Below are 55,562 nucleotides of genomic sequence, written 5' to 3'. Positions count from 1 at the left end.
GTCGCCAACAAGATCCGTCGAAATCTGCCGACGCGGCTTGCCTATCATGTCATCCGCTGGCGCAACGTGATGTGGGGGATGTTCTTCTTCCAGCTTAGCCGGCGCCGGCCTGCGAAGGTCAAGGAGCTCGTCCTCAAGGGCGTGCAGATGGCGCTCGGTCCGGACTACGACGTCGCCACCCATTTCACGCCGCGCTACAATCCCTGGGACCAGCGGCTCTGCCTGGTGCCCGATGGCGACCTGTTCAAGGCGATCCGCGAGCAGCGCGTCGCCGTCGTAACGAGCGAGATCGACACGTTCACGCGCGAGGGTATTCGCCTGAAGGATGGCAGCGAACTTGCGGCCGACATCATCGTGACGGCGACCGGGCTGGTGCTTCAGGTCGTCGGCGGTCTCGACGTCAGTGTCGACGGCCGTGCCGTCGATTTCGCCAATACGCTGACCTACAAGGGCATGATGTATGCGGACGTGCCCAACATGGCCTCGGCCTTCGGCTACACCAATGCGTCCTGGACGCTGAAATGCGACCTCACCTGCGAATATGTCTGCCGGCTCATCAACTACATGGACCGGCACAATTTCCGCCAGTGCGTGCCGCATAATGACGACCCTGAGATCACCGCGCAGCCGTCGCTGGACTTCACCTCGGGCTATGTGCAGCGCTCGGTGGCCAAGATGCCGAAGCAGGGCTCCAAGCAGCCGTGGCGGCTGTACCAGAACTACGCGCTCGACATCGTCTCCTTGCGCTTCGGCCGGATCGACGACGGCGTGATGCGATATTCCTGATCGCGCCGCCGCCGGTCGTTACGCCTTGCGCCTGGCAAGCGCCATTGCAAGGTCGACCGCGAGCGCCAGCACCACCGCGCCGCCGCCGAGTGCGAACAGCACCTGATAATCGCCGCCGGTCTGCGCGTAGATCCAGGAGAAGCCGTAAGCGGCCGCGGCCTGGAACAGTGCAAAGCTGGTAGTGGCATGGCTCCAGGTCGCGCGCTGCTGCTCGGCAGAGTACGGAACGAGTTCATGGATGCGCCCGAGCACCAGCGGCACGATGCCGGGCGTGAAGCCGCCGATCACGATGCTCGATACGATCAGCGAAAGAGGCGCGGTGCTGACGGTCGGCAGCAGCACGGCGGCCGCCTCGATCAGAAAGGCCGCCCGCAGCGCCGGACCGAACCCGGCGCGGTCACCGAGATGGCCGGTGACGAGCGGACCGACGATGGCGCCGAGGCCGTACAGCACCCAATAGCGCGATCCGGCGGCAATGCCCTGGCCGAGGCCGCGCGCCACGAAATCGACGATGAAGACCATGTGCGGCACCAATGCCACCGCGTTGAGGCCGTACTGGATCATCAGCGCGCGGGCGATGGGCGAGGTTTGGTGCTTGGTTTGAGAAGGCGCAGTGTCGCTGTTCGCTTCGGCAGGCCAGTTCCACCAGCTTGCGAGGGTGAGCAGGGCGGAGAGCACGCCGAGCCCATACCAGCTCTGCTGCAAGCCCTGTTGCAGCAGCAGCGGCACCAGCGTGCCCGATGCGGCGACGCCGAGGCCGACGCCGGCGAAGATCACGCCGCCGACGATGCCGCGCCTTGCGGCCGAGGTGTGCGGCAGAATGACGGAGGCCGCCAGCACCATGATGATTCCGCCCGTGAGGCCGGAGAGGAAGCGCCAGGCGAAGAACCAGGTGAACGACACCGGCGATGAGCTGGCGAAGAAGGAGAGAGTCGCAAGCAGCATCATCGCCCGCAGCGCGCGAACCGCGCCGATCCGACTGGCGGCACGCCGTGCGGTGAGCGCGCCGGCGAGATAACCGGCGAGGTTCGCAGCACCGAGATAGACGACTTCCGATGCGCTGAACCAGTTTGCAGCGATCAGGGCGGGGATCAGCGGCGTGTAGGAAAAGCGGGCGAGGCCAAGTCCGACGAGTGAGGCGGACAATCCCGCCACCGCATATCGCCAGGTCTGTTGCGAAGAACGTTGCTTTGACGAAGCCTCTCGTGAAGCCGATGCCGCCGTCGGATGCGGCTGAGCCTCGACGAGTGGTTTCAGATCTGCGCTGGTCATGTCATCCTCCTGCGCACACGATCGCGCGCGGATCATCCTGTCTGGGCGGCGCGACGGCGCCGGAACTCCGGCACGGGCAGGCCGCCCCAGCCCCAATTGTCGGTGTCGACTTCCTCGATCACGACGAATGTCGAATCGAGCGGCTTGCCGAGCACGTCGAGCAGCAGCTGGCTCGATCCCTTGATCAGCGCGGCCTTCTCCTCCGCGGTGAGCGACGGCGCCCCCGGCGTCGTTCCTTCGCGGGTCACTTGGATGGTGACGATGGGCATCGTGGCTCTCCTCTCACGCTCAGTGGCCGGCGCTCTGGCCGCCGTCGACATGCAGGATCTCGCCGGTGACGAAGGAGGCGCCCTCGAGATAAAGGACGGCTTCGACGATGTCGGACATCTCGCCCATGTGACCGACCGGGTGGAGCGCGTTGAGCTGGGCATGCGTCGCGACCGGATGCATCGGCGACTTGATGATCCCCGGCGAGACCGCGTTTACGCGAATGCCGCGCTTGGCGTATTCGATCGCAAGCGACTTGGTCGCGGCGTTCAGGCCGCCCTTGCTCAGCGAGGCCAGCACCGAGGGAACGTTCGAATTGGCCTGATCGGTCAGCGTGGTCGTGATCTGAACGACATGGCCCGAACCCTGCTTCTCCATCTCGGCGATGGCGAGCTGCGTGATGTGGAAGAAGCCCGCGACGTTGGTGCCCATCACCGCCGCGTAATCCTCGGCCGTGTACTGCGTGAACGGCTTTGCGACGAAGATGCCGGCATTGTTGACCAGCGTGTCGACGCGTCCGAAGCGGGCGACGGCCTGCGAAACCACACGCTCGGCGGTGCTCCGCTCGGCGATGTCGCCCGCCACGGCGAGGACGTCGTCGTCACCCGACGGCTTAATGGAGCGTGCGGTTGCGACGACGCGGTAGTTGCGATTGCGAAAACCCTGGACCAGGGCGGCGCCGATGCCCTGCGAAGCACCGGTGATGATAGCGACTTTCTGCTCGATACCCATGACGGGCTCCTGTTGTTGGCCTTGAGAACCTGCGTCAGCACTCGGCTGGCTTGGGTCCTGAGGTACGCTGTGGCAGCCCGGCCGCGAATGCCCGCCGTCCGTCAGACACTCTTTCGCGGCGCGTACGAATGCCGGGTCGGCGCCTGGCGACGGTTGTCGCCGCGGAGGGGAACGCCTAGCCTGCGGCCGGAATCCAAGGGGGCGACGGGAAGGCATGGATCGTCTGGATGCGATGAAAGTTTTCGTCCTTGCGGTGGACGAGGGCAGCCTGGCTGCCGCCGGCCGCAAGCTCGGCCGCTCGCCGGCGGCGGTGAGCCGCGCCATCGCCTTTCTCGAGGAACGGGTCGGCGCGGAGCTGCTGCACCGGACGACGCGCTCGATCAAGCTCAGCGAGGAAGGCGAGCGCTATGTCGCGATCTGCCGTCGCGTGCTCACCGAGTTGGAGGAGGCCGACGACATCGCGGCCGGACCGCGGTCGGCGCCGCGCGGCCTGCTCACGATCACCGCTCCCGTGGTGTCGGGCGAGATAGTGTTGCGGCCGATTCTGGATGCATTTCTCGACGCCTGTCCAACGGTGTCGGCCAAGCTGTTGCTGTTCGATCGCGCGGTCAATCTGATCGAGGAGGGCATCGACATCGCGCTTCGCATCGGCCCTCTCGCGGACTCGGCAATGGTGGCGATGCGGGTCGGCGAGATCAGCCGCGTGGTCGTCGCGGCCCCGCGCTATCTGAAGCAGCATCCCCGCATCACCGAGCCCGGCGATCTTGCCAAGCATCAGATCGTGGCGATGGCCCATCTGCCCAATTCCTGGACCTTCGCGCCGCAGGCCGGTGGGTCGGTGCCGCGTACGGTGCAGTTCACGCCGCGTCTTATCGTCAACAGCACCTACGCGGCCGTAGCCTCCGCCGTTGCCGGCCGCGGCGTCGCGCGGATGTATTCGTACCAGGTGGCCGAGCAGGTTGCGCGCGGCGAGCTCGAGATCGTGCTGGCCGGCGAGAAGGATCCGGAGATGCCGGCGCACCTGATCTGCCCGCAGGGTCGGCTCTCCGTGCCGAAGGTGCGGGCCTTTACCGATTTTGCCGTGCCGCGGCTGAAGAAGCACTTTGCGCAGCTGAAGAAGAGCGTGAGTGCGCACTGAGTTACCGCGCGCCCGGCAATGCGTCGTTTTACGTATTCGGCCGCGAGGAGGAATCGGCGACGCTGCCCCGAACGGTTAACGCCGGATTAACCGCGGACTCCTAGCCTGTCTCGGCCGGGGTTACTCGCAAGGCCGAGGTGAGCCTAATGGAAGCCCAGAAGATCGCGGTCGATGCCGTTGTCGCGCTGACCGATTGCGACCGCAGCGCTGTCGTAGCCTTTATCCGCCAGCTCTATCTCGCCGGGGTGACCGACCCCAAACGCCTGACCTTCAAGGGTCTGCAGGCACTGTCGCGGGCGTAGCCGGCTGGTTTCGGCGGGCCATCCCTGCGCTCTCGCCAGTGTGACCGCAGCGCAGCGGTGAATATATTGCCGCTCGGCCCGGCTCAAGGTAGATGACGTCCTCAGCTAAGTCTCTGGGGAACGGGGATATGCTGAAACAGCTTTTTGCACCGCAACTTGTCATCCTTTATGTGCTTGCGGCCTCGACGATTTACGTTCACTTCCGCGGCAAGCAGCGATTGCGCTTTGCGCGCCAGCTCGGCGATCACTCGACCTATCTCGCGCCCTACAATGTGCTGATGTATGCGGGCTCGGCGGTGCCGAACAAGCCGGTGATCCCGGTCGAGCAATTTCCCGAGTTGAAGCCGCTCAGCGAGAATTGGGAGATGATCCGCGACGAGGCGGTCCGCCTGTTCGACGAAGGATTCATCCGTGCCGCCGCGAAGAACAACGACTGGGGCTTCTACTCGTTCTTCAAGAGCGGCTGGAAGCGGTTTTACCTGAAATGGTATGACGACTTCCTGCCTTCGGCGCGCACGCTGTGTCCGAAGACGGTGGAGCTGCTCAACGCGATCCCGAGCGTGCACGGCGCGATGTTCGCGATGCTGCCGCCGGGCGGCAAGTTAGGGGCGCATCGTGATCCGTTCGCGGGCTCGCTGCGCTACCACCTCGGGCTCGTCACGCCGAACTCGAACAAGTGCCGCATCCTGGTCGACGGCGTCGAATGCGTCTGGCGTGACGGCGAGGCCTTCATGTTCGACGAGACCTTCATCCACAGCGCCGAGAATGCGACCGACGTCAACCGCATCATCCTGTTCTGCGACGTCGAGCGCCCGATGAAATTTGGCTTCATGACCGCGATCAACCGCTGGGTCAGCCATCACATCGTCAAGGCGTCGGCGACCCAGAACGTCGACGGCGAGAATGTCGGCGTGCTCAACAAGGTGTTCGGCAAGCTCTACGAGATCCACCTCGCCAGCCGCAAGGTCAAGGCGTGGAATCGCAACGTCTATTATGCGCTGAAATACTCGCTGACTGCGCTGATCCTCGGCCTGATCGTGTTGTCCGCGCTGCGCTAAGTACGAATGCGTAGGGTGGATCAGCGAAGCGAAATCCACCATTCGGCATATCGGCGATTGACGATTCCCGTGTGGCACGACGCGTTGGCGGATTACGCTGCGCTAACCCGCCCTGCGATCCCTGCGGTGATCCCGCGCGTGTCTAGTGATGGTGTTTGTGCCCTGCGGAGCTGTCAGGGCGCTGATAGCCTCGCAGCTCTGCGTATCTTTGCATTTGGCTCTGATTGAGCAAGACCGCGGTCGACAGGTAAGTCCATATCTTGCTGGAAGGTCTCTCCCATGGCAACAAAGCTTGCCGTGATCGCGTAGCCGAAGATGGAGCAGGTGATGGCCCTCTTGCCGACCGCCGACAGCGAGACGAAGCAATTCTTCCTGGCGTGGCTGGAAACCTTCGCGGGCTACGTCCGCGAGGTCGACTACGCCTCGGCGCGGCCGCTCTTCCATCCGGACGTGCTTGCCTTCGGCACGCATAACGACGTCATCCCCGGCCTCGATCAGTGGGTCTCGACGCAATGGGACAACGTCTGGCCGAAGACGACGGACTTCCGTTTTGTGCTCGATCAGACCTCTGTCCTGGCATCCGGCGACGGCACGATGGCGACGGTGATCGCGCCATGGACAAGCACGGGATATCATCCCGATGGCAGCGCGTTTGCGCGCCCCGGCCGGGCGACGATGGTGTTCGCGGGGAACGGTGATGGCTGGCTGTGCGTGCATTCGCACATGTCGCTCAATCGCGGTGTGCCGCAGGTGAGCCACGCCAATCGGCCGGTGAAGGCCTGGTAGATCCACCCCGTCCGCCCGAAATGCAAAAGGCCCCGGACACGTCCGGGGCCTTTCGATTTCCGGATGTCGTGCGGCCTATTCAGGCTGGCCGATGCTCACCTTCAGCGTGCCGACGCCGTCGACGCCGCATTCGAGCTTGTCGCCGGGTTGGAGCTGGGAGACGCCGGCGGGGGTGCCCGTCATGATGATGTCGCCGGCGGCGAGCTTCACCTGCTGGGAGAGCTGCCAGATGATCTCGGGCACGTTCCAGATCAGCTCGGTCAGGTCGCCCTTCTGGGCTTCCTTGCCGTTGACCGTGAGCCAGATCTTGCCCTTGGCGGGATGGCCGATCTTGGAGGCCGGCTGAATCGCGGAGGACGGCGCGGAGCCGTCGAACGACTTGCCGATCTCCCAGGGACGCTCCTTCTTGCGCGAGGCGATCTGGAGGTCGCGGCGGGTGAGATCGATGCCGACGGCATAGCCATAGACGTGATCCAGCGCCTTGTCGGCAGGAATGTTCAGGCCGCCGCTCTTCATCGCGACGATCAGCTCGACTTCGTGATGCAAATCCTTGGTCAGCGGCGGATAGGGAATGGTGGCGCCATCAGGCACCAGCATGTCGGCGTGCTTGGCGAAGAAGAACGGCGGGGCGCGCTCGTCATTGCCCATCTCGCGGATGTGCTCGAGATAGTTGCGGCCGACGCACCAGATGCGGCGCACTGGATAGCGGCCGCTTTCGCCGACGACGGGAAGTGAAGCCTGGGGCGGAAGCGGGATGACGTAGGAGGCGGCGTTCATGCGGGTCTCGCTGCTCTTGAGGTGAAGTGGAACTCTATGCGGTTGCGCTGATCGGCGCCAGAGCGCCGGCATCGTAGTGTTGCAGGCGGAAGAACGAGGCATAGCGGCCGCCGCGGCGGAGCAGCTCGTCATGCCGGCCCTGCTCGACGATCTCGCCGCCCTCGATCACCAGGATCGCGTCGGCATGCATGATGGTGTGCAGGCGATGCGCGATCACGATGGTGGTGCGGTTCTGGCAGAGATGCTCGATCGCCTCCTGCACCTGCCGCTCGGATTCGGAATCGAGCGCAGCAGTGGCTTCGTCCAACAGGATGATCGGTGCATTCTTGATCAGCGCGCGCGCCACGGCGATGCGCTGGCGCTGGCCGCCTGAAAGCTGCGTGCCGTGCTCGCCGACCGGTGTGTCGTAGCCAAGCGGGAAGCCCATGATGAAATCATGCGCGCAAGCCGCTTTCGCCGCCTCGGTGATCTCGTCCTCGCTCGCGCCTGGCCGGCCGAAGGCGATGTTGTTGCGGATGGTATCGCGGAACAGATAGACGTCCTGCCCGACATAGGCGGTCTGCGCCCGCAGCGACTTGCGAGAGACTGCGCCGATCGACTGGCCGTCGATCACGATGTCGCCTTGCGTCACTTCATAGAAGCGGAGCAGCAGCGCCAGCACGGTCGACTTGCCGCCGCCGGAGGGGCCGACCAGCGCGGTGACCTTGCCGGGCTCGGCGGTAAAGCTCATCCGGTTGAGCACAGTCTCATTGGCGCGATAGGAGAAGCTGACGTCGCGCAGCTCGATCCGGGCGTCGGAGAGCTTCAGCGCCGGCTTGTCGTCGTCGGAGTGCTCGCTCGCCGGGCTGTCGACCACTTCGAGCAGCATGCGCGCGCCGACGAGCTGGCTGTTCAAATCGATGTTGAGCCGCGCCAGCCGCTTGGCCGGCTCGGTCGCCATCAGGAACGCGGTCATGAAGGAGAAGAACGCGCCGGGCGTGGCATTGAGCGCGACCACGCTGTAGCCGCCATAGAGCAGGCAGCCGGCGACCGCGAAGCCGCCGAGCATTTCCATCAGCGGGTTGGAGCGGTTGGCGACGCGCGCCATCTTGTTGGCGTTGCGCTCGACGATGGCGATGTTCTCGTCGATGCGGCTCTGCATGGTGTCTTCAAGCGTGAAAGCCTTCACCGTGCGGATGCCTTGCAGCGATTCCTGCATGGTCTCCATGATGTCGGCGGTGCCGGTGAACTGGTTGTAGGCGAGGCCCTTGATCCGCTTGACCAGCTTGCGCAGCACCAGCATCGCCGGCGGCACCACGACGAGGCCGATGAACGACATCACCGGATCCTGCCACACCATCACGCCGATCATGGCGAGCAGCATCAACAGGTCGCGCCCGACAGCGTTGACCAGCATGTTGAGCACGTCGGTGATCGACTTGGCGCCGGCCGTCAGCCGCGCCAAAAACTCGGACGAATGCCGCTCGGAGAAGAAGCCGACGCTTTCGCGCATCAGTTTTGCGAACAGCTGGCGCTGGTTGGTGGCGAGGATGGCGTTGCTGATCTTGGTCAGGATCACCATGTGGCCGTAGGTCGCCACGCCCTTGATGAAGAGCAGGATCACCGTGATCCCGGAAAACATCGCGATGCCCGGGATGTTCTTGTCGACATAGGCCTGGTTGATGACCTGGCCAAGCACATAGGTCGCGCCTGCCGTTGCGCCCGCGGCGACCGCCATCAGCGCGAAGGCTACGAGGTAGCGCCGCCAATAGACGACCCCCTGTTCCGTGACCAGGCGGCGAATCAGGACCGCTGCCGCATAGGGATCGTCGGTGATTTTCTTTGGAAACTGGGCCATCCGGTGTCCATTGACGGCGCAGGACAAAGCCTGCCCGCACGTCAGGGATCGAAGGGCCTCTGTGCCCGCTCAAGCGGGGTTTTTCAAGCCCAATTAAGGGCTTGCGCTCAGATGGAATCTAGGCCGAGGCGGCGTGGCGGAGCTCGCCATGGCGCTCATGGAACAGCTTGTCCTCCCAAGCCAAGGCGTGGGCCGCGATGGTCTCGAGGTCCTCGTATTGCGGCTTCCAGTCCAGCAGGCCGCGGATCCGGCTGGTGTCGGCGACCATGGTCATGATGTCGCCGGGCCGGCGCGGGGCGTATTGCACGGCGAAGCTGCGGCCCGACACGCGGCGCACGGCGTCGATGGTCTCCAGCACCGAATAGCCGCGGCCATAGCCGCAATTGAGCGTCGTCGAGGCGCCGCCGTTGCGCAAATAGGCCAGCGCCGAACGATGCGCCTGCGAGAGGTCCGTGACGTGGATGAAATCGCGGATGCAGCTGCCGTCGGGGGTCGGATAGTCGGTGCCGAACACGTCGATCTTGGCGCGCTGGCCGGTCGCGGCCTCGACCGCGATCTTGAGCAGATGCGTGGCGCCGACGGTGGCAAGCCCGATGCGCGCCTGCGGATCGGCGCCGGCGACGTTGAAATAGCGCAGGGTCACGTACTGCATGCCGTAGGCGGCGGCGACGTCGTGCAGCATGATCTCGGTCATCAGCTTCGACGAGCCATAGGGCGACAACGGCCGCGTCGGCGCGAGCTCGGGCACCGGCACCTGGTCCGGATTGCCGTAGACGGCGGCGGTCGAGGAGAAGATGAAGCGGCCGATGCCGCGCTTGACGGCGACATTGAGCAGGTTGCGCGCGGTCGTGAAATTGTTGCGGTAGTAGCCGAGCGGATCGCGCATCGAATCCGGCACGACGACGGAGCCCGCGAAATGGATGATGCTCTCGATGTTGTGCTGCGCGATCACGCCTTCGAGCAGGTTCTCGTCGCCGGCATCGCCGATGAACAGCGGCACGCCCTCGGGCAGATAGGCGGAGAAACCGGTCGAGAGATCGTCGATCACGACGACGTCCTCGCCGGCTTCCGCCAGCGCGAGGACCGTGTGACTTCCGATATAGCCGGCGCCGCCGGTGACTAGCACAGTCATGATCTCACCCGTCTTCGATCAACGCGCAAAGTTAGCGCTTGCGTGGTGAAGAGGGGGTATCGGCGCGGCTGAACTGGTCACTATGCTTAATGTTGCGTATAGGGACTTTGCGAAACGGAGCATGACGTGGCCAATTCCCCCGGCGATCTCGAAGTGATCGTGCCAAATCTGCACAGGCGCTATTCCGGGGTCACCGCGACCAACCGGATGGTGGCGCCGCGGCTGGCGAAACTGTACCGCGCCGCCTGGTTCGGCTCGCACGCGCCGGCTGGGATTGCGCGGCTGAGCGTTGCCGATTTCCTCAAGCTATGGCGCCGCAAGGCGCCGCTGATCTGGCATGCGCGGCGCAACAACGAGATGATCGCGGGTGTCGCGCTACGCGCGCTCGGCTGGCCGTTGAAACTCGTGTTCACCTCGGCGGCGCAGCGGCACCACAGCTGGATCACGCGCTGGCTGATCCGGCGCATGGACGCGATCATCGCGACGTCGGATCTCTCGGCCTCGTTCCTGAAAGTGCAGGCGACCGTGATCCCGCATGGCGTCGATACCGACATCTATGCGCCGCCGACCGACCGCGCTGTTGCGTTCACGGAGGCCGCGCTGCCCGGCCGTTACGCCATCGGCTGCTTTGGACGCGTGCGCGCGCAGAAGGGCACCGACGTGTTCGTCGACGCGATGTGCCGGCTGCTGCCGCGCTATCCCGATTTCACCGCCGTGATCGTTGGTCAGGTCACGGCCGAGCAGATGGCCTTTGCGAACGAGCTGAAAAAGCAGATCGAAGCGGCCGGCCTGCAGTCGCGCATCGTCATCACCGGCGAGCTGCCGATCGAAGCGGTGCAGCGCTGGTACCAGCGGCTGACGATCTACGCCTTCACCTCGCGCAACGAGGGTTTTGGACTGACGCTGATCGAGGCGATGGCGGCCGGCAGCGCGCTCGTCGCCGCACGCGCCGGCGCGGCCGAGCTGGTGGTCGAGGATGGCGTGAGCGGGTTGCTGGTCCCGGCCGGCGATGCCGATGCGCTGGCTGCGGCAGTGGAGCCGCTGATGCGCGACGTGGATGCCGCGACGGCGATGGGCGAGAGGGGCCGAGCGCGGGTGCTCGCAAAGTTCAGCCTCGATGCGGAAGCGGCCCGGATCGGCGAGGTCTATCGGCCGCTGCTCTGAGCCACGCCGCGAGGGCCGAAAGCAAAAAACGCGAAAACAACCCCATGCACAGTAGCCGGGATGAGCGGAATCAATGACTTGGCGATGGGTTCGTCCGGCTGCCGATTTAGCGGAAGTCGACTTTGTTCCCGTAATGGGAATTTTCGATTGATCCCATTTCGGGAACGTGCTATGGCAATGAACGTTATCGCAAGAAGGGCACTGAAGGTCTTCTGGGAGCGATACCCCAAGGCGCGGACCCCTTTGGGGACTTGGCATGAGATCGTGTCCAAAGGCGATTGGAGCGGTCCGGCTGACTTGAAGAAGGCGTTCGGAAACAACGTGGACTTCGTTGGCGATAACAGAGCGATCTTCGACATCGGCGGCAACAAGTATCGCCTTGTGGTTCATTTCTCCTACACATTCAAAACTGCTCTCATCAAGTTCGTCGGGACGCACAAAGAATATGACGGAATAGACGCGGAGACCGTGTGATGATGGACGTAAGGCCTCTTCGCAATGAACACGATTACGATTGGGCTATCGGCGAAGTATCTCGTTATTTCCAGGCCGAGCCGGCGCCTGGCACGCCCGATGGTGATCGCTTCGAAGTTTTGTCTTCACTCATCAAGGAATACGAAGACAATCACTTCGCGACCTCGCGCGGCGATCCAGTCGACGTTCTCCATTTCGCGATCGAGTCCATGGGACGGTCGCAGTCAGAGTTGGCGGGTCTGATTGGTCGCAACAGAGCGTCCGAGATCTTGAATCGTGTCCGTCCGCTGACGCTGGACATGATCCGCATCATCAGCAAGGAATGGAGCATTCCAATTGATGCTCTCACAGCTCCCTACGAACTGACGCGCGCGCATGCTTGATCTCATGCCCGGCTTCCGCGGGCGCCACGCTCAATTCTAAGCCGGCTTTCCAGCCTCCCCCAGCACCCGCTGCGCGATCGCCACCACCTCGCTCGCTGCGATATCGCGCATGCAGCGGTGGTCGTTCATCTTGCATACCGTGCTCTGGCAGGGCTGGCAGGACAGCACTTCCTTGTCCTGGACCACGGTCGCGGCGAGGCCGTTGAGGGGGGCCCAGAGATAGGGACTGGTCGGGCCGAAGATACCCATGGTGGGCGTGCCCAAGGCAGCTGCGATGTGCATCAGGCCGGAATCGTTGGAGATGGCGACGCCGGCCGCCGCCATGGCCAGCACGCCGTTGCGCAGATCGTTGCCGGTGAGGTCCCGCACGCCCGGGCCGCCGGCCGCGACGATCTCCTGGGCCAGCCCCTTTTCCGCGGGGCCGCCGACCACCCAGACCTCGAGGCCGCGCTCGACCAGCAGCCGGGCGGCCTCCGGATAGTAGGTCCAGCGCTTTGAGACGCCGACCGAGCCGGGGGCCAGCGCCACCGCGGCGCCGGCGCCGATCCCGTTGGCCTGCCGCCAGCGGACGATGTCCTCGGCCGGGACCCGCAATTGCGGCACCGGCCATTCCGCCGGCAGCGGGGCGCCGTCGGGCTGGGCCAGGGCGGCGTTCTTGTCGATGAAGCGCGGCAGCTTCTTCTCGCCCCAGCGCCAGCGGTTGAGCAGGCCGAACCGGAATTCGCCGACGAAGCCGACCCGTTCAGGAATGCCGGCGAGGGCGGGGGCGATGGCCGCCTTCCAGGTCCGGGGCAGCACCAGGGCCGTGCCGTAGTTCCGCTCGCGGAGGAGTTTCCCCAGGGCGAGCTGGCGGGCGACGGCGAGGCGTCCGCGCGGCAGGTCCCCGACGATCCCCTCGCGCACGCCGGGCATGTAATCGACCAGCGGGGCGCACAGGGAGGTGGTCAGAAGATCGACCGGCCGGTTCGGCCAGCGCTCCTTCAGGACCCGGACCACGGTGTGATTCCGGACGAAATCGCCGATCCACATGTAGGGAATGATCAGAATCGGGCGGGTGTCGCTCCGATCTGCATCTCCGCTAAGTGTCGAATCTTGGTTCATTCGTTAATAGGGCCGAGACGATCTGATTGTGGCGGTTCGGTAGCCGCTCCAGGCCGGCAGGTAAAGCCGGCAGACCGCTCAATCCCAAAACCGCTTACACTTTGGCGGCTCATGCGCTACGGCAGGACCGGGCCGCAAAGATCGGGCAGGGATTTCGGAATGTTGCTGGTGACCGGCGGGGCCGGTTTTATCGGGTCGAATGTCGTGGCCGCGCTCAATGACGCGGGCCGCAGCGACGTCGTGGTCTGCGATTTCCTGGGCAACGAGGGCAAGTGGCGGAACCTCGCCAAGCGCCAGCTTGTGGATATTGTCCCGCCGGCCGAGCTGATGGACTGGCTGAAGGGCCGCAAGCTCGAGGCCGTGATCCATCTCGGGGCGATTTCCGCGACCACCGCGACCGACGGCGACCTCGTGTTCGAAACCAATTTCCGCCTGTCGATGCGCCTGCTCGACTGGTGCACGGCGGGCGCGGTCCCGTTCATCTACGCCTCCTCGGCGGCAACCTATGGCGACGGTGAGACGGGATTTGACGACGACGCCTCGCTGCCGGCACTGAAGAAACTGCGGCCGATGAATCTCTACGGCTGGAGCAAGCACATGTTCGATCTCGCGGTCGCCGGGCGCGTAGCGAACGGCGATCCGCTCCCGCCGCAATGGGCGGGCCTGAAATTCTTCAACGTGTTCGGCCCCAACGAGTATCACAAGGGCTCGATGATGAGCGTGCTGGCGCGCCGCTTCGACGACGTCAAGGCCGGCCGCGTGGTGCAGCTGTTCAAGTCGCATCGCGAGGGCATCGCCGACGGCGATCAGCGCCGCGATTTCATCTATGTCGACGACGTCGTGCGCGTCGTGATGTGGCTGCTGGCGACGCCGTCGGTATCCGGCATCTTTAATGTCGGAACCGGCAAGGCGCGCAGCTTCAGGGATCTGATGTTGGCGGCCTATGCGGCGCTCGGCACCAGGCCCAACATCGAATATATCGACATGCCCGAGCAGATCCGCGGGGCCTACCAGTATTTCACCCAGAGCGAGGTCGATCGCCTGCACCGCGCCGGCTATAACGGCGGCTTCACGACGCTCGAGGATGCGGTGAAGGCCTATGTCGGGGATTACCTCGACCGGCCCGACCGCTTCCGCTGAGGCCATTTGACCATGCCGACGCCCATTCTCGATTTCGACGCCCTCGCGCAGGCCATCTCAGGCCGCACGGTGCTGTGCATCGGCGACATCATGCTGGACGAGTTCGTCTATGGCGAGGTGTCGCGGATCTCGCCGGAAGCGCCGGCGCCCGTCATCGCGGCCCAGCGCAGCGAGATCCATATCGGCGGCGCCGGCAATGTCGCGCGCAATGTCGCCTCGTTGGGCGCGCGCTGCATCTTCGTCGGCCTCGTCGGCGAGGACGATGCCGGTGCACGGCTCAAGGCGGCGCTGGACGGGCACGCCGGCATCGAAAGCGTGCTGGTGTGCGATCCCACGCGCCCGACCACGCGAAAAGTCCGCTTCGTCTCCGAGCATTTTTCCACGCACATGCTGCGCGCGGACTGGGAGCAGGCGGCGGCTGCTTCCGATGACATCGAGACGAAGCTGATCGAGGCGATCCTGCCGCAGATCGCGCGCGCCGACATCGTGCTGCTGTCGGACTACGCCAAGGGCGTGCTGACGGCGCGCGTCATCCGCCACGCCATCGATGCCGCGCGAAAGCTCGGCAAGCCCGTGATCGTCGATCCCAAGAGCCTGAACTGGGCGATCTATCGCGGCGCCACGCTGCTGACACCCAACCGCAAGGAGTTCTCCGAAGCGACCCGCAGCCGCGCCGAGACGGTGCAGAGCATCGTCGAGGCCAGCGAGGACGTGATGCGGCTCGCCGATTGCGAGGCGATCCTGGTCACCCAGGGCGAGCACGGCATGACGCTGGTGCCGCGCAATGGCGCGGCGGTTCACGTTCCGGCTTTCCCGGTGAAGGTGCGCGACGTCTCCGGCGCCGGTGACACCGTCGCCGCCGCGCTCGCGGTGTCGCTTGCTACAGGCGCGGACTGGGACACCGCGCTGCGCATGGCCAATGCCGCTGCCGCCGTCGCCGTCGGCAAGCAAGGCACCGCCAGTGTGAGCGCGGCCGAGCTGCGCCGAAAGATCCTGCCGCATGCCACTCTGGCGGCCGAGGAGAAGATCGTGCTCGAGCCGGCCGCACTCGATGCGCAACTCGCCGAATGGAAAACACAAGGCCAGCGCGTCGGCTTCACCAATGGCTGCTTCGACATCCTGCATCCCGGCCACGTCAAGGTGCTGACCGCGGCGCGCGCCGCCTGCGACCGCTTGATCGTGGGGCTCAACAGCGACGCCTCGGTGCGGCGGCTCAAGGGTGCCGAGCGGCCGGTCCAGGACGAGCGCGCGCGTGCCGAGGTGCTCGCGGCGCTCGAAGCCGTCGATCTCGTCGTCATCTTCGAGGAGGACACGCCGATCGACCTGATCACCCGGATCAAGCCTGGCGTGCTGGTGAAGGGCGGCGATTACACCCGTGAGCAGGTGGTCGGCCACGAGGTCGTCGAGGCCGCGGGCGGCACCGTCGTGCTGGTCGACATCCTGCAGGGCTTCAGCACGACGGCGCTGGTCCATCGCGCCCGGGGAGGAGGCAAGTGACGGCACTGGCACGCGAGACGACCGGCGGGATGTTGCTTCGCCGCCTGCGCAGCCCGGCGGCCTGGCGCGAGACCGTCGATATATTTGCGGTCCTGACCGCGGCCTCGCTGCCGTGGTCGACTTCGCTGGCGGGGATATTCAACGCGCTGATGCTGATTTGCATGGTGCCGTTTCTCGACGTCCGCGCGTTCCTGCAATCCTTGACGCGTCCGATCTGCGCGGCCCCGATCGCCCTGGTCCTGCTCGCGCTGGTGGGGACGCTGTGGTCGGACGCGAGCTGGGGCGCCCGCTTCTATGCGGTCAATCCGACCATCAAGCTGCTGGTGCTGCCGGTGCTGTTCTATCATTTCGAGCGCTCGCCGCGCGGGCGCTGGATCTTCATCGCCTTCCTGGCGTCCTGCGCCCTGCTGTCGGTGATGTCCTGGCTGGTCGCCTTCTACCCGAATCTCGCGCTCAAGACCGATCCGGCCGAGCGCGGCATCTTCGTCAAGAATTACATCAACCAGAGCCAGGAATTCGCGCTTTGCGCGGTCGCGCTCGCCTATCCGATCGTGATGCTGCTGCGTGAGAAGCGATACTGGTTCGCCGGGCTGCTGACGGCGCTGGCACTGAGCTTCTTCGTCAACATGACGTTCGTGGTGGTGTCACGCACAGCGCTCGTCACCGTTCCGATCATGTTCGGCGTGTTCGCGCTGCTTCATCTCAAATGGCGCAGCATCGCGCTCATCTCCGCCACATTGCTCGTCGCCGCTGTTCTCGCCTGGCAGGCCTCGCCATATTTGCGCCATACCGCCGAGAGGTTTTCCGACGACTACACGCGTTACATGGAAAAGGGCGAGCCGACCTCGGCGGGGCTGCGGCTCGAATTCTGGCGGAAGTCGCTCGGCTTCTTCGCCGAGGCGCCGATCATGGGACACGGCACCGGCTCGACGCGCGGATTGTTCGAACGCGTTGCGACGCCCGCCGGTCAGTACCAGGCGTCCGCCGAGGTGATCGGCAACCCGCATAACCAGACGCTGAACGTTGCCGTGCAATGGGGCGTGATCGGCATCGCCGTTCTCTATGCGATCTGGATATTGCATCTACGCTTGTTTCGCGGCGACGGGCTTGCCAACTGGGTCGGGCTCCTGGTGGTGGTGCAGAACGTCTTCACCTCGCTGTTCAACTCCCATCTGTTCGACTTCCACGAGGGCTGGATGTACGTCATCGGCGTCGGCGTTGCCGGCGGCATGGTGATCCGGGCGCAACAGGCCGAGGCGAAGACGGGGGAAGCCGGTTCCTGAAAGGCCGCGCGGCTGGCAAGTCCTGTCCAGATGGGCTATCAGCGCGGTCAGGTTGCATCTAACTGGGTTTTCATCGGTCGGCGGATGACGCGTCTTTCGCATCTCACCTTGCGCAATTTCCTAATCGCGCTCCACGACCTGCTGGCGACCGCGGCGGCGCTTTTTGCCGCCTTCTATCTGCGATTCGAGGGTGGCGACGGCTTCTTCGAGCGCCTGCCGCTGCTGTTCCAGATCCTGCCCTACTTCCTCGCCTTCAGCGTGGTCGTGTTCTTCATCTTCAACCTGACCACGACGAAATGGCGCTTCATCTCGCTGCCTGATGCGCTGAACATCATTCGCGTCTCGACCGTGCTGACGGTCGCCCTGCTGGTGCTCGACTACATCTTCGTCGCCCCCAACGTCCGCGGTGCCTTCTTCCTCGGCAAGGTGACGATCGTCCTCTACTGGTTCCTCGAGATCTCGTTCCTCAGCGCGCTGCGCATGACCTATCGTTACTTCCGCTATACGCGGGTGCGGCGTCACGCCAGGGGCGATGAGGCCGCGCCAACGCTGCTAATCGGCCGCGCCGCGGATGCGGAGGTACTCCTGCGCGGCATCGAGAGCGGGGCGATCAAGCGCATCTGGCCAGTCGGCGTGCTGTCGCCGTCGAGCTCGGATCGGGGCCAGTTCATTCGCAACGTGCCGGTGCTGGGCGGCATCGATGACGTCGAGGACGTCGTCGCCGACTTCGCCAAGCGCAATAAGCCGATCGCGCGCCTCGTCATGACGCCCTCGGCATTCGAGCCGGAAGCGCGTCCGGAATCGATCCTGATGCGGGCGCGCAAGCTGGGTATGATCGTCAACCGGATGCCCTCGCTCGAGAGCGGCGATACGCCGCGGCTCACGGCCGTCGCGGTCGAGGACCTCCTGCTGCGGCCGAGCGAGACGATCGACTATGCGCGCCTGGAAGCGCTGATCAACGGCAAGGCGGTGATCGTCACCGGCGGCGGCGGCTCGATCGGGTCGGAGATCTGCGAGCGTGTCGTCGCCTTCGGCGCCGCGCGGCTCCTGATCGTGGAAAACTCCGAGCCCGCGCTCTACGCCATCACCGAAGCGCTCGCCGCGCGAGGGGCGGCTGCCGAAGTCGAAGGGCGGATCGCCGACATCCGCGACCGCGAGCGCATCATGCGCCTGATGGCCGGGTTCAAGCCGGACATCGTGTTCCACGCCGCCGCGCTCAAGCACGTGCCGATCCTCGAACGCGACTGGAGCGAGGGCGTCAAGACCAACATCTTCGGCTCGATCAACGTTGCGGATGCCGCCGTTGCCGCCGGCGCCGAAGCCATGGTGATGATTTCGACCGACAAGGCGATCGAGCCGGTGTCGATGCTCGGCCTGACCAAGCGCTTTGCGGAGATGTACTGCCAGGCGCTGGATCACGACCTCGCAGCCGGGGCGCACGGCGCCAAGCCGCCGATGCGGCTGATCTCGGTCCGGTTCGGCAACGTGCTGGCTTCGAACGGCTCGGTGGTTCCGAAATTCAAGGCCCAGATCGAGGCCGGCGGCCCGGTGACGGTGACGCATCCCGACATGGTCCGCTACTTCATGACCATCCGCGAGGCCTGCGATCTCGTCATCACCGCGGCCACGCATGCGCTCGGAACGCACCGTCCTGACGTCTCCGTCTACGTGCTCAACATGGGCCAGCCGGTGAAGATCGTCGATCTCGCCGAGCGCATGATCCGCCTTTCCGGGCTGCAGCCCGGCTACGATATCGAGATCGTGTTCACGGGCATGCGGCCGGGCGAGCGCCTGCACGAGATCCTGTTCGCCACCGAGGAGCCGACCCGCGAGATCGGCGTTGCCGGCATCATGGCCGCGCAGCCGAACGAGCCGCCGATGCAGACGTTGCGCAAATGGATCGCGGCGCTGGAGCAGGCGATCGCACGCGACGATCGCGCCACCATCAGGACCATCCTGAAGGATGCGGTGCCCGAATTCGGGTCGACCGCGGCCTGACCATGCAGCCTCGGGGCAAGATCGTCGTCGCGAGCCAGCATTATCCGCCGGATACGAGCACGACGGCGGCGATCATGGCCGACATCGCCTGCCGTCTCGCCGCCGAGCGCGATGTCGTCGTGCTCTCGGGCTGGCCGGGCGCATTGCCGGCCTTGCAGACCGGCCCGGGCAAGCCGCGTGTCATCGCAATCAAGAACCGCATGGCGGGCAAGGCGGCGCTGGTGCGGCGCGGCGTCTCGGAGCTGCTGTTCGCGGCGCGTACGTTCTTTGCCTTGCTGCGCGAGCTTAAGGCAGGCGACGTTGTGGTCACGGTCACCGCCCCGTTCATGCTGCCTTACGCGGTGGCGGCGGCAGCCAGATTCAAGGGCGCACGCTCGGCGCTGATCATGCACGACCTCTTCCCCGACGTGCTGGTGATGGCGGGCCTGCTGAAACCGGGCTCGTTCGTGACGCGGACGATGCGCGCCGCCAACAGCCTGATGTTCCGCGCCCTCAATGCCGTCATCACCATCGGCCGCGACGCTGAGCGGCCGCTGCTGAGCTATGCCGGGATGACGCGGAACAAGATCCGTTTCATCCCGAACTGGGCGACGCTCGTGCCCGCGTCGCGGCCGGTCAATTCGGGCAACCCGTTCCGCAAGGCGCTGTCGGCGCGCTTCATTGTCGGCCTGTCGGGCAATCTCGGGTTCACCCATGATCCGGAGATCGTGTTCGAGGCGGCGCGGCTTCTGAAGGACGAGACCGACATTCACTTCCTGCTGTCCGGCTGGGGAATCGGCTTCGAACGGCTGAAGCAGTTGCAGGCGGCGGCGAACCTGCCCAATGTCTCCTTTGTCGGGCGGGTCGAGGATGCCGAGCTCGAGGCGTTCCTGGCGTCCGCCGATCTCTGGATCATTCCGTACCGGAAGGACGTGGCGGGGGTGTCGGTGCCGAGCCGGTTCTACAATCTGCTGGCGGTCGGCCGTCCCGTGGTGCTGGTGTCCGAGCCGGAGGCCGAGGCCGCCTTGACGGTGGTGGAGAACGGGCTCGGCTGGGTCGTGACGCCGGGCCGGCCGGACCAGCTCGCCGCTGCGATCCGCGCGGCGTCCCGTTCCACCGACGATGCGATGACGGAGCGCGCGGTGAGGACGGCATTGCGATTCGACCGGACGACGGCGATGAATGCCTATGCCGGTGTGATCGACGAATTGTTGCACACCCCGAACCTTTCGGAGCAACGATGAGCGAGAAGAAACCGGTGGTGCTGGTGACGGGAGCGAGCGGCTTCGTCGGCCGTCATGTCGTGCCGGCGCTCCAGCGCGAGGGATGGTCGGTCCGCCGCGCGGTTCGCCGCGCGGAAGGTGCCGACGACGAGGTCGTGATCGAAACGATCGGTCCCGAGACCGATTGGCAGGCCGCGCTGGAAGGCGTCAACGCCGTCGTTCATCTCGCCGCGCGCGTGCACCACAAGCACGAGGAGCATGCGGTCCAGCTCTACCGCAACGTCAACATCGCCGGCACGCTGCATCTGGCGCGCTGTGCGGCGACGGCCGGCGTGCGCCAGTTCGTCTTCATCAGCACCGTGCTCGTGCACGGCCGCAGCAACGAGGGCCGCGCCCCGTTCAGCGAGAGCGACATCCTGACGCCGCGCGGCCTCTACGGCATGTCCAAGGCTGCGGCCGAAGCGGGCTTGAGGACGCTGGCGCGCGACAACGACATGAAGATCTCGGTGATCCGGCCGCCGCTGGTCTATGGCGCCGGCGCCAAGGGCAATTTTGCGCTGCTGACGCGCGCGGTCCAGCTCGGGCTGCCGCTGCCCGTTGCCGCGATCCGCAATCACCGCGCCTTCCTTGCCGTGCAGAACCTGTCCTCGTTTATCCTGCGCCGGCTCGGCCATCCCGATCCCACCAGCAATTTCGAGATCTTCCTCGTCGCCGACAGGGAGCAGGTCTCGACGCCCGAATTCATCACCCGTCTGGCCGAAGCGTCCGGCAAGAACCTGCGACTGTTCGGTGTGCCGCCGGGCCTGCTCAGCACGCTGCTCAATGTCATGGGCCGGCAGGATACGCATGACAGCCTGATCGGCTCGCTCGAGCTCAACATCTCCAAGGCGCTCGCGACCGGTTGGCAGCCGCAGGTCTCCCTCGACGAGGGGTTGCGGCTGGCGCTGTCGGCTCAGGATGCCTGAGGGCGGGAAAAGCGCCGCAGCACGAAGGCGACCCCGAGCGCGCCTGCGATCACGGAGACGATCGTGACGGTCGTCGAGCCGGCGCGAACGCTGACGATGGCAAGCAATGCCAGCACGAGATTGAGTGCGAACACCTCGCCGATCACCTGCTTGACCGTGAAGCCATTGTCGGTGGCGCGCTGATAGAAGTGCGTGCGGTGTGCCGACCAGAATGGTTCGCGCCGCGCGATGCGCCGAAACAGCGTGATGGTGGAATCCGCAAGATAATAGGCCGGCAGCAGCAGCGCCGCGGCGGGCTGTCCGTGCCAGGCGAGCTCCAGCAGGCACCAGCCGAGCAAGAGGCCGATCGGCAGGCTGCCGACATCGCCCAGGAAGACCTTTGCGGCGGGACGGTTGAACGGCGCAAAGCCGAGCATGGCTCCGCACAGCGCGGTGGCGAGCAGCGCCGCGGACGGCGAGAGGTCGCCATACCATCCGAGCAATCCGAGCGCGGCCGTGACAGGCACCACCTCCGCCACGGTCATCAGGTCGAGCCCGTCCATGAAATTGACGAGGTTCACGAACCAGATGCCGGCGAGCAGGATGAGGCCGCGCTCGAGCGCGAGCGGCAGCGCCGGCACGATGCGCGCGGTCTCCGGTGTCGTGAAGACGACGGCGGCCACGGCTCCCGCCTGCAGCACGAGGCGGAGCAGCACGGGCAGGGGCCTGATGTCGTCGACGAGCCCGACCATCGCGATCACGACGGCGGAGCCGATCAGAGGCAAGGGAATCGCGCCGTAGGTCCAGGCCGCCCAGGACGCAGCCACCAGCAGCGTGGCCGCGACAACCGCGATGCCCGCACCCTGCGGGGTCGGAATCTTGTGCGACGAGCGTGCGTTCGGACGCGCCAGTGCATAACGCTGCAGCAGCGGCATGCTCTGCCAGGTGACGCAGGCCGAGATCAGTGCAGCCAGCACGGCCGGCGCAAGCGCGAACAGCACCAGCCCGGCCGCAAGGTCCGGACCCGCGACGAGGGTCGTCACTCCGGTACTCCGATCGGCTTCGACCCCTGCGCGGCTTTCTCCGCGCTGAGGATCCAGACCAGGCCGCCGAACGCACCGACGATGAAGGACACGGCGCCGAACAGCAGCGAGACGTTGACGCCCTCGTTGGCGGCCAAGCCGGCGAAGCCGAACGCCAGGCCCATCGTGGCTTCACGCACGCCCCAGCCGGCAATCGAGATCGGCATCATCGTGATCAGCATCACGGGCGGCACCAGCAGGAAGACGTCGCTGAAGCGAACCGGGGCCGCAATCGACTGCACGACGCACCAGGCGATGACGACGGCGAGCACGTGAACGAGCACCGACAGGATTGCGATGATCGGTCCGCGGCTGCGGCTGAAGATCACGCGGTTCGCGATCACGGCACAGGCGTGAATGTGATGCGTGGCCCACCAGGTCTTCAGCCAGCGCCATTTCAGCGCGCCGAAAACCAGGAAGCCGAGGCCGCCGGCGAGCGCCAGGAAATCGATGAGCAGCAGCGCCGAGCGCCCGTGCGGATCGGTGATGAGGGTGTAGCTCCAGGGCAGGCTCGCGACGATGAGAATCGCGAGCGCGATCAAGCCGATCGCGCGGTCGACGAAGATCGAATAGGTTGCCGCACGCCAGCCGGCGCCGGCGCGCGCCACCAGCCAGAGCCGGACCGCGTCGCCGCCGATCGCCGACGGCAGGGTCTGGTTGAAGAAGGAGCCGATCACGTTGTAGCGCATGGCGCGGCCGAGCTCGAGCGGCGCGCCGCAGACGGCGCTGATCTCGCGCCAGCGCAGCACGCCGACGAAGATCTGCAGGAAGGTGACCGCGATCGCGGCGCCGATCCAGAACAGGCTGGTCACGGTGAAGCGCGAAAACAATTCGGACAGATCGACCTTGCGCAGCGCCAGATAGAGCAGCGCCGCGGAAATCACGATTTTGGCCGTCGACAGCAGGATTCGGCGCATCTCGCCCGCATGAACAGGGTTTGCGAAGATTTGAGGCAACCCGACGCGAGCGCCGAATTCGGCCGCTTTGGTATGGTTTTGGCGCCGATCTTGCAATAGCCCTCGTGAGGCTCTCGTGAGCCCTCGTGGGGGGCATTATGGAGCGCATACAGTGGGCCTATTGCGATCACCTTGAGGTGACGGCTAAACAGGATCGGGCTAGGGATCCCCAGGGAACAGGATGACGGATCAGGCGATTTTGGTCACCGGGGCCGCCGGCTTCATCGGCTTTCACGTCGCCCGGCAGCTCCTGGGCGAAGGCCGCGCCGTCGTCGGGCTCGACAATCTCAACGCCTATTACGATCCGGCACTGAAGCGGGCGCGCCTGGCACTGTTGCAGAGCGAGCCCCGCTTCTCCTTCGTCGAGGCCGATCTTGCCGACCGCGAGACGATGGCGGCGCTGTTTGCGCAACATCGTTTTACGGAGGTCGTGCATATGGCGGCGCAGGCCGGCGTGCGCTACTCGATCGAGCAGCCGCACGCTTATGCCGATTCCAATCTGGTGGGCTTTCTCAACGTGCTCGAAGGCTGCCGCAACAGCGGCTGTCGTCATCTCGTTTACGCCTCGTCATCCTCCGTTTATGGCGCCAACACAAAATTGCCATTTGCGGTTGCGGACCGGACCGACCATCCCGTGAGCTTCTACGCCGCGACCAAGAAGGCGAACGAGGTGATGGCGCAGTCCTACAGCCATCTCTATCGCCTGCCGGTCACGGGCCTGCGCTTCTTTACCATTTACGGGCCATGGGGACGGCCCGACATGGCCATGTTTCTGTTCGTAAACGCCATCATGGCGGGCAAGCCGATCCGGCTGTTTAACCATGGCCGAATGCGTCGCGACTTCACCTATGTTGATGATGTCACACGTGTAGTATCCAAGCTGATCGATCTTGTGCCTGCGGACGATCCGGCTGCCGCAAATGCGCCGTTTAAGCTCTACAATGTCGGCAATCACCATCCGGAGGAACTGATGCACGTCGTCGGTCTTCTGGAGCGGGAGCTGGGCCGGACGGCGATCAAAGAATTGCTACCGATGCAGCCGGGAGATGTGCTGGAAACGTTCGCGGATGTCGAGGATCTGATGCGCGACACCGGCTTTGCACCGTCAACGCCGATCGAGCATGGGGTCCATAATTTTGTCACCTGGTATCGGGACTACTTCAAGGTTTGAGATGACGATGGACAAACGCATTATCCCCCTGATCATGTGCGGCGGTGCCGGCACGCGGCTGTGGCCGGCTTCGCGCGAGGTGCGGCCAAAACAGTTCCTGCCGCTGTTCGGCACGCGCTCGACTTTCCAGGACACGCTGCTGCGCGTTTCCGATCCCTCCCTGTTCGACCGGCCGATCGTCATCACCAATGCGTCCTATCGCTTCATGGTGCTGGAGCAGCTCGCCGAGATCGGCATCGAGGCCGACGTGATCCTCGAGCCGATGCGGCGCGATTCAGGACCTGCGATCGCGGCCGGCGCCGTGTTCGCGCAGAACCGCGCCAGTGAAGCCATCGTGCTCGCGCTCGCCGCCGACCACGTCGTGCAGGACAATGCCGCTTTCGTTGCCGCATGCCGCGAGGGCCGTAACGCCGCGAGCACCGGGCGCATCGTCACCTTCGGCGTCAAGCCGGAGCGGCCGGCGACCGAATACGGCTATATCAACCCGGGCGAGGTGATCTCCGGCGAGGTGCATGCGGTCGCGCGCTTCGTCGAGAAGCCGGACGCGGTGAAGGCCTCCGACTACGTCAATTCGGGCTATCTCTGGAACAGCGGCAACTTCATGTTCCCGGCCAGCGTGCTGCTCGACGAGTATCGCAGGGTCGATGCAGGAAGCGTCGAGGCCGTCACCAACGCGGTCAACAATGCCGGCCGCGATCTCAGCTTCGTCACGCTGGAGCCCGAGGCGTTCGGCGCGGCCAAGGCGATCTCGATCGACTATGCCGTGATGGAGAAGACCTCGCGCGCCGCGGTCGTGCCGGTGTCATGCGGCTGGTCCGACGTCGGCTCCTGGCACGCGGTGTGGGAGCTCTCCGACAAGGACGCGCAGGGCAATGCGTCGCACGGCGCTGCGGTGTTCGAAGACTCCCGCAACTGCAACGTCACCACCGACCAGGCGCTGGTCGCGCTCGAGGGCGTCGACGATCTCGTCGTGGTCGCGACCGCGGATGCGGTGCTGGTCTCGCGCCAGAAGGATGCCAACGGCCTGAAGCGTCTCGTCACCAAGTTGAAGGCGGTCGCGCCGAAGGTCACCGAGGAGCATCTCAAGGTGCATCGGCCCTGGGGCAGCTATCAGTCCGTCGACAATGGCGAGCGCCACCAGGTCAAGCGCATCGTGGTGAAGCCGGGCGGGCGGCTGTCGCTGCAGAAGCACCATCATCGCGCAGAGCACTGGATCGTGGTCCGCGGCGCCGCCCGCGTCACCGTCAACGAGGCCGTGAAGACGGTGCACGAGAACGAGTCGATCTACATCCCGATGGGCGCCGTCCATCGGATGGAGAACCCCGGTAAAATCATGCTGGAACTGATCGAGGTCCAGACTGGAAGCTATCTCGGGGAAGACGACATCATCCGGATTGAAGACGACTATCAAAGGTCGTAACCAGCAAACTCCGAATCACGTGACCCGGGCCAAAGACGCGATATTTTTCGGCTTAAGGCCCGGGGAACGTGTAACTTTTTGAATCAAATCGTGTCCGGGCCGCCAAGGCGGCATTCGCCACAAATGTGGCGTCCGTGCTAGAAGCGCGCCGGGGATTTGCGTTGAATCGGGGTTTACTCAGATGAGTTCCAAAGGGTCTGCACCGGCAAAGGCCGGCTTGCGCGTCGGCGTCATTGGCGCTGGCGTGATGGGGAGCAACCACGCGCGCGTGCTTGCGGGTCTTCCCGGCGTCAGCCTCGTCGGCGTCGTCGATCCTTCGCCGGCACATCGCACACGCGCGACGGAACTTGCCAATTGCGCAAGCTTCGAGACGCTCGACCAGCTCTTCGCCGAAGGCGTCGACGCCGTCACCATCGCAGCTCCCACCCATCTGCATCACGAGGTCGCGCTCGCCTGCATCGCCAGGAACATTCATGTTCTGGTCGAGAAGCCGATCGCATCCACGGTGGAGGAGGGCCGCGAGATCGTCGCTGCCGCGCAAAAGGCCGGCGTCACGCTGATGGTCGGCCATGTTGAGCGCTTCAATCCGGCGGTTGCCGCCGTCAAGCAGGCGATCGCGGGCGAAGACATTCTTTCCATCGCGATCACGCGCGTCGGCCCGTTTCCGCCGCGCATGTCCAATGTCGGCGTCGTCATCGACCTCGCCGTGCACGACATCGACCTGATCCGCTGGTTCACCGAATCCGACATCGTCGAGGTGCAGCCGCAATTGTCGAGCGCGGTCGCCGAGCGCGAGGACATCGCGCTGCTGCAGTTCCGCACCGAGAGCGGCGTGCTCGCCCACATCAACACCAACTGGCTGACGCCGTTCAAGGCGCGCAGCGTCACGGTCGCGACCCGCGGCAAATACGTGATGGGCGATCTGCTCACGCGCCAGGTCACCGAGTGCTTCGGCTTCAAGCCGGACGGCAGCTATTCGATGCGGCATCTGCCGGTCGGACACGACGAGCCGCTCCGCGCCGAGCTGATCGCGTTCCTCAAGGCGGTGCGCAACGGCGAGACGCCGGCGGTCACCGGTGACGAGGGCGTCGCCAGCCTCGAGATCGCGACGCAGTGCCTGGAGACGCCGTCACGGCCCGCGGCCAAATCGCCCGCCCTCAAGGGCCCGCGCCGCGTCGCCGGCTGAACCCTTCGTCCATGTCGACCATTCAAGAAGGCGCCAAGAGCCAGGTCATGAACCAGCATCTGCGTTCCGAACCCATTCCCTTCATCGACGTCGCCTCGCAGCGCCGCCGGCTCGGCGCTTCGCTGGATGCCGCGGTCAAGCGCGTTCTCGACCACTGCCAGTTCGTCAATGGCCCTGAAGTCGCCGAGCTCGAGAAGCAGCTCGCGACTTATAGCGGTGCCAAGCACGTGATCGGCTGCGCCAGCGGCACCGACGCGCTTCTCATGGTGCTGATGGCAAAGAACGTCGGCCCCGGCGATGCCGTGCTGTGTCCGTCCTTCACCTTCATCGCGACCGCGTCGCCGGCGGCACGGATGGGCGCGACCCCTGTCTACGTCGATGTCGACGAGACGACCTTCAACATGAGCCCGGAGTCGCTCAAGCGCGGCATCGCAACCGCCCGCAAGGCCGGCCTGAAGCCGGTTGCGGTCATTCCGGTCGATCTGTTCGGCCAGCCCGCCGACCACGATGCCATCGCCGAGATCGCCAGGGCCGAAGGCCTGTTCGTGATCGACGACGCCGCGCAAGGGTTCGGTGCGAGCTACAGGGGCCGCAAGCTCGGCACCTTCGGGCTCGCCACCACGACCAGCTTCTTCCCCGCAAAGCCGCTCGGCTGCTTCGGCGACGGCGGCGCGATCTTCACCGATGACGACGATCTCGCGGCCACCTTGCGCAGCATCCGCGTGCACGGGCAGGGCGTCGACAAATACGACAACGTCCGCCTCGGCCTGACCGGCCGGCTCGACACCATGCAGGCCGCGATCCTGATCGAGAAGCTGAAGATCTTCGACGACGAGATCGCCGCCCGCAACAAGGTCGCCGAGCGCTACGCGCGGGGCCTGAGCAACGTCGTGACCGTGCCGCGCCTGGCACCCGGCAACACCTCGGTCTGGGCGCAGTACACGATCCGCCTCCCTGAGGGCACCGACCGCGACGGCTTCGCTGCCGCGCTGAAAGCCCAGGGCGTGCCGACCGCGATCTATTACGGCAAGTCGATGCATCAGCAGACCGCCTACAAGCAATATCCGGTCGCCGAGGGCGGCCTGCCCGGTTGCGAGAGCCTGTCGCAGGACGTCATTAGCCTGCCGATGCACGCCTATCTGACCGAAGCCGATCAGGAGCGAATCATCGCCGCCGTCCGCGGCGCGATTGCGGGCTGATCGCTTACCCTCTCCCCCTGTGGGAGAGGGTGGCTCGCCGCATAGCGGCGAGACGGGTGAGGGGTCTCTCTCCACGCGGTATGCGCTGAGAGATACCCCTCACCCGATTGAGTTTGCATCTACCAGCCTCGCTGCCCTCTCCCACAAGGGGAGAGGGCACGGCAATGCGCATCGCAGGCCGAGCGCCCGTCTTTTTTGATCACGTCAAACTTCAAAGCCTTATCGTTAGGCTGATTAGTCTCTAAAACAGACGCATGCTCGGACGCATCTTCACAGTCGGCGGATACACGCTGCTCTCGCGGCTGACGGGGTTTGCCCGCGACATCATGCTCGCGGCGATCCTCGGCGCCGGCCCCGTGGCCGATGCCTTTTTCGTCGCGCTGCGGCTGCCCAATCATTTTCGCGCGATCTTCGCCGAGGGCGCCTTCAACGCCGCCTGGGTGCCGGCCTATGCGCATGTCCATGGCGAGAAGGGCGCGGCGGCGGCGCGCCTGTTCGCCGACCGCATCTTCACGCTGCTGCTGGCCTCGCAGGTGGTGCTGTTGATCGTCGCCTGGCTGTTCATGCCGCAGGCCATGAGCATCCTGGCGCCGGGCTTTTCTGAGGACGCCGAGCAGCGCAAGCTCGCGATCGAGCTGACCCGGATCACCTTTCCCTATCTCCTGCTGATCACGCTGGTGACGCTCTACGGCGGCATGCTCAACGTGATGCAGCGCTTTGCCAGCGCCGCGGCGGCCTCGATCTTCCTGAACGTTTCGATGATGATGACGCTGGCGGTCGCCGTCTGGTTTCCGAGCGCGGGCCATGCGGCCGCCTGGGGCGTCCTGATCTCCGGTTTCCTGCAATATTTCCTGCTCGCCGGCGATCTCGCCCGCCATGGCGGCCTGCCGCGGTTTGCGCCGCTCAAGCTCGACGAAGACGTCCGCGGCTTCTTCAAGGCACTCGGCCCCGCGACGCTGGGCTCGATGGGCACGCAGGTGGCGCTGTTCGCCGACACCATCATCGCGACCTTTCTGCCGGCCGGCGCGCTGTCGGCGCTCTATTACGCCGATCGGCTCAACCAGCTTCCGATTGGCGTGATCGGCATCGCCATCGGCACCGTGCTGCTGCCGGAGATGTCGCGGCGGATCACCGCCAACGACCATGACGGTGCGATGAAGGCGCAACGCCGCGCTTTCGATTTCACGCTGCTGTTCTCGGTCCCGTTCGTGGCCGCGTTCCTCACCGTGCCCGACGAGATCATGCGCGCGCTGTTCGCGCGCGGCGCGTTCTCCAAGGCCGATGCGGTCGCCGCCGGCGGCACGCTCGCGGCCTACGCCATCGGCCTGATCCCGTTCGTGCTGATCCGCAGCGCGGTTGCGACCTTCTATGCGCGCAAGGATACGGCGACGCCGGTGCGGGCGTCGCTGACCGGCATCGCCGTCAACGTCGCGCTGAAGTTCGCCTTGATGGGGACGCTCGCGCAGATCGGACTTGCGCTCGCCACCGCCATCGGCGTCTGGACCAATCTGCTGCTGGTGCTGTTCTTCGCCGTGCGGCGCGGCTTTCTCGTGCTCGACCGCGCCTGGCTGATGTCGCTGGCCAAATTTCTGCTGACAGGGGTCATTCTCGCCGCCGCCTTCTGGCTGATCGCGCACTTCAGCGCTTCAGCTCTCGCCTCGATGCGCTTCCACGACGAGTTGACACTGGTCCTACTGGCCGTCGGTGGCACGATCGTCTACGCGCTTGCGATCCTCATCCTGTTCGGCCGCAGCTGGCTGGTCTCGCTGGTGCGCGGCTAGGCGTGTGCCGAAAGCCAACACGCCTAGCCCGCCGTCACCGCGCCGAAGAATCGCTTTGAACGCGGCCAACGCCGTGAGCGGATGGACCGTTTGTTGGGCCTCGGATGCACCAGGGGTCTACAGTGCGTCATGCCCCGCGGGGCGGCCTTCATGCGGTTCGCCAATCGTGATACGATATTCAGGTGCCGTCCTCAGGTAGCACGCGATGAGGCAGTGACCATGTCATTTCGCTCTCCCTGGTCCACATCTCGGATCGACCAGTTCGCCACCAGCAATGCCGACCTGCTGATCCTGATCGGCCGCATCCTGCTTGCATGGGTGTTTGTTGGAAGCGTGTATGGAGCACTTTCCAACTTCAGTGGCTCAGTGGGCTATTTTCGGTCGCTCAACCTTCCAGTGCCGCAGCTGTTCACGACGACCACCGTCATCCTGGAAATACTAATATCGGTTGGTTTGATACTCGGCATTGGTACGCGCTACTGCGCAATTTTGATCTTTCTGTTTGTATTGTCGGCGACTGCAATCGCACATCGTTACTGGGAATATCCCGCCGGTCCGCAACAGATCGGGCAGTACAATAATTTCCTGAAGAACATCTCGATATCAGGAGGCGCTCTGTTGATCCTGGTCACCGGAGGAGGCCGGTTCTCCCTCGATCGGAGGTTGGCAGGCTAAGCAGCGTTGTTCGTTTCAGCCGTTTCCTCAGCCTGATAGCCAATAACTTGCTTCGAGTGAGCATCGTCGGCCCCAGTAGGGTTGCGAGAGGTTGCAGCCGCACGATGTGCCGCTTGGCCGTTCGTCTTGACGCCATCAACGCGAGGCGCAGCTCTGCCAGCTCGGCAGCTGCCAAGCCGTGCCTTTGCGGCCGTTACTACGTCACTTCGCCTTGTGCCTGAAAGCAACTTCGAGCAGATGGCTGACGAGATTTGAGAGCGGCTTCAGGCGCTCGCTTATTATCCTGAAGGAAAGCATCAGCCACGTCGCGAGCGCGGCACACCACAACAGGATTTCCAATGTTTCGGGCATGAGGACACCCATCAAAGCAATTACTGGAAATCCAAGCAGTGTTGCCGATCTGAACCCACCCGACAAGTCCTCCTAAAAGTGGCAAGATGCTGAAACACTCGGAAGAACCGTTAGCTCGCCATGACATCGCCTAAGCACGGCGTCTGAGTGTACGCCGGGAAGCTGGACCATTCTGCTGCTGGTGCTCTTCTTTGCCGCGCGGCGCGGCTTTCTCGTGCTTGACCGTGCCTGGCTGATGTCGCTCGCCAAATTCCTGCTGACCGGGATCATCCTCGCCGCATCGTTCTGGCTAATTGCGCGCTTCAGCGGTTCAGCTTTCGCCTCGATGCATTTACATGATGAGTTGAGGCTCGTCCTGCTCGCCGTCGGCGGCACGATTGTTCATGCTCTCGCGATCTCATCCTGTTGGCCGCAGCTGGCTTGTCTCGCTCGTGCGCGGCTAGGCAAGCAGGTGCTCGCCCCCAGGATGCAACGGACATCGGCACATCTCTTGATTTTGCGCGATTGGCGTGCTAAACGCGCTGCATGATTAAATGCTCGCGCACCGTCAACCGCAACCACATGACCCGCTTCGGCTGGGCCGTGGAAGGAGTCGTGCGCTAGCAATTCGATGACGACATCTTTTCCACCAGGCCCCGCCGGCATCGGACGGGGCCTTTTGTTTGGCCACGCTCCCTGCCGGCTCAACAGCAGGAGCATCCGATGCCACCACAACAGACCAACATCACAGCCGCGACGGAGGTCGACGCCGCAAGGCGTGGCCTCGACCTCTCCATCGTCCAGAGCCTACTCAGGCGATACTGGCGGGCGTTTCAGGATTGGCGGCCGCGCGCAGGGGTCGCCTTGCAGGACCTCAGCGACAGGGAGCTGATGGATATCGGCTTGACGCGCGGCGAGATCGACCGCATCGCGCCTGAACGCGCCATTGACAGACTGAGAGATAGCACGAGGACTCTGTGGGGCCGCGGCGGGATGTAAATGATCAACCACGCGACGTGGACACGCGCTTTGCGAACAAGCGGCGGTAAGCACCACTGCTTGTTTTCGGGCGCGCGTTTGTGGTGCAAGTTCGGTAACGATCCTGCCGTCGTGCCGCCTCGCCGGGACCATGTGCGCCGAGGCCGCCCGAGGGACCATCAATCTTCACACGGAAATGACCGGACTGCGGCCTACCGGCCCCGCCCCGCTCTGACCGACGAGGTGGTTCTTCGCGGCTCGTGCCCGCCTAAAGCCGTTTGCCTTGCCAGTTTTTCCACGGCAATATGCCGGCAAAACAACCATGAGAACGGGAAGATAAAATGGCGGCTCCCATCAAGTTCGGCGTTGGCCAAAGCGTGCTGCGCAAGGAGGATGACGCGCTCATCCGCGGCAAGGGCCGCTATACCGACGATTATGCGCCGCAGGCTGCGCTCCGCTGCCTGATGCTGCGCTCGCCGCACGCGCATGCCAAATACACCATCGATGTGAGCCGCGCCCGCGGCTTGCCCGGGGTCGCGCTGATCCTGACCGCCGATGACGTCAAGGATCTCGGCAATCTGCCCTGCCTGTTCAACCTCGAGACCGATCCGTTCACCGGCCCGCCATACCCGATCCTGGCCAAGGACGAGGTGCGCCACGTCGGCGATGCCGTCGCCTTCGTCGTCGCCGAGACCATCGACCAGGCGCGCGATGCGATCGAGGCGATCGAGGTCAAATGGAGCCAACTCCCGGCTGTGACCGGCGTCGTCAATGCCGTGAAGAAAGGCGCGCCGCAGGTCTGGCCGGACAAGGCCGGCAACGTGCTGTTCGACGTCTCGATCGGCGACAAGGCGGCGACGGAAGCTGCTTTCGCCAAGGCGCATGCGGTCGCCGAGATTGCCATCGTCAATCCGCGCGTGGTTGCCAGCTTCCTGGAAACGCGCGCAGCGGTCTGCGAATATGACGCCAAGCGCGACCACCTGACACTGACGATCGGCAGCCAGGGCAGCCATCGCCTGCGCGACATCCTGTGCCAGAACGTGCTCAACATCCCCACCGACAAGATGCGGGTGATCTGCCCCGACGTCGGCGGCGGCTTCGGCACAAAGCTGTTTCCGTACCGGGAATACGCCCTGATGGCGGTCGCCGCGCGAAAACTGAAGAAAGCGGTGAAGTGGGCGGCAGATCGCTCCGAGCATTTCCTGGGCGATGCGCAGGGCCGCGACAACGTCACCACTGCGAAGATGGCGCTGGCCGAGGACGGCAAGTTCCTCGCGATGGACTGCGACCTGATGGGCGACATGGGCGCGTATCTGTCGACCTTCGGCCCCTACATCCCGCATGGCGGCGCGGGCATGCTGCCGGGCCTCTACGACATCCAGGCCTTCCACTGCCGGGTGCGCACCATCTTCACGCACAGCGTGCCGGTCGATGCCTATCGCGGCGCCGGGCGGCCGGAGGCGGCCTACGTCATCGAACGTCTCGTCGACGCCTGCGCGCGAAAGCTCGACATGACGCCCGATGCCGTCCGTCGCAAGAATTTCATTCCGCCGAAGGCGCTGCCTTACAAGACCGCGACGGGCAAGGTCTATGATTCCGGCGATTTCGCCGCGCATCTCAAGCGCGCGATGGAGATCGCCGAGTGGAAGGAATTTGGCAAGCGCGCCAAGGCGGCCAAGAAGAACGGGCTAATCCGCGGCATCGGTCTTGCGAGCTACGTCGAGATCTGCGGCGTGATGGGTGAGGAGACGGCCAACGTCCGTCTCGATCCCAGTGGCGACGTCACCGTGCTGATCGGCACGCAATCGAGCGGGCAGGGCCATCAGACCGCCTATGCGCAGATCGTCGCCGAGCAATTCGGCCTGCCGCCGGAGCGGGTGCATATCCGTCAGGGCGACACCGACGAGATCGCGACCGGCCTCGGCACCGGCGGCTCGGCCTCGATTCCCACCGGCGGCGTCTGCGTGGAGCGTGCTGCGGGCGATCTCGGCAAGAAGCTGAAGGAGCTCGCCGCGCAAGCGCTGGAAGCAAGCGCGGGCGACCTCGAGATCACCGATGGCGTGATCCGGATCGCCGGCACTGACCGCTCGATCTCCTTCGCCGACCTTGCCAAGCGGCCCGGCGCCGATCCGTCGAAGCTGAACGGCAGCGCGACCTTCGCCAGTGCCGACGGCACTTACCCGAACGGGACGCATCTGGCTGAGGTCGAGATCGATCCGGCCACCGGCATCATCAGAATCGTCAACTACGTGATCGTCGACGATTTCGGCAAGACGCTCAACCCGCTGCTGCTGGCCGGCCAGGTGCATGGCGGCGCCATGCAGGGCATCGGCCAGGCGCTAATGGAGCAGGTGGTCTATGGGCCCAATGACGGCCAGCTCATCACCGCGACCTTCATGGACTACGCGCTGCCGCGCGCGGCGGACGGGCCGGCCTTCGTGTTCGAGACCGCCAACGTCCCCTGCAAGACCAATCCGCTGGGCGTGAAGGGGGCGGGCGAAGCCGGCGCAATCGGCTCCTGTCCGGCCGTCGTCAACGCCATCGTCGACGCCCTCTGGCGCGAGTACAAGATCGACCACATCGACATGCCCGCGACCCCCGAGCGGGTGTGGATCGCCATCAGCGAGCACCATCGCCGCCACAGCCTCTAGGCGGGATTCTTCCGCGGCGGGAATAAACGCCCGCTGCGGGGTTCTATCCATGGATGGGCCCATCCTCACCTCTGCGAGCCGGAGACGTTTGCCAATGAAAAGAACGATGATTGTCGCGGGCACCCTTTTTTTGGGGGCCGGCGCCGTGATGGCGCAACAGGAGATTGCCGTCCAGCAGGACAATCTGATGCGCTCGATCGCCAAGAACCAGTATGGCGTCATCCAGAAGATGACGAAGGGCGATATCCCCTTCGACCGGAAGGCTGCCGATCAGGCCATCGCCAGCATCGAGGCCGACGTCGCCAAGATCGCCAAGACCTTCGAGGTCAATCCCAAGCAGGACGTGGTGAACGCGACGTACGGTGCCTCGCAAAAGGTCTGGCAGAACAAGGCCGATTTCGACTCCAAGATTCCGCCAGTGCAGAAGGCGATCGCCGACGTCAAAGGCAAGATTACCGACGTCGCGAGCCTGAAAGCGGCCTATACCGCGATCAATGATCGCTGCAACGATTGCCACGAGACCTATCGGGTGAAGTTGAAATAGCGGGTTACAGAGTCCCTTGCCCGGATGAGCGAAGCGATATCCGGGGAGTCCAGCCGAGTTGATAGTCTGTCCCGGATGTCGCTTCGCTCGTCCGGGCTACATACTGCATTGGAATTATGAAGGGTGGTTGCGAAAGCGACCGCCCTTTTTCTGTGCGCAAGGTCTGACGGATCGCTGCCGGAGCAGCTATCTTCGAGCCAACGGCCGTGGCGTTGATGCGACGAGGCGCACCTCTTTCCCGACTGCCTCATTACATCAGGAGTTCCAACGCGCGGCGAAGACCCCAATCAACAGCGAGACAGGCCATGGCAAAACCGTTTCCGTCGAAGACCCACATCGGCAATCACATGCTGCACCCTGAAACGCTGATGCTGACCTATGGCTATGATCCGCAACTGTCGGAAGGCGCCATCAAGCCGCCGGTGTTCCTGACCTCTACCTTCGTGTTTAGGACGGCCGATGACGGGCAGGACTTTTTCGATTTCGTCGCCGGTCGGCGCGAGCCGCCGGAAGGCATGGGTGCGGGTCTGGTCTATTCGCGCTTCAACCATCCCAACAGCGAGATCGTCGAGGACAGGCTCTCGATCTACGAGCGCACCGAGAGCTGCGCGCTGTTCTCGTCCGGCATGGCGGCCATCGCCACCACGATCCTGGCTTTCGTTCGCCCGGGCGACGTCATCCTGCACTCGCAGCCGCTCTATGGCGGGACGGAAACGCTGCTGACGAACACGCTGGCCCGCCTGTCGATCGGCGCCGTCGGCTTTGCCGACGGGATCGACGAAGCCGCCGTCAAGCAGGCCTCGGAGGAGGCCATAGCCAAGGGCCGCGTTTCGATGATCCTGATCGAGACCCCGGCCAACCCGACCAACGGCCTGGTCGATGTCGCCATGATCCGCCGCATCGCCGACGCTATCGGCAAGGCCCAGGGACACACGCCGATCATCGCCTGCGACAACACGCTGCTCGGACCGGTGTTTCAGCGGCCGATCGAGCACGGCGCCGACATTTCCCTCTACTCGCTCACGAAGTACGTCGGTGGTCATTCCGACCTGATCGCGGGCGCCGCGCTCGGTTCGAAGGCGCTGATGAAAGGCATCAAGGCGCTCCGCGGCGCCATCGGCACCCAGCTCGATCCGCATTCCTGCTGGATGATCAACCGCTCGCTCGAGACTCTGAGCCTGCGCATGGAAAAAGCCGATGCGAATGCGCGCCTCGTGGCGGATTATTTGCGCGATCACCCCAAGGTGGCCAAGGTCCACTATCTCGGTCATCACGAGGAGGCCTCGCCGGCCGGGCGTGTGTTCGCGCGGCAATGCCTGGGGGCGGGATCCACCTTCTCGTTCGACATCGTCGGCGGCAAGGATGCTGCGGTGAAATTCCTCAACGCGCTGCAGATCCTCAAGCTGGCGGTCAGTCTCGGCGGCACGGAATCGCTCGCCAGCCTGCCTGCGACCATGACCCATTCCGGCGTCCCCGCCGACATCCGCCGGAAAATCGGCGTGCTCGATTCCACGATCCGGCTGTCGATCGGCATCGAGAATCCCTCCGACCTGATTGCCGACCTCACGCAGGCGCTGAACGCGGCTTAAGGCGCGGCCGGAATCGAAAAGGCCGGACGCCCCTCCTGCGCCCGGCCTTCACGCAACGAAGCAGCGTCGCGGCTTACTTCGTCACCTGGCCGCGGATCTCGCCGCCCGGGTTCGCCGCGGTGTGGATGTTAATGTAGAGCTTGCCGCCGAGCAGATCGGCGGCCTGCGCGTCGGTGAGCGTCGCTTCGCCCTTGACCGGGCTCGCGGCCGCATTCGGGATCGCAACGGCCACGCCTGCGTTCTTGCCGGCCTCGGCCGGGCCGTGGAAATGCGCGGCGGTGGCGGGGCCGGAGAGCCCGGAATAAGTGACGGTCCACGACAGCTTCTTGCTGGCGGCATCATAGTCCAGATCGGCGGTTCCGGTGCCGCTGGTGGTCGTTGCCGGCACCTCGGACTTGCCGTCGAGCGTTGCTTTCAGCTTTTCGGCGCTGGCCGGACCGGCAAAAGCAACGGCACCGAGCGCTAAGGCGGCAATGACGGTCTTGTTCATGACATTCTCCCTGCTGAGCCCGTTCGGGCTGCCAAACTTTCAACAGCCGGCGTTTCAGTTTATTCCCGTTTCCGGCCGGGGCTGGCTAAATTCTTCGTGGTTGGAGTTGCGACGGCATCAGTCTTAGATTCTCCGCGACGAGTGAATGGATCCGCATGTTGCAACGAACAATTCTCGTGGGGCTGCTCGCCGCGGTCACTGCTGCCGTGGTCTATTGGTGGCTCAGCGCGCCAGTGGTGGCGGCCGCGGGCAATGCGCCGGCCCACGTGGCAAACCTTGCCAACGGCGAGGCCATGTTCAACGCCGGGGGCTGCGCGTCCTGCCATGCCACTCCGGACCAGCCCGACCGTGTCAAGCTCGGTGGCGGCCTCGCGATCAAGTCGCCGTTCGGAACGTTCTACGCGCCGAACATCTCTCCCGATCCGAACGACGGCATCGGCAAATGGACCGACGCCGACTTCGTCAACGCGGTGATGCACGGGGTTTCGCCGGGCGGGCAGCATTATTTTCCTGCCTTTCCCTATACGTCCTATCAGCACGCAAGGCGCGAGGACGTGCTCGATCTCTTCGCCTATCTGAAGACGCTGCCGTCTGTTGCCGGCAAGGTGCGTGACCACGATATCCTGTTTCCCTTCGATATCCGGCGCAATGTCGGCATCTGGAAATTGCTGTTCATGGACGGCAAGCGCTTCGTCGCTGACGGCACCAAGTCGCCGCAATTCAATCGCGGCGCCTATCTCGTCAACAGTTTTGGCCATTGCGCCGAATGCCACAGCCCGCGCAACGCGCTTGGCGGCATCATCTCGGGCGAGCGCTTTGCCGGCGGGCCCAATCCGGAAGGCGAGGGGTGGGTCCCCAACATCACCCAGAAGCGCCTCGGCGAGTGGAGCGCCAAGGATATCGCCGATTTGCTCAAGACCGGCGACTTGCCCGACGGCGACAGCGTCGGCGGCGCGATGAGGCGGGTGATCAAGAACACCTCGCAATTGTCCGACGCGGATATTGCGGCGATGGCGGACTATCTCAAATCGCTGCCGCCGGTCGAGGGTCCGCCGCGGCCCAAGCGCAAGGAAGCTGATTAGCTCAGCTGGCGCCGAACGCCTTGAAGGTGATGATGGTGAGGGTGTCCTGGATGCCCGGCAGCACCTGCACCTTCTCGTTGACGAAATGGCCGATGTCGGTGTCCTTGTCGACGTAGAATTTCACCAGGAGGTCATATTGGCCGGCCGTGGAGTAGATCTCGGACGCGATCTCGGCTTCGGCAAGCGCATTGGCGACCGTATAGGACTGGCCGAGCTTGCATTTGATCTGGACGAAAAAAGGAACCATCGCGGGCACTCCGAAAGCGTATCTGACGGCTAATAGGCCAAACCCGGCCCGATTTAGCAAGCGGACTTGCCGGCCGCCAGATGCCGGTCCCTCGTTTAGGACGTCACCACGGCCGCGGCGAATGCGTCTCTGAGCCGCTGCGCGAGCTCGACCTTGCGGTAGGGCTTGGTCAGCACGATCGCCTGCGCATGCGCGTGGCCCTCCTCGACCAGGGTCTCCAGCGCGTAGCCCGAGGTGAACAGGACCGGCAGACCGGGGCGAATCCGCCGCGCCTGGTCGGCGAGCTCCCAGCCGCTCATGCCGCCGGGCATCACGATGTCGGTGAACAGCATGTCGATACCGGGCTCGGTACGCAGCTGCTGCAAGGCCTCCTTGCCGTTGACCGCGGCAATGACGCGATATCCGAGAGCTTCCACCCTGCGAATGGCGGAGGAGCGAACGAACGGATCGTCCTCGGCGATCAGGATCGTCTCGTATCCTCGGGGCGCCGCGTCCTCGCCATCGGAAAGCTCGGCGTGCGATGATCCGATGTCCGCGCGCGGCAAATAGATCCGGACCGTCGTCCCAAGGCCCGGCTCGCTGTAGATCGTGACATGGCCATTGGATTGCTTGGCGAAACCATAGACCATGCTGAGGCCGAGGCCCGAGCCCTTGCCGACCTCCTTGGTGGTGAAGAACGGCTCGAAGGCGCGCCGGGTGACGTCCGGCGTCATGCCTTCGCCGTCGTCGGTGATCGAGATCAACACATAGCTGCCGGATGCGACTTCGGGGTGAAGGGCGCGATAGTCATCGTCAAGTGTCGTCAACTCCGTGCTCAGGGTCAGATGACCACCGGCCGGCATGGCATCCTGCGCATTGAGCGCAAGGTTGAGCACGGCGGATTCGAGCTGGGCCCGATCCGCGAAGGCCACGATCGTGCCGGGCCTGGAAGCCGTCCTGATCTCGATGTCCTCGCGCAAGGTGCGCTTGAGCAGCTTGAACATGGACTCGAGCAGGCCCCGGCAATCGATCGTCTGGGGCTGCAGCAACTGGCGGCGACTGAATGCGAGCAGGCGCTGCGTCAGCTCGGCACCCCGTTCGCCCGACTGGCAGATGTCCTCGGAAAAGCGGCGCAGGTCGGGCCTCGCCTTGAGCTGCTCGCTCAGATGCTCGGCGTTGCCGATGATGACGGTGAGCAGGTTGTTGAAGTCATGGGCGATGCCGCCGGAGAGCTGACCGACCGTCTCCATCTTCTGCGCCTGCTGGAGTTGCTGCTCGGTCAGCTTGCGCGCGGTCAGGTCGTGGACGATGCCGACGAAGATCAATTCGCCGTCCTGCCGGGTCCGGCCGACCGACACGTCCATCGGAAAGGTCGAACCGTCCTTGCGCAGGCCGATGGCCTCGCCGGCGGTCGCGAAATGCCTTGCGTGGCTGTCGGGCGCGGCGCCCGCCTCGGGCATCAGCATCCTGACGTTCCGGCCCATGACCTCGTCGGCAGAGTAGCCGAACAAGCGCTCGCAGGCCGGATTGAACAGCAGAATATGGTCCTGCGCGTCGAGCAGGATGACCCCGTCGACCGCGGTCTCGACGATCGCGGTGAGGCGCGCCACGCTCTCGCGCATCGCGCGCTGGGCGTCGCTGACCTGCTTGAGCAGCAGCGTCGCGTCCCGGCTCTTGATCTCCTCCTCCTCGAGCGCGGCCTGGACCTGCCGCAGCTCGAACGGCGAGGGGATCGTCAGGATCTTCGGCAGCAGCGGCCAGAGCGCGCCCGCCGTGACCACGGATGCCACCGCGGTCGCCGCCTTGACCATGCCCTCGATGCCATAGACCGGGACCCAGAGCGTGTAGATCGACAGCACATGGGTGAGGCCGCACGCCATGATGAAGATCGCGAAGGCCCAATAGACCCAGCCGAACTTGAGGTCGCGCCGCTTGGTGACCAGGATCGCAAGGGCAAACGGAATCGAAAAATAGGCGGCGGCGATGCAGGCGTCGGACACGACGTGAAGCCAGATCAGCTCAGGCTCCCACAACAGGCAGATGCCGTGCGGCGACAGCATGGACGAGTCGAGGAGACGTTCAAAAAAGGCCCACATCATTCCCACCCCAAGATTCCGTTCCAGGCGGCTTGCGGGCCGTGAGCCCGCAACATGGGTGTCGCTGGACAGTTCCACTCTCACCTCGCGCTCTTCGGCGAAGCAGGTGAGGTTCGAGACTATACCAAGGGTCCGGCGCGGTTGCATTTTCAAGTCCGCACGATTGCGGGGCGAGCCGGCCCGCTGTTTGCCTGATTCGCAGGGAATGCACGGCGTCGCGAATCACTATCGGACACGGCTCGGCGCGCTTGCCGGTGTTCCACGGCCGCGCTAGGACAGGCCATGGCGGTGTCCGTATCCAGCAAAGGTGTCCGGCGATGACGACCCCGGTCGCACTCACCATCGCCGGCTCCGATTCGAGCGGCGGCGCCGGCATCCAGGCCGACCTGAAGACGTTTGCCGCGCTCGGCGTCTACGGCGCGTCCGTCATTACGGCCTTGACCGCGCAGAACACGCGCGGCGTCACCGGCATTCATGCGGTGCCGGCCGAGTTCGTCACCGCGCAGATCGATGCGGTGTTTTCCGATCTCGACATTGGCGCGGTGAAGATCGGCATGGTGGCCCAGGTCGCCAGTATCGATGCGATCGCGGCCGCGCTGTCGCGCTGGGCGCCGGGGCACGTCGTGCTCGATCCCGTGATGGTGGCGACCTCCGGCGACCGCCTGCTGGCATCCGAGGCCGTCGACGCGCTCCGCACAAAACTGATACCGCTGGCGTCGGTGATCACGCCCAATCTGCCGGAGGCCGCGGCTCTGCTCGACGAGCCGGTCGCGGCAAGCGAGGCCGAGATCGAAGCCCAGGGGCATCGCCTGCTGGCGCTCGGCTGCGGTGCGGTCCTGATCAAGGGCGGACACGGCGAGGGCGCCGAGAGCACCGACTATCTCGTCACGTCCGAAAGCACGATCGCGCTTGCGGCGCCGCGCGTTGCCACACGCAACACCCATGGCACCGGCTGCTCGCTGTCCTCGGCGGTCGCGGCGGGGCTCGCCAAGGGCGAAGGTCTGGAGCTTGCCGTGCGCAACGCCAAGACCTGGATCAGCGCGGCCATCGCAGCCGCTGACCGCTTCAGCGTCGGGCACGGCCACGGCCCGGTCCATCATTTCCACAAGTTCTACTGAGGCGAGCGGCCAGCGGGAGCGCAGGCGTTCGTCTGTTCAGCGCTGCTCGTGTGGGTAGTTCACCCTCCCCTGGAGGGGGAGGGTAGGATTGCTGCGGCGCCCCCTGCGGCGCCATGTCGCCTGATTGTCGCATGCGACTGATATTCGCGGAGAGGGCGAGGCAAGGCGTGATTCGTATCTGAAGGTGCCTCAAAAGTTCAATCGGTCATCCCCCTGTCACGGGACATTGTTACAGGCTGGCGCATGGGAAGTTACGATGTGAGTGACGAGAGCCCGGAGCGGCGCTTTCGCACGTTGTTCATCTCCGACGTTCATCTCGGAGCCCGCGGTTCTCAAGCCGATCTTCTGCTCGACTTCCTGCGCTACCATGATGCCGACACGATCTATCTGGTCGGGGACATCGTCGATGGCTGGGCGCTGAAATCGAGCTGGAACTGGCCGCAATCCCACAACGACCTCGTGCAGAAGCTGCTGCGCAAGGCGCGCAAGGGCGCCAAGGTCGTCTACATCCCCGGCAATCACGACGAGTTCCTGCGCAACTATTACGGCACGCATTTCGGCGGCATCGACGTCGTCGAGAACACCGTCCACACCGGCGTGGACGGCAAGCGTTATCTCGTCATCCACGGCGACATCTTCGACCTCGTGGTGCAGAACGCGCGCTGGCTCGCCCATCTCGGCGACAAGGCCTACGACTTCGCGATCCAGATGAATCGCTTCGTCAACTTCTTCCGCCGCCTGTTTGGCGTGCCCTATTGGTCGCTGTCGCAATGGGCCAAGCAGAAGGTCAAGAACGCCGTCAACTATATCGGCGCGTTCGAGCAGGCGCTCGCCGCCGAGGCGCGGCGCCACGACGCCGACGGCGTGATCTGCGGCCACATCCACTACGCCGTGATCCGCGACGAGGGCGGCATCCGCTACATGAATTGCGGCGACTGGGTCGAGAGCTGCACGGCCCTGGTCGAGCACGACGACGGCCATTTCGAGATCATCACCTGGGCGGATCATTTGCAGAAGCCGGCACAAGTCCCGCAGGTTGCAGCCAGAGCTGCATAACAGAGGCCGCCTGATGCGCATCCTGGTCGCGACCGACGCCTGGCACCCGCAAGTCAACGGTGTGGTTCGGACGCTGACCAAGCTCGCCGACGCCGGCAAAAGCCTCGGCGTCGAATTCACATTCCTGACGCCGCAATCGTTCCGCACCTTTGCGATGCCGAGCTATCGCGACGTGCGTCTGGCGATGCCGCGTCCGGCGCGCATTGCTAAGCTGATCGCGGAGGCGCGCCCCGACAGCATCCACATCGCGACCGAAGGGCCGATCGGCCTGATGGTCCGCCGCTACTGCCGCCAGCGCAGACTGCCGTTCACGACCAGCTTCCACACCCGCTTTCCCGAATATGTCCGCGCCCGCGTGCCGGTGCCGGGCTCGCTGATCTGGCGGGCGCTGCGCCGCTTCCACAGCGCCAGCCGCGCCGTGATGGCTGCAACGCCTGCGCTCGCCCGCGAGCTGACCGAGCGCGGCTTCGACAATGTCGTGCTGTGGCCGCGCGGCGTCGACACCCAGCTGTTCCACCCCCGCGCCATCGATCTCTGCCTGCCGGCGCCGGTGTTCCTGTCGGTCGGCCGCGTCGCCGTGGAGAAGAATCTCGAGGGCTTCCTCGACCTCGATCTGCCCGGCACCAAGGTCATCGTCGGCGACGGCCCCGCGCGCGCCTCGCTCGAAGAGGCCTATCCCGATGCGATCTTCCTCGGCGAGAAGCACGGCGAGGAACTGGCGGATATCTATGCGGCCGCCGACGTCTTCGTGTTTCCGAGCAAGACCGACACGTTCGGCCTGGTGCTGCTCGAAGCGCTCGCAAGCGGCCTGCCGGTGGCCGCTTTCCCGGTGAAGGGCCCCCGCGACGTCATCGGTGATGCCCCGGTCGGCGCGCTCGATCACGACTTGCGCAGCGCTTGCTTCGCGGCATTGGATATCTCCCGGCAGGACTGCGTCGCGTTCGCGGCCAATTACACCTGGGAAGCCTCGGCGAGGGCCTTTGTGGCCAGCATTGAGGCGGTCGGCGCGGTGCTGCCTGGCCGGAACGGCGCGGAACAGCCGCGCTTCGTGGCCTAGAGCTATCTCGATCCGATGGATCGAAATAGCTCTAGATTCTTGTTTTGACGCGTTTTCTTCACGCGAACCGGTTTCCACTTCGCTCGAAAACGCTATGGGGAAAATCCTCGCGCGGAGGTGTCTTGCCCGGGCCTCATCGGCCGCGATAACATTCGGCCATGACCGAACAGCTCCTCCCGATCGGCCCCGCCGATATCGACGCCGCAGCGCGTGTGATCGCGCCCTACGCCATCCGCACTCCGCTGTTGTCCTTTCCCGTGCTCAACGAGCGCGTCGGCGCGAAGGTGTTCTTGAAACCGGAGATGCTCCAGCGCACCGGCTCGTTCAAGTTCCGCGGCGCCTTCAACAAGGTGTTCTCGATCCCGCAGGACAAGCGCGCCGGCGGCGTCGTGGCGTTCTCCTCCGGCAACCACGCCCAGGGCGTGGCGGCCGCGGCAAAAATCCTCGACATGCAGGCGACCATCGTGATGCCTGCGGATGCGCCGCTGTCGAAGCGCGAGCGCACCAAATCCTATGGCGCCGAGGTCGTGCTCTATGATCGCGACAAGGACCACCGCGAGGCGATCTCGCGGGGCATCGCCGAAAAGCGCGGCGCGACGCTGGTGAGGCCCTATGACGATCCCTTCGTGATCGCGGGGCAGGGCACCGCCGGCCGCGAGATCGCGGAAGACTTGGCGGGCCTCGGCCTTAGCCCCGACATCGTGGTGGCACCGGCCTCCGGCGGCGGCCTGATCGCGGGCGTCGCGACCGCCGTGAAGGCACGCTATCCGCGCGCCGAGATCGTGGTGGCCGAGCCCGAGGCGTTCGACGATCACGGCATCTCGCTGAGCGCAGGACATCGCGAGCCGCATCCACCCGCGGGCCGCACCATCTGCGATGCGCTGATGGCCCTGATCCCCGGCGAGATGACCTTCGCGATCAACAGCAAGCTGCTCGCGCGCGGCGTCACCGCGTCGGACAAGGAAGTCGGCGCCGCCGTCGCCTTCGCCTATCGCGAGCTGAAGCTCGTGGTGGAGCCCGGCGGCGCTGTCGGCCTCGCCGCGCTGCTGGCCGGCCGGCTCGACGTCGCCGGCAAGAACGTCGTCATCGTGCTCTCCGGCGGCAATGTCGACGCGGATCTGTTCGCCGAGCTGGTGGCCTAGCCGTCATTCCGGGCCTGCGCCTCTCGGCCCATCCCGGAATGACCACGTCTAAGGGTTTATGAAGAAGGGGCAGAGCGTTGCCGCTCTGCCCCTTCTTTGTGTTTGTCGATCTTGTGGATCGAACTAACCGCTTGCTCGGTGCAACCTCTCCCGCTTGCGGGGGAGGTCGGCGCGAAGCGCCGGGTGGGGCTCTTTCCTCTTGGGGATTGTCCCGTTGTGGAGAGACCCTCTCCCCAACCCTCCCCCGCAAGCGGGGGAGGGAGCACACCTTCTTCTTCGCCCAATCAGTGCATGAAGCCGCCGCGACGGTTGCTGCCGCCCATGCTCGGCGCCTGGTTCATCGACTGCCGGAAGTTGTTGTTGCTGTTGACCATGCGGCTCGGCATCGTGTTGAGCTGCGGGCGGTTGTTCTGGACGTTGTTCTGCACCTGCACCTTGTTCACCGGATTGTTGTTGAGCTTCACGATGCCGGTGTTGCCGTTGTTGACGCGGATCGGGTGGTTCTGCGTCTGAACGGGCTTCACGTCGACAGTCGAGCCGCCCTTGCCGACATTCACCGGCATGCTCACGATCTTGCCCGGCTTGCCATTGGCGTTGCCAGCGTCCGGCTTGTTGTTGGTCGCGGGCAGGGTGACGATCTTGCCGATACCGCCATTGCTGGTGGTCGTGTTGGTCGGCGCAGGCAGGGTGACGATCTTGCCCGGGGTCTGTGACGGCGTGCCGTTCGGCTGGTTGTTGCCCGAGGGCAGGTTGCCGATCTGGCCACCATTGCCGAGCTTGCCGATGACATTGCCGTCGACCGGCTTCTGCACGACCGGCAGATTACCGTTGATCTGGCCGCCATTACCCTGCTGCAGCGGCATGTACTTCGGCTGGCCGAGATTGCCGATCTTGAAGGTCGGAGCAATGTTCTGCGGAGCCAGGAACTTGGTCGCCTGCATCAAGGGGATCTGCTTCGGCTGCATCTGCAGCTTCAGCGCCATTTGCGCGTAGGGGCTGGTGCCGTAGCTGTCATAGAAGGTCTTGTAGGCAACCGGCGAATTGACGAGCACCGCCTTGTGCCAGGCCTGCGAGAGCAGGATGTTGTTGAGCAGCCAGCGGACGTGGTCGCACAGCGGGTCGTGCGGGTACATCCGGATGAACTCCTGATAATATTCCGGCCGGCCCTCCGACACGACATAGTCATAGGCCTGACGAGTCGAGCGGCTCGGCAGGTTGGAGGCCATCTGCACCACCGGTGCCCTGACCGGCGCGCGATTGGCGGCAACCGCGGTGTCGCCGAAGAAGGTGAAGTCCGAAGTCAGCGAGGAGCTCTCCCACGGGATCTGCGCACCGCTGGTGGACTGGTTCACCTGCAGGCGAACGCGCTTGAACAGCTGCTCGATCGGCACGTTGGGTTCACGTGCGACGTTCAGGAACGCCTGCGTGTAGGGGCTGTGACCGCCGGTGCCGTCGAGCGCTTCAGCGCCCGGTGCGGTCGAGTAACCGACGATCGAGCCGTTCGGCGCATCGACGATGGCAAGGCCGCGGCCGGCGTCATTGACATCAGGGAACGGGTTGTTGCGGCAGGCATCGAGGATGACGATGCGCATGCGGCTCGGGATCGTCTCCAGCGTCGACATCACGTCGACCAGGCGCACCGAATTGTTGACGAGCTCGGTCTGGTTCGACACCTTGGCGTCGACGGGAACGAGATAGTTCTCGCCGGCGAGCTGCACGCCGTGACCGGCGTAATAGACCATCGCCACGGTGTTCGGACCGCGCGCGGACACCTTGGCGGAGAAGTCCTGCACCACGCGGAGCATGTCGTTCTGGGTCAGGTCGGTCGCGGCAACCACCTCGAAGCCGGCCGAGTTCAGGAACTTCGCCATCGACTCGGCGTCATTGTCGGGATTGGCGAGCTGCGGCGCGTTCTTATAGTTCGAATTGCCGATCACCAGCGCCACCCGCTGCTCCGGGCCCTGCAGCGCGGTGGGGGCCGGCTCGACCGGGGCAACTTGCGCGGAAACAGGGCCGCAGGCGAAGCCAAACAGGCTCCCCACAAGGCTTGCTGTCATCAGGAAAGGCTTTAGGCGGAACATGGCGTGCTCCTTTGGCACTGATCTCGATGCGAGATTGGTTGCCGGGGAGCCTCGCCGCGTTCGAGCTTGAGGTCCGTGATCCCCCTCACCATGGTGGCCTTGCGTGATCTGAATCACGCTCGGAACCTGCTATGGTTAGCGATCGATAATGGGAACTGCCGTCACATGCTGAAATCGATCGATCCGATCCTCACGCCCGACCTGCTCTGGCTGCTGGCCTCCATGGGCCACGGCGACGATCTCGTCGTCGTCGACGCCAACCACCCGGCCACGCACATCGCCCGCTCGACATCGTCGCAGCGCCTGATCCAGCTGCCGGGCATGACGATGGAGACGGCCGTTCGCGCCATCATGACGCTCTACCCGCTCGACGATTTCGATCCCGACCCGGTGCGGGTGATGGCGCCGGTCGACGATCCCGACCGCGTGCCCGACGTGCAGCGCGCCGTGCTGGCTGAGATCGAGCGCGCGGTCGGACGCGCCGTTGTTCCCGGCAAGCTCTCGCGGGCGGATTTTTATCGCGCGGCCGCGGCGGGGTTTGGTGTCGTGCAGGTCGGCGACAGCAGGGGGTACGGCTGCTTCCTGATCAGGAAGGGCGTGATCAGCTAGCCGGATTGGCGCATCAGCGCCGAGGGCCAGCCAATCCGGACGAGAAGGCCGTCGGGGCCGTTGATGCCGACTTCATACATGCCCCATTCGCGGTGGCGCAGCACGCCGCCGGGCCGGATGATGAGATCGTCCACGCGCGCGGCAATGGCCTCGACCTCGGGCGTGCGAATGAAAATGCCAAAGGGATTGTGCTCCGGCACGCGCCACGGGCCATCGCCGGCTTGCGTGAGATGCACCTCGCATCCCCGGCCGCTCATGATGACATAGCCGGCATCGCCGCCGATGCGCGCAAAGCCGAGCCGTTCCCAGAATGGAATTGCGGCGGGAAGATCGTTGCTGGGAACGATCGCAAAGGCGCCGACGCGCGGGCTCTCAGGCATTCGGTCACTCCGGCACATGCAAGCGGTCCGCGCCGCGTTCACGCTACGCGTTGCGAGCTGAGCTTATCGAGAGTGGCCGCTCGGCAGAAGCGGCGAAACGTCCCGCACTCGAATTTGAATGGCGCGGCGGGAACTGACTGTCTATGGTTTCACCATGTCCCGCTTTATGTGTCTGTCTGTTGCCATCATCCTCTCGCTGCTGCCGACTGTGGCGTCCGCTGAGCCCCTTCAAAAGCGTCCCAAGCCCGTCTGGAAGGGCTACGGCTTCCTGCCGGGCTATCGTCAGCCGCTGAGCAACAGCATTCCGCTCTACAAGCAGAAGGACGCGATGCGTCGGCTCGCGCGCAACGACCGCCGCCACTGGTACATCGATCCGGTTCCGCAATATTATCGCTGGGACGGCGAGTGGCACTATTTCGGCCGCCCCGGCTTCAACGGCGGCCGCTACAACGGCGGCAGTTTCGGTCCGTGCTGGACGCGCACGCCGATCGGCGCGGTGTGGAATTGCGGGTGATCGGGCGCGCGACGGCTAGGGAAAGCTGCGGACGATCTCGATCGGTCCGACGATCGCTGCATTGAAGGCATCGAGGTTTTCGGCCGGAATCCAGTATTCCAGATGCGACCGTCCGCCAGCTTCCTGCACGTCATACTTCGCGATGAAGTCGCGCTTGACCGCAAAGCGCGTCACGAAGCCGGAGCCGCTCGCCGGGACATTCCAGTCGCGCGCGATCTTGATGGCGTAGTCTTCCGTCAGCACCGGATAGAAGATCGGCTGGTCCGGCAGGCGCGGCGGAAACGCGCGCATGCCGGATTGCTGGATCAGTTCCAGTTCTTTCGGGCCGACGGGGCGCCAGAGGGTGAGGGTGTCTTCGGCCACGGACATCTGTTGAGAGGACTAGGTTCAAGCTCGTACATACACCTACGGCCAGACGGGGCAACAGCACTTGGCAGCCCGGCCACGAGATTGAGCCGCGAGCACCCGTCCATCACCGTCACCCTGAGGCGCTCGCCTCTTCGGCGAGCCTCGAAGGGCGACGGCCCGGCTGCATCTCGGCCGTGCATCCTTCGAGGCTCCCCGCACGATGCTGAGCATCGTGCGTCTCGCGCCTCAGGATGACGGAGTTGGCAGTCTCGCTGTCGCTTCGTTGCTCGCAACGACGCGGAGAGAGCGCTCCCCCTTTACGAGAAGAACGCGATCTTCTCGGCCTGGGTCATGCGGCGGATCGGCGCGAGCGGGTCGTTGGCGGGCGCGCGGGGTTTTTGCAGGATGCCGCTGGCGAGGATGGTGGCGCCGAGCGAGGGCTCGGGGAGCGGCGTGGGCATCGGAAGCGTTGCGGCCGGTGCTGCGGCGAGCGATGCGGTGGCTGCCATCGCCGGGGCCTGCTGCTCCATCACTTCGGCGGCGGCCTCCGCGATGGCTTCGGTGAGGCGCGCGAGCGAGTCCATTGCGATCGGCGCGTCGGCGGCGGGCTCTTCCACCATGGGAGCGACGACAGGCTGAGGCGCGATCGGTTCCGGAAGCTCCGCAGCAATGGGCGCTGCAGCCTCCGCCACCATCGGCTCCGGAACGGCCGCTTCCATCTCGACCGGCGCGATGATCTCGTCGAACTCCGGATCGGGCGCGGCCATCTCCAGCGCGATGGCCTCGAGCACGGCGTCGTCCTCGGCTTGCGCGGCCGCGTCGAGCGCGAACGCGTCAGCGGCTTCCGCGAAGGCGGCGGTGTCCGTGGCCGGCTCTTCCAACGGGACGGCTTCGGGCGCGACGTCTTCTGGCGCGACTTGGTCGAGCGCTGTGCTCTCGACGGCGATCTGGCTCTCGGCCGCAATCTCCGGCGCGACGGCCGCGTCCATTGCCTGTTGCGCCTCGGCGAACGCTTCGACGGCGACGGTCGCTTCGGGCTCGGCAGCCGCGGCGACGTCCCGCTGTGACTCCGTGAAAGCCACGGATGCTTCGCTCGCCATCGCCGCGGGCGCGGCCGCGGCGGGCGGAGCGTCGGCGGCGGATGATGGCGCCTGCTGCATCGGAGCCGACGTGGACGGCGCCGCCTGCGGCGATGCGCCGCCGTCGGTCTGCTCCACCCGATCCCTCAAGAGATCGAATGCGGCTTTGAGCTCGACGCGGGGGTCGATGGTCGAAATCTGTCCGCAGGCGGCCTCGATAGAGGCGAGTTGCGAATCAATGAGGTCGCAGATTCGTCCGTCGGCGCCGATCTCGCGCCAGCGCCAGGAGATCTCCTTGATGATGCGCACGCCGCGCGGGATCGCGGCGAGGCTCGTCTCGATCGCGGCGGGGTCGACGGCGGCGATGGCGATCGTCTCGGCCTCGCGAATCGCGCGGCGGATCTCGACCAGCGCTTCGGGCAGGCGATCTTCGACGACGGGTTGTCGCTGCGCCGCAAGGGTTTCTTCGATTTTCGCGACCGCGTCGAGCACCATGCGCGTGTCGGCATTGCGGTTGCGCTTGGCGTATTCGCCGAGGAACCAGCGGCCGCGCGCCGTCTCCATGAAGGCTTCGCGGATCGCGTCGTAATCCTGCTCGTTCGGCTCGGCCGCGCGGGCAGACATGGGCGAAAGGGCGAATGCTTCGTTGGCCATTGCGATCTCGTCGCGCAAATCACCGCGCGTTACAGTAACGATCACCACGATATCGTCCGAATCGCAATTGGTTTGATGGCACCCGAATCACAAATCCCCACGCCAGCATCCGCGAAACGGCGATTCGCCGTCAGCCTCGCCCTGTTCTATTCGGCCATCTTCGCGGTCTCGGGCACGCATCTGCCGTTCTTCCCGGTATGGCTGAAGGCGATCGGCGTCGACGCGGCCTGGATCGGCCTCATCAACGCGCTGCCGGCGATCACGCGCTTCACCACGCTGCCGCAAGTGACCGCCTTCGCCGAAAAGCGACATGCCATTCGCGCCGGCATGATGGTGTCGGTGCTGGCGACCGCGATTGGCTTCACCGCGGTCGGCTTGCAGCAGCAGCCGCTGGCGCTGTTCCTGATCTACGCGCTGACCTGCATGATGTGGACGCCGACGATGCCGCTGACCGATGCTTATGCGCTACGCGGCGTCGCCCGTTACGGGCTCGACTACGGACCCTTGCGGCTGTGGGGTTCGGCGGCCTTCGCCGCCGGCTCGCTCGCCTGCGGCTATCTCGTCGACCACATCGCCGCGCGCGATCTGATCTGGGTCATCGTCGCATGGGCCGTCGTTGCGGTCGCAGCCGGCCTGCTGCTTCAGCCGCTCGACGATGTCAGGCGCAAGACGACGGAGAGGCATGCCGGCAAGCCGCTGCTGCGCGATGCCGGCTTCTGGACCGTCATCGTCTCGGCGGCGCTGATTCAGGGCAGCCACGTCGCCTACTACACCTTCTCGGCCATCAACTGGCAGCTCCATGGGATCAGTGGGCTGACTATCGCAGGCCTGTGGACGCTGGGCGTGATCGCGGAGATCGTGGTGTTCGCGCTGTCGCCGCGCTTCTCGCTGCATCCGTCCACCATGATCGCGATCGGAGGGCTCAGCGCCGTGCTGCGCTGGATCGTCACCGCGAGCGAGCCGCCGCTCGCGCTGCTAGCGATCGTCCAGCTCGGCCACGGTCTCAGCTTCGGCATGACCATCGTCGGCACGATGAATCTCCTGGTGCAGCGCGTGCCTTCGCATCAGATCGCGCGGGGGCAGGGCTATTACGCCGCGTGCAACGGGCTTCTGGGCGCTGCGACCTCGATCGCTTCAGGTGCGATCTACGCCCGTATCGGCGATGGTCTGTATTACGTGATGGCCGCGATGGCGGCGGCCGGCGCGCTTCTGATCTGGTCGGCGCGGCACCGGCTCAAGCCTCAACCCCAGAGCGAGGCGTCCGGCGGATAGACCAGGCTGTCGTCGTAACGCAGGCCGTGATCGCGGTCGCGCGCCAGCAGCAAGGGGCCATCGAGATCGACGAAGCGCGCCTGCGGCGTCACCAGCATCGCGGGGGCCATCGACAGCGAGGTTGCGACCATGCAGCCGATCATGATTTCGAAGCCGAGCGCCTGCGCGGCGTCCGCCATCGCAAGGGCCTCGGTGAGGCCGCCGGTCTTGTCAAGCTTGATGTTCACGGCGTCGTAGCGGTCGCGCAACGGGGCAAGCGAGGAGCGGTCATGCACGCTCTCGTCGGCGCAGACCGCGAGCGGGCGCTTGATCCGCGCCAGCGCCTCGTCTTTGCCCGCGGGCAGTGGCTGCTCCACCAGGGTGACGCCGGCGGCATCGCAGGCGGCGAGATTGTGCGCCAGATTGGCCTCGGTCCAGGCCTCGTTGGCATCGACGATCAGCTCGGATTCGGGAGCGGCCTTGCGTACCGCCGCGATCCGCTCCGGATCGCCGTCGCCGCCGAGCTTGATCTTGAGCAGCGGCCGGTGCGCCGCCTTGGCGGTGGCGGCCGCCATGGCCACGGGGGTCCCCAACGAGATCGTGTACGCCGTAGTGCGCTCGCCCGGCACCGGGCGGTCGAGTAGGTTCCAGGCCCGCTGGCCCGCCGCCTTGGCCTCCAGGTCGATCAGGGCGCAGTCCAGGGCATTGCGGGCCGCACCGGGCGCCATGGCGGCCTGGAGGGCTTGCCGCGTCAGCCCGTCCGCCAAGGCCTGCTGCATGGCCTGGATCGCCGCCAGCGTCGCCTCGGGCGTCTCGCCATAGCGGGGATAGGGCACGCACTCGCCGCGGCCGGTCAGCCCGTCCCGGCCGACCTCCACCACGACCGTCACGGCCTCGGTCTTGGCCCCCCGGCTGATGGTAAAGCTGCCCGCGATCGGGAAGCGCTCGATTCGCGCCGCCAGGGAAGCAAATTTCATGGAAGTCATTTTGAACTCTGGCGAAATCTGAACCTGCTAGTTACCTCTAGCAACTAACATTAACCACTTGGGGATACCTTCTCTGGGTAAGGGCGCGTGCGCAACTATCTGATTTTCTCCGCCCCGGCACGGGAGCGGACATCTTGAGCAGCGATCCGAAGCTGGAGCGGATTGCCAAGGGCAACGCGCTGGCACTCTGCGCCACCGGAACATGGACCGCGAGCTTCGCGCCGGTCCTGGAGCGCATGGTGGCCGACGCCGAGAAGCTCGCCGGCGGCCAGCAAAGCATCTTCATCGACGTCTCCGAGGTCGCCAAGCTCGACACGTTCGGCGCCTGGCTGATCGAGCGGCTGCGCCGCAGCCTGACGAAAGGATCCGTCGAGGCGCAGATCGCGGGTCTCTCCGCCAATTATTCCAGCCTCGTGGACGAGGTACGGCGGGTCAGGGCGACGGCCGTGGTCGACGGCGGCACGGTGACCATCACCGGCATGCTGGAGCAGATCGGCCGGACCGTGGCCGGCATCGGCGGCACCGTCGCAGGCCTCGTCGACATGCTCGGCGCCGTGCTCGCGGCATGGTTTCGCGTCCTGATCCATCCGCGCTCGTTCCGCCTGACCTCGACCGTGCATCACATGGAGCAGGTCTGCTGGCGCGCGGTGCCGATCATCGTGCTGATTACCTTCCTGATCGGCTGCATCATCGCCCAACAAGGCATCTTCCATTTCCGAAGGTTCGGCGCCGACATCTTCGTGGTCGACATGCTGGGCGTGCTGGTGCTGCGCGAGATCGGCGTGCTGCTGGTCGCGATCATGGTCGCGGGCCGCTCGGGCAGCGCCTACACCGCCGAGCTCGGCTCGATGAAGATGCGCGAGGAGATCGACGCGCTGCGCACCATGGGCTTCGATCCGATCGAGGTGCTGGTGCTGCCGCGCATGATGGCGCTGGTGCTGGCGCTGCCGATCCTGGCTTTCCTCGGCGCGATGGCCGCGCTCTATGGCGGCGGTCTCGTTGCCTGGCTCTATGGCGGGGTCGAGCCCGAAGCCTTCCTGCTGCGCTTGCGCGACGCCATCTCGATCGACCATTTCATCGTCGGCATCGTCAAGGCGCCGGTCATGGCCGCCGTGATCGGCATCGTCGCCTGCGTCGAGGGCCTTGCCGTGCAGGGCAGCGCGGAATCGCTGGGCCAGCACACCACGGCCTCGGTGGTGAAGGGCATCTTCTTCGTCATCGTCATGGACGGCGTGTTCGCCATCTTCTTCGCCTCGATCGGGATGTGACGATGGCTGGCGAGATCCAAAATCCCATCATCCGCGTGCGCGACATCACCGTGCAGTTCGGTAGCACACGCGTGCTCGACGGCCTCAACCTCGACGTCAAGCGCGGCGAGATCTTGGGCTTCGTCGGTCCTTCCGGTGCCGGCAAGTCCGTGCTGACGCGCACCATCATCGGTCTCGTGCCGAAGGTTGCGGGCTCCATCGAGGTGTTCGGCGTCGATCTGGACTCCTCGAGCACCTCGCAGCGCCGCAACGTGGAGCGGCGCTGGGGCGTCTTGTTTCAGCAGGGCGCGCTGTTCTCCTCGCTGACCGTGCGGCAGAACATCCAGTTTCCGATGCGCGAATATCTTCGGGTCTCGCAGCGGCTGATGGACGAGATCACCATGGCCAAGCTGACCATGGTCGGCCTCAAGCCCGAGGTTGCCGAGCGCTTCCCGTCCGAGCTCTCCGGCGGCATGATCAAGCGCGTGGCGCTGGCGCGCGCGCTGTCGCTCGATCCGGATCTCGTCTTCCTCGACGAGCCGACCTCGGGCCTCGATCCGATCGGCGCCGGCGATTTCGACGAGCTGGTCAGGACGCTCCAGCGCACTTTGGGGCTGACCGTTTTCATGGTAACCCACGACCTCGACAGCCTTTACACAGCGTGTGACCGCATCGCCGTTTTAGGGAACGGTAAGATCATAGCGGCAGGGTCGATCGCCGACATGCAGGCCTCGCAGCATCCCTGGCTGAGGCAATATTTCCATGGCAAGCGCGCCCGCGCGGTCATGGGTTGAGTGGCTGGGTTGAATAGCTGTGATGAGTAGCCGGAGCACCTGATGGAAACGCGGGCAAACTACGTCTTGATCGGGTCGTTCACGCTGGCGGTGATCGCCGCGGCGATCGGCTTCGTGCTCTGGTTCCAGTCGCTGCACACCACCAAGCAGCGCAGTCCGCTGCGCGTCGTGTTCGAGGGCCCGGCGGCGGGCCTGCGCAACGGCGGCAGTGTCAATTTCAACGGTATCAGGGTGGGCGAGGTGGTCTCGGTGAAGCTCGACAACCCGCGGCGGGTTGTCGCACTCGCCATGATCGAGAACAACGCCCCGATCCGCAAGGACACCCTGGTCGGCCTCGAATTCCAGGGCCTCACCGGCGTCGCCGCCATCTCGCTCAAGGGCGGGGACGAGGCCGCGGCCCCGCCGCCGCTCGACCAGGACGGCATCCCGACGCTGACGGCCGACCCCAACAAGCTCCAGGACGTCACCGAGGCGATCCGCGGCACGCTGCAGAACATCAACAAGATCGTCGCCGACA

54 protein-coding genes (2 of these 54 only partly in view) are annotated in these 55,562 nt (G+C 65.1%); 36 read left to right on the top strand and 18 right to left on the bottom strand.

Translation table 11 applies throughout. The annotated features are described in order from the left end of the window. Nucleotides 1–786, top strand: the 3' portion of a protein-coding gene (locus GGD62_RS08395; RefSeq protein WP_183257239.1) for an NAD(P)/FAD-dependent oxidoreductase. The gene continues 681 nt to the left of window position 1, outside the view; only the last 786 of its 1,467 coding nucleotides appear in the window; its start codon lies beyond the left edge, outside the window; the stop codon is at nt 784–786. Nucleotides 787–804: 18 nt separating this feature from the next. Here the strand turns inward: GGD62_RS08395 and GGD62_RS08390 are convergent, their stop codons facing one another. The 3 genes from GGD62_RS08390 to GGD62_RS08380 are packed head-to-tail and all read right to left on the bottom strand — an operon-like array spanning nt 805 to nt 3,057. After that, the gene (locus GGD62_RS08390) at nt 805–2,058 is read right to left on the bottom strand and encodes a YbfB/YjiJ family MFS transporter (RefSeq protein WP_183257238.1); all 1,254 of its coding nucleotides are present in this window, start codon (nt 2,056–2,058) and stop codon (nt 805–807) included. 32 nt (nt 2,059–2,090) lie between these two features. After that, nucleotides 2,091–2,327, bottom strand: coding sequence for a 4-oxalocrotonate tautomerase family protein (locus tag GGD62_RS08385; protein WP_183257237.1), 237 nt, complete (start codon nt 2,325–2,327; stop codon nt 2,091–2,093). A gap of 19 nt (nt 2,328–2,346) precedes the next feature. Continuing rightward, nucleotides 2,347–3,057 (bottom strand): SDR family NAD(P)-dependent oxidoreductase, encoded by a 711-nt coding sequence (locus tag GGD62_RS08380; protein WP_183257236.1) that lies wholly within the window; start codon nt 3,055–3,057, stop codon nt 2,347–2,349. A gap of 214 nt (nt 3,058–3,271) precedes the next feature. Between GGD62_RS08380 and GGD62_RS08375 the strand changes: the two genes are divergently transcribed. The 4 genes from GGD62_RS08375 (at nt 3,272) to GGD62_RS08360 (ending at nt 6,341) form a co-directional block, all read left to right on the top strand. Next, the gene (locus GGD62_RS08375; protein ID WP_183707962.1) at nt 3,272–4,195 is read left to right on the top strand and encodes a LysR family transcriptional regulator; all 924 of its coding nucleotides are present in this window, start codon (nt 3,272–3,274) and stop codon (nt 4,193–4,195) included. Between the two features lie 146 nt (nt 4,196–4,341). Beyond that, nucleotides 4,342–4,497 carry a hypothetical protein gene (locus tag GGD62_RS08370; RefSeq protein ID WP_018317399.1) on the top strand — a complete coding sequence of 52 codons (156 nt, stop codon included), beginning with the start codon at nt 4,342–4,344 and terminating at the stop codon, nt 4,495–4,497. A 128-nt stretch (nt 4,498–4,625) separates the two neighbouring features. After that, nucleotides 4,626–5,555, top strand: a complete 930-nt coding sequence (locus GGD62_RS08365) for an aspartyl/asparaginyl beta-hydroxylase domain-containing protein (protein ID WP_183707960.1) — start codon at nt 4,626–4,628, stop codon at nt 5,553–5,555. Between the two features lie 327 nt (nt 5,556–5,882). Next, entirely contained in the window at nt 5,883–6,341 is a 459-nt protein-coding gene (locus GGD62_RS08360; protein WP_183707958.1) for a nuclear transport factor 2 family protein, read from the top strand. A 75-nt stretch (nt 6,342–6,416) separates the two neighbouring features. Here the strand turns inward: GGD62_RS08360 and GGD62_RS08355 are convergent, their stop codons facing one another. The 3 genes from GGD62_RS08355 to galE all read right to left on the bottom strand — a co-directional run bounded on the left by GGD62_RS08355 (nt 6,417) and on the right by galE (nt 10,087). Continuing rightward, nucleotides 6,417–7,118, bottom strand: a complete 702-nt coding sequence (locus tag GGD62_RS08355) for a fumarylacetoacetate hydrolase family protein (protein WP_018317396.1) — start codon at nt 7,116–7,118, stop codon at nt 6,417–6,419. A gap of 34 nt (nt 7,119–7,152) precedes the next feature. Beyond that, nucleotides 7,153–8,955, bottom strand: coding sequence for an ABC transporter ATP-binding protein (locus tag GGD62_RS08350; RefSeq protein WP_018317395.1), 1,803 nt, complete (start codon nt 8,953–8,955; stop codon nt 7,153–7,155). 118 nt (nt 8,956–9,073) lie between these two features. Beyond that, nucleotides 9,074–10,087 carry a UDP-glucose 4-epimerase GalE gene (galE, locus tag GGD62_RS08345; RefSeq protein WP_018317394.1) on the bottom strand — a complete coding sequence of 338 codons (1,014 nt, stop codon included), beginning with the start codon at nt 10,085–10,087 and terminating at the stop codon, nt 9,074–9,076. A 126-nt stretch (nt 10,088–10,213) separates the two neighbouring features. Here galE and GGD62_RS08340 point away from each other — a divergent pair, with 126 nt between their 5' ends. From GGD62_RS08340 to GGD62_RS08330, 3 genes are all read left to right on the top strand, one after another. Further along, nucleotides 10,214–11,251, top strand: a complete 1,038-nt coding sequence (locus GGD62_RS08340; protein WP_183707957.1) for a glycosyltransferase family 4 protein — start codon at nt 10,214–10,216, stop codon at nt 11,249–11,251. A gap of 177 nt (nt 11,252–11,428) precedes the next feature. Continuing rightward, nucleotides 11,429–11,725: a type II toxin-antitoxin system HigB family toxin gene (locus GGD62_RS08335; RefSeq protein ID WP_183708240.1), complete on the top strand. Its 297-nt coding sequence runs from the start codon at nt 11,429–11,431 to the stop codon at nt 11,723–11,725. Next, nucleotides 11,725–12,108, top strand: a complete 384-nt coding sequence (locus GGD62_RS08330; protein ID WP_246800014.1) for a type II toxin-antitoxin system HigA family antitoxin — start codon at nt 11,725–11,727, stop codon at nt 12,106–12,108. The genes GGD62_RS08335 and GGD62_RS08330 overlap by 1 nt, the downstream gene beginning before the upstream one ends. A 36-nt stretch (nt 12,109–12,144) precedes the next feature. On the opposite strand, the gene waaF is transcribed toward GGD62_RS08330, so the two are convergent. Continuing rightward, the gene (gene waaF, locus GGD62_RS08325; protein ID WP_183707955.1) at nt 12,145–13,209 is read right to left on the bottom strand and encodes a lipopolysaccharide heptosyltransferase II; all 1,065 of its coding nucleotides are present in this window, start codon (nt 13,207–13,209) and stop codon (nt 12,145–12,147) included. Between the two features lie 159 nt (nt 13,210–13,368). On the opposite strand from waaF, the gene rfaD reads away from it, so the two are divergent. The 6 genes from rfaD (at nt 13,369) to GGD62_RS08295 (ending at nt 21,294) form a co-directional block, all read left to right on the top strand. Next, complete coding sequence (rfaD, locus tag GGD62_RS08320; protein WP_092261087.1) at nt 13,369–14,349, top strand: ADP-glyceromanno-heptose 6-epimerase; 981 nt, start codon at nt 13,369–13,371, stop codon at nt 14,347–14,349. Between the two features lie 12 nt (nt 14,350–14,361). After that, entirely contained in the window at nt 14,362–15,846 is a 1,485-nt protein-coding gene (rfaE1, locus tag GGD62_RS08315) for a D-glycero-beta-D-manno-heptose-7-phosphate kinase (RefSeq protein WP_183707953.1), read from the top strand. Next, entirely contained in the window at nt 15,843–17,129 is a 1,287-nt protein-coding gene (locus GGD62_RS08310) for an O-antigen ligase (protein ID WP_183707951.1), read from the top strand. The genes rfaE1 and GGD62_RS08310 overlap by 4 nt, the downstream gene beginning before the upstream one ends. Nucleotides 17,130–17,213: 84 nt before the next feature. Beyond that, a complete protein-coding gene (locus tag GGD62_RS08305) occupies nt 17,214–19,127 on the top strand; it encodes an SDR family NAD(P)-dependent oxidoreductase (protein ID WP_183707949.1) in 1,914 nt (637 codons plus the stop codon). A gap of 2 nt (nt 19,128–19,129) precedes the next feature. Then, nucleotides 19,130–20,350 (top strand): glycosyltransferase family 4 protein, encoded by a 1,221-nt coding sequence (locus tag GGD62_RS08300; RefSeq protein WP_183707948.1) that lies wholly within the window; start codon nt 19,130–19,132, stop codon nt 20,348–20,350. Then, a complete protein-coding gene (locus GGD62_RS08295; protein WP_018317385.1) occupies nt 20,347–21,294 on the top strand; it encodes an NAD-dependent epimerase/dehydratase family protein in 948 nt (315 codons plus the stop codon). The genes GGD62_RS08300 and GGD62_RS08295 overlap by 4 nt, the downstream gene beginning before the upstream one ends. Here GGD62_RS08295 and GGD62_RS08290 read toward each other — a convergent pair. Together GGD62_RS08290 and GGD62_RS08285 are read right to left on the bottom strand one after the other, a co-directional pair. Beyond that, nucleotides 21,282–22,316 (bottom strand): MraY family glycosyltransferase, encoded by a 1,035-nt coding sequence (locus GGD62_RS08290; protein WP_409333935.1) that lies wholly within the window; start codon nt 22,314–22,316, stop codon nt 21,282–21,284. The two genes, GGD62_RS08295 and GGD62_RS08290, sit on opposite strands and share 13 nt — an antisense overlap. Continuing rightward, nucleotides 22,313–23,272, bottom strand: a complete 960-nt coding sequence (locus GGD62_RS08285) for a lysylphosphatidylglycerol synthase transmembrane domain-containing protein (RefSeq protein ID WP_018317383.1) — start codon at nt 23,270–23,272, stop codon at nt 22,313–22,315. Before GGD62_RS08285 ends, GGD62_RS08290 begins: the two co-directional genes overlap by 4 nt. A 220-nt stretch (nt 23,273–23,492) precedes the next feature. Between GGD62_RS08285 and GGD62_RS08280 the strand changes: the two genes are divergently transcribed. The 6 genes from GGD62_RS08280 to GGD62_RS08255 all read left to right on the top strand — a co-directional run bounded on the left by GGD62_RS08280 (nt 23,493) and on the right by GGD62_RS08255 (nt 30,743). Continuing rightward, nucleotides 23,493–24,482, top strand: a complete 990-nt coding sequence (locus GGD62_RS08280) for an NAD-dependent epimerase (RefSeq protein ID WP_183707946.1) — start codon at nt 23,493–23,495, stop codon at nt 24,480–24,482. Nucleotides 24,483–24,489: 7 nt separating this feature from the next. Beyond that, nucleotides 24,490–25,902, top strand: coding sequence for a mannose-1-phosphate guanylyltransferase/mannose-6-phosphate isomerase (locus GGD62_RS08275; RefSeq protein ID WP_183707944.1), 1,413 nt, complete (start codon nt 24,490–24,492; stop codon nt 25,900–25,902). Between the two features lie 181 nt (nt 25,903–26,083). After that, entirely contained in the window at nt 26,084–27,088 is a 1,005-nt protein-coding gene (locus GGD62_RS08270; protein WP_018317380.1) for a Gfo/Idh/MocA family protein, read from the top strand. A gap of 11 nt (nt 27,089–27,099) precedes the next feature. Continuing rightward, nucleotides 27,100–28,287 carry a DegT/DnrJ/EryC1/StrS aminotransferase family protein gene (locus GGD62_RS08265; RefSeq protein ID WP_283806128.1) on the top strand — a complete coding sequence of 396 codons (1,188 nt, stop codon included), beginning with the start codon at nt 27,100–27,102 and terminating at the stop codon, nt 28,285–28,287. A 254-nt stretch (nt 28,288–28,541) separates the two neighbouring features. Then, nucleotides 28,542–30,068, top strand: a complete 1,527-nt coding sequence (murJ, locus tag GGD62_RS08260) for a murein biosynthesis integral membrane protein MurJ (RefSeq protein ID WP_183707942.1) — start codon at nt 28,542–28,544, stop codon at nt 30,066–30,068. 219 nt (nt 30,069–30,287) lie between these two features. Beyond that, nucleotides 30,288–30,743 (top strand): DoxX family protein, encoded by a 456-nt coding sequence (locus tag GGD62_RS08255; protein WP_092261218.1) that lies wholly within the window; start codon nt 30,288–30,290, stop codon nt 30,741–30,743. 201 nt (nt 30,744–30,944) lie between these two features. Here the strand turns inward: GGD62_RS08255 and GGD62_RS08250 are convergent, their stop codons facing one another. Then, nucleotides 30,945–31,094 carry a hypothetical protein gene (locus GGD62_RS08250; protein ID WP_177237325.1) on the bottom strand — a complete coding sequence of 50 codons (150 nt, stop codon included), beginning with the start codon at nt 31,092–31,094 and terminating at the stop codon, nt 30,945–30,947. Between the two features lie 181 nt (nt 31,095–31,275). On the opposite strand from GGD62_RS08250, the gene GGD62_RS08245 reads away from it, so the two are divergent. The 5 genes from GGD62_RS08245 to GGD62_RS08225 all read left to right on the top strand — a co-directional run bounded on the left by GGD62_RS08245 (nt 31,276) and on the right by GGD62_RS08225 (nt 36,835). Further along, complete coding sequence (locus tag GGD62_RS08245) at nt 31,276–31,623, top strand: hypothetical protein (protein ID WP_246800013.1); 348 nt, start codon at nt 31,276–31,278, stop codon at nt 31,621–31,623. 173 nt (nt 31,624–31,796) lie between these two features. Beyond that, complete coding sequence (locus GGD62_RS08240) at nt 31,797–32,072, top strand: DUF1127 domain-containing protein (RefSeq protein WP_183235448.1); 276 nt, start codon at nt 31,797–31,799, stop codon at nt 32,070–32,072. A gap of 320 nt (nt 32,073–32,392) precedes the next feature. After that, a complete protein-coding gene (locus tag GGD62_RS08235; protein ID WP_183707940.1) occupies nt 32,393–34,702 on the top strand; it encodes a xanthine dehydrogenase family protein molybdopterin-binding subunit in 2,310 nt (769 codons plus the stop codon). A gap of 94 nt (nt 34,703–34,796) precedes the next feature. Further along, nucleotides 34,797–35,246: a cytochrome c gene (locus GGD62_RS08230; protein WP_183707938.1), complete on the top strand. Its 450-nt coding sequence runs from the start codon at nt 34,797–34,799 to the stop codon at nt 35,244–35,246. Between the two features lie 305 nt (nt 35,247–35,551). Then, nucleotides 35,552–36,835 (top strand): cystathionine gamma-synthase family protein, encoded by a 1,284-nt coding sequence (locus GGD62_RS08225; RefSeq protein ID WP_183707936.1) that lies wholly within the window; start codon nt 35,552–35,554, stop codon nt 36,833–36,835. Between the two features lie 73 nt (nt 36,836–36,908). Here GGD62_RS08225 and GGD62_RS08220 read toward each other — a convergent pair whose 3' ends face one another. Next, nucleotides 36,909–37,325, bottom strand: coding sequence for a CHRD domain-containing protein (locus tag GGD62_RS08220; RefSeq protein ID WP_018317371.1), 417 nt, complete (start codon nt 37,323–37,325; stop codon nt 36,909–36,911). 155 nt (nt 37,326–37,480) lie between these two features. On the opposite strand from GGD62_RS08220, the gene GGD62_RS08215 reads away from it, so the two are divergent. Continuing rightward, nucleotides 37,481–38,407 carry a c-type cytochrome gene (locus tag GGD62_RS08215; RefSeq protein WP_183707934.1) on the top strand — a complete coding sequence of 309 codons (927 nt, stop codon included), beginning with the start codon at nt 37,481–37,483 and terminating at the stop codon, nt 38,405–38,407. 1 nt (nt 38,408) lies between these two features. On the opposite strand, the gene GGD62_RS08210 is transcribed toward GGD62_RS08215, so the two are convergent. Further along, nucleotides 38,409–38,654, bottom strand: coding sequence for an Lrp/AsnC family transcriptional regulator (locus tag GGD62_RS08210; RefSeq protein ID WP_018317369.1), 246 nt, complete (start codon nt 38,652–38,654; stop codon nt 38,409–38,411). A 95-nt stretch (nt 38,655–38,749) separates the two neighbouring features. Continuing rightward, a complete protein-coding gene (locus GGD62_RS08205) occupies nt 38,750–40,693 on the bottom strand; it encodes a PAS domain S-box protein (protein WP_246800012.1) in 1,944 nt (647 codons plus the stop codon). Between the two features lie 353 nt (nt 40,694–41,046). On the opposite strand from GGD62_RS08205, the gene thiD reads away from it, so the two are divergent. From thiD to GGD62_RS08185, 4 genes are all read left to right on the top strand, one after another. Further along, nucleotides 41,047–41,847, top strand: a complete 801-nt coding sequence (thiD, locus tag GGD62_RS08200) for a bifunctional hydroxymethylpyrimidine kinase/phosphomethylpyrimidine kinase (RefSeq protein ID WP_183707931.1) — start codon at nt 41,047–41,049, stop codon at nt 41,845–41,847. 243 nt (nt 41,848–42,090) lie between these two features. Next, complete coding sequence (locus GGD62_RS08195; protein WP_018317366.1) at nt 42,091–42,903, top strand: UDP-2,3-diacylglucosamine diphosphatase; 813 nt, start codon at nt 42,091–42,093, stop codon at nt 42,901–42,903. Between the two features lie 13 nt (nt 42,904–42,916). Further along, on the top strand, nt 42,917–43,960 hold the full coding sequence (locus GGD62_RS08190) for a glycosyltransferase family 1 protein (protein ID WP_018317365.1): 1,044 nt from the start codon (nt 42,917–42,919) through the stop codon (nt 43,958–43,960). A 158-nt stretch (nt 43,961–44,118) separates the two neighbouring features. Continuing rightward, complete coding sequence (locus tag GGD62_RS08185; RefSeq protein ID WP_183707929.1) at nt 44,119–45,102, top strand: threonine/serine dehydratase; 984 nt, start codon at nt 44,119–44,121, stop codon at nt 45,100–45,102. A 284-nt stretch (nt 45,103–45,386) separates the two neighbouring features. Here the strand turns inward: GGD62_RS08185 and GGD62_RS08180 are convergent, their stop codons facing one another. Beyond that, nucleotides 45,387–47,183: a caspase family protein gene (locus GGD62_RS08180; RefSeq protein WP_183707927.1), complete on the bottom strand. Its 1,797-nt coding sequence runs from the start codon at nt 47,181–47,183 to the stop codon at nt 45,387–45,389. Between the two features lie 165 nt (nt 47,184–47,348). On the opposite strand from GGD62_RS08180, the gene GGD62_RS08175 reads away from it, so the two are divergent. Continuing rightward, complete coding sequence (locus tag GGD62_RS08175; RefSeq protein ID WP_018317362.1) at nt 47,349–47,792, top strand: RbsD/FucU family protein; 444 nt, start codon at nt 47,349–47,351, stop codon at nt 47,790–47,792. On the opposite strand, the gene GGD62_RS08170 is transcribed toward GGD62_RS08175, so the two are convergent. Next, the gene (locus tag GGD62_RS08170; protein ID WP_179737734.1) at nt 47,789–48,172 is read right to left on the bottom strand and encodes a VOC family protein; all 384 of its coding nucleotides are present in this window, start codon (nt 48,170–48,172) and stop codon (nt 47,789–47,791) included. The two genes, GGD62_RS08175 and GGD62_RS08170, sit on opposite strands and share 4 nt — an antisense overlap. A gap of 154 nt (nt 48,173–48,326) precedes the next feature. Here GGD62_RS08170 and GGD62_RS08165 point away from each other — a divergent pair, with 154 nt between their 5' ends. Continuing rightward, the gene (locus GGD62_RS08165) at nt 48,327–48,686 is read left to right on the top strand and encodes a hypothetical protein (RefSeq protein ID WP_179737876.1); all 360 of its coding nucleotides are present in this window, start codon (nt 48,327–48,329) and stop codon (nt 48,684–48,686) included. 15 nt (nt 48,687–48,701) lie between these two features. On the opposite strand, the gene GGD62_RS08160 is transcribed toward GGD62_RS08165, so the two are convergent. Continuing rightward, nucleotides 48,702–49,055, bottom strand: coding sequence for an ADP-ribosylation/crystallin J1 (locus GGD62_RS08160; protein WP_183707925.1), 354 nt, complete (start codon nt 49,053–49,055; stop codon nt 48,702–48,704). A 296-nt stretch (nt 49,056–49,351) separates the two neighbouring features. Further along, nucleotides 49,352–50,767, bottom strand: coding sequence for a hypothetical protein (locus tag GGD62_RS08155; protein ID WP_183708235.1), 1,416 nt, complete (start codon nt 50,765–50,767; stop codon nt 49,352–49,354). A gap of 75 nt (nt 50,768–50,842) precedes the next feature. Between GGD62_RS08155 and GGD62_RS08150 the strand changes: the two genes are divergently transcribed. Beyond that, on the top strand, nt 50,843–52,039 hold the full coding sequence (locus tag GGD62_RS08150; protein ID WP_183707923.1) for a major facilitator superfamily domain-containing protein 6: 1,197 nt from the start codon (nt 50,843–50,845) through the stop codon (nt 52,037–52,039). On the opposite strand, the gene dgcA is transcribed toward GGD62_RS08150, so the two are convergent. Next, entirely contained in the window at nt 52,009–53,004 is a 996-nt protein-coding gene (gene dgcA / locus GGD62_RS08145) for an N-acetyl-D-Glu racemase DgcA (RefSeq protein WP_183707921.1), read from the bottom strand. The two genes, GGD62_RS08150 and dgcA, sit on opposite strands and share 31 nt — an antisense overlap. A 134-nt stretch (nt 53,005–53,138) precedes the next feature. On the opposite strand from dgcA, the gene GGD62_RS08140 reads away from it, so the two are divergent. The 3 genes in view from GGD62_RS08140 to GGD62_RS08130 are tightly spaced (at most 42 nt apart) and all read left to right on the top strand, a layout consistent with a single transcriptional unit that may run on beyond the window. Next, on the top strand, nt 53,139–54,272 hold the full coding sequence (locus tag GGD62_RS08140; protein ID WP_183707919.1) for an ABC transporter permease: 1,134 nt from the start codon (nt 53,139–53,141) through the stop codon (nt 54,270–54,272). A gap of 2 nt (nt 54,273–54,274) precedes the next feature. Beyond that, on the top strand, nt 54,275–55,045 hold the full coding sequence (locus GGD62_RS08135; protein WP_018317355.1) for an ABC transporter ATP-binding protein: 771 nt from the start codon (nt 54,275–54,277) through the stop codon (nt 55,043–55,045). Between the two features lie 42 nt (nt 55,046–55,087). Next, a protein-coding gene (locus GGD62_RS08130; RefSeq protein WP_018317354.1) for an MlaD family protein crosses the window boundary here: on the top strand, nt 55,088–55,562 show its 5' portion. It continues 398 nt past the right edge of the window; the window shows 475 of its 873 coding nt (coding positions 1–475); its start codon is at nt 55,088–55,090; its stop codon lies off the right edge, out of view.

The organism is Bradyrhizobium sp. ERR14, assembly GCF_014198235.1.
Lineage (GTDB): Bacteria > Pseudomonadota > Alphaproteobacteria > Rhizobiales > Xanthobacteraceae > Bradyrhizobium.
This window is presented reverse-complemented; position numbering and strand designations above follow the sequence as displayed.

What these genes read in the sequence shown, in the direction of transcription:
- GGD62_RS08390 (WP_183257238.1), bottom strand. Translation starts at nt 2,058, where the DNA reads ATGACCAGCGCAGATCTGAAACCACTCGTCGAGGCTCAGCCGCATCCG.
- GGD62_RS08385 (WP_183257237.1), bottom strand. Translation starts at nt 2,327, where the DNA reads ATGCCCATCGTCACCATCCAAGTGACCCGCGAAGGAACGACGCCGGGG.
- GGD62_RS08380 (WP_183257236.1), bottom strand. Translation starts at nt 3,057, where the DNA reads ATGGGTATCGAGCAGAAAGTCGCTATCATCACCGGTGCTTCGCAGGGC.
- GGD62_RS08375 (WP_183707962.1), top strand. Translation starts at nt 3,272, where the DNA reads ATGGATCGTCTGGATGCGATGAAAGTTTTCGTCCTTGCGGTGGACGAG.
- GGD62_RS08370 (WP_018317399.1), top strand. Translation starts at nt 4,342, where the DNA reads ATGGAAGCCCAGAAGATCGCGGTCGATGCCGTTGTCGCGCTGACCGAT.
- GGD62_RS08365 (WP_183707960.1), top strand. Translation starts at nt 4,626, where the DNA reads ATGCTGAAACAGCTTTTTGCACCGCAACTTGTCATCCTTTATGTGCTT.
- GGD62_RS08360 (WP_183707958.1), top strand. Translation starts at nt 5,883, where the DNA reads ATGGCCCTCTTGCCGACCGCCGACAGCGAGACGAAGCAATTCTTCCTG.
- GGD62_RS08355 (WP_018317396.1), bottom strand. Translation starts at nt 7,118, where the DNA reads ATGAACGCCGCCTCCTACGTCATCCCGCTTCCGCCCCAGGCTTCACTT.
- GGD62_RS08350 (WP_018317395.1), bottom strand. Translation starts at nt 8,955, where the DNA reads ATGGCCCAGTTTCCAAAGAAAATCACCGACGATCCCTATGCGGCAGCG.
- galE (WP_018317394.1), bottom strand. Translation starts at nt 10,087, where the DNA reads ATGACTGTGCTAGTCACCGGCGGCGCCGGCTATATCGGAAGTCACACG.
- GGD62_RS08335 (WP_183708240.1), top strand. Translation starts at nt 11,429, where the DNA reads ATGAACGTTATCGCAAGAAGGGCACTGAAGGTCTTCTGGGAGCGATAC.
- GGD62_RS08330 (WP_246800014.1), top strand. Translation starts at nt 11,725, where the DNA reads ATGATGGACGTAAGGCCTCTTCGCAATGAACACGATTACGATTGGGCT.
- waaF (WP_183707955.1), bottom strand. Translation starts at nt 13,209, where the DNA reads ATGAACCAAGATTCGACACTTAGCGGAGATGCAGATCGGAGCGACACC.
- rfaD (WP_092261087.1), top strand. Translation starts at nt 13,369, where the DNA reads ATGTTGCTGGTGACCGGCGGGGCCGGTTTTATCGGGTCGAATGTCGTG.
- rfaE1 (WP_183707953.1), top strand. Translation starts at nt 14,362, where the DNA reads ATGCCGACGCCCATTCTCGATTTCGACGCCCTCGCGCAGGCCATCTCA.
- GGD62_RS08305 (WP_183707949.1), top strand. Translation starts at nt 17,214, where the DNA reads ATGACGCGTCTTTCGCATCTCACCTTGCGCAATTTCCTAATCGCGCTC.
- GGD62_RS08300 (WP_183707948.1), top strand. Translation starts at nt 19,130, where the DNA reads ATGCAGCCTCGGGGCAAGATCGTCGTCGCGAGCCAGCATTATCCGCCG.
- GGD62_RS08295 (WP_018317385.1), top strand. Translation starts at nt 20,347, where the DNA reads ATGAGCGAGAAGAAACCGGTGGTGCTGGTGACGGGAGCGAGCGGCTTC.
- GGD62_RS08285 (WP_018317383.1), bottom strand. Translation starts at nt 23,272, where the DNA reads ATGCGCCGAATCCTGCTGTCGACGGCCAAAATCGTGATTTCCGCGGCG.
- GGD62_RS08280 (WP_183707946.1), top strand. Translation starts at nt 23,493, where the DNA reads ATGACGGATCAGGCGATTTTGGTCACCGGGGCCGCCGGCTTCATCGGC.
- GGD62_RS08275 (WP_183707944.1), top strand. Translation starts at nt 24,490, where the DNA reads ATGGACAAACGCATTATCCCCCTGATCATGTGCGGCGGTGCCGGCACG.
- GGD62_RS08270 (WP_018317380.1), top strand. Translation starts at nt 26,084, where the DNA reads ATGAGTTCCAAAGGGTCTGCACCGGCAAAGGCCGGCTTGCGCGTCGGC.
- GGD62_RS08265 (WP_283806128.1), top strand. Translation starts at nt 27,100, where the DNA reads ATGTCGACCATTCAAGAAGGCGCCAAGAGCCAGGTCATGAACCAGCAT.
- murJ (WP_183707942.1), top strand. Translation starts at nt 28,542, where the DNA reads ATGCTCGGACGCATCTTCACAGTCGGCGGATACACGCTGCTCTCGCGG.
- GGD62_RS08255 (WP_092261218.1), top strand. Translation starts at nt 30,288, where the DNA reads ATGTCATTTCGCTCTCCCTGGTCCACATCTCGGATCGACCAGTTCGCC.
- GGD62_RS08250 (WP_177237325.1), bottom strand. Translation starts at nt 31,094, where the DNA reads ATGCCCGAAACATTGGAAATCCTGTTGTGGTGTGCCGCGCTCGCGACG.
- GGD62_RS08240 (WP_183235448.1), top strand. Translation starts at nt 31,797, where the DNA reads ATGCCACCACAACAGACCAACATCACAGCCGCGACGGAGGTCGACGCC.
- GGD62_RS08235 (WP_183707940.1), top strand. Translation starts at nt 32,393, where the DNA reads ATGGCGGCTCCCATCAAGTTCGGCGTTGGCCAAAGCGTGCTGCGCAAG.
- GGD62_RS08230 (WP_183707938.1), top strand. Translation starts at nt 34,797, where the DNA reads ATGAAAAGAACGATGATTGTCGCGGGCACCCTTTTTTTGGGGGCCGGC.
- GGD62_RS08225 (WP_183707936.1), top strand. Translation starts at nt 35,552, where the DNA reads ATGGCAAAACCGTTTCCGTCGAAGACCCACATCGGCAATCACATGCTG.
- GGD62_RS08220 (WP_018317371.1), bottom strand. Translation starts at nt 37,325, where the DNA reads ATGAACAAGACCGTCATTGCCGCCTTAGCGCTCGGTGCCGTTGCTTTT.
- GGD62_RS08215 (WP_183707934.1), top strand. Translation starts at nt 37,481, where the DNA reads ATGTTGCAACGAACAATTCTCGTGGGGCTGCTCGCCGCGGTCACTGCT.
- GGD62_RS08210 (WP_018317369.1), bottom strand. Translation starts at nt 38,654, where the DNA reads ATGGTTCCTTTTTTCGTCCAGATCAAATGCAAGCTCGGCCAGTCCTAT.
- GGD62_RS08205 (WP_246800012.1), bottom strand. Translation starts at nt 40,693, where the DNA reads ATGCTGTCGCCGCACGGCATCTGCCTGTTGTGGGAGCCTGAGCTGATC.
- thiD (WP_183707931.1), top strand. Translation starts at nt 41,047, where the DNA reads ATGACGACCCCGGTCGCACTCACCATCGCCGGCTCCGATTCGAGCGGC.
- GGD62_RS08195 (WP_018317366.1), top strand. Translation starts at nt 42,091, where the DNA reads ATGGGAAGTTACGATGTGAGTGACGAGAGCCCGGAGCGGCGCTTTCGC.
- GGD62_RS08190 (WP_018317365.1), top strand. Translation starts at nt 42,917, where the DNA reads ATGCGCATCCTGGTCGCGACCGACGCCTGGCACCCGCAAGTCAACGGT.
- GGD62_RS08185 (WP_183707929.1), top strand. Translation starts at nt 44,119, where the DNA reads ATGACCGAACAGCTCCTCCCGATCGGCCCCGCCGATATCGACGCCGCA.
- GGD62_RS08180 (WP_183707927.1), bottom strand. Translation starts at nt 47,183, where the DNA reads ATGTTCCGCCTAAAGCCTTTCCTGATGACAGCAAGCCTTGTGGGGAGC.
- GGD62_RS08175 (WP_018317362.1), top strand. Translation starts at nt 47,349, where the DNA reads ATGCTGAAATCGATCGATCCGATCCTCACGCCCGACCTGCTCTGGCTG.
- GGD62_RS08170 (WP_179737734.1), bottom strand. Translation starts at nt 48,172, where the DNA reads ATGCCTGAGAGCCCGCGCGTCGGCGCCTTTGCGATCGTTCCCAGCAAC.
- GGD62_RS08165 (WP_179737876.1), top strand. Translation starts at nt 48,327, where the DNA reads ATGTCCCGCTTTATGTGTCTGTCTGTTGCCATCATCCTCTCGCTGCTG.
- GGD62_RS08160 (WP_183707925.1), bottom strand. Translation starts at nt 49,055, where the DNA reads ATGTCCGTGGCCGAAGACACCCTCACCCTCTGGCGCCCCGTCGGCCCG.
- GGD62_RS08155 (WP_183708235.1), bottom strand. Translation starts at nt 50,767, where the DNA reads ATGGCCAACGAAGCATTCGCCCTTTCGCCCATGTCTGCCCGCGCGGCC.
- GGD62_RS08150 (WP_183707923.1), top strand. Translation starts at nt 50,843, where the DNA reads ATGGCACCCGAATCACAAATCCCCACGCCAGCATCCGCGAAACGGCGA.
- dgcA (WP_183707921.1), bottom strand. Translation starts at nt 53,004, where the DNA reads ATGACTTCCATGAAATTTGCTTCCCTGGCGGCGCGAATCGAGCGCTTC.
- GGD62_RS08135 (WP_018317355.1), top strand. Translation starts at nt 54,275, where the DNA reads ATGGCTGGCGAGATCCAAAATCCCATCATCCGCGTGCGCGACATCACC.